The sequence below is a fragment of the Paenibacillus cookii genome, assembly GCF_018333375.1.
GTDB lineage: Bacteria > Bacillota > Bacilli > Paenibacillales > Paenibacillaceae > Paenibacillus_AQ > Paenibacillus_AQ cookii.
This window is the reverse complement of sequence record NZ_BORW01000018.1, coordinates 57,672-105,029: the sequence shown is the minus strand read 5'-3', so window position 1 is coordinate 105,029 and position 47,358 is coordinate 57,672. Positions and strand designations below refer to the sequence as shown.

Here is a 47,358-nt window from a genome sequence, read left to right as displayed (position 1 = left end):
GTGACTTCCTCCATCCTTGAGGTTTTTGGGTTTGGTCACTTGAAAACTTCTCCAAGTTGGGGTGAAGTCCCTTTTTTATGTCCGAAAATCCTTACGGCTCAAGGCCTCAGATTACTGCAAAACGCTCAATTTTAAGAAGGATTATATAGATTAAAACACTATCTCACGGAAAAAGTTACACAATAAAAATATTTTTACAAATAGGCGAAAAAGAATAGGTATTTACAGAATATTTTTTAATACTTTCGTCGGTGACATATGTTCAAAATCCAGACTTTTGTGCACATATCCAGCCCTCCTGATACATAACTTGGGAAGCCATTTCGAGTAAATCCAAGAAAAACGAAAATCGGCCTCTGCGCACTCGATGCGAACAGAGGCCGATTTTGGCTTTGGGATCCGTCGTGGTGTGGCTGTATGTTTTGTCTAACAAAATTGGCTACATGATTGGCTACCGTTTTGCTCTGTCAGGTTCACCCTAATATTGACAGCGTTTACATGGCGGTGACATAATGTGTACTAAATTCCACATCCATGGGAGGAGTCGCGTGCAAAAATGGTTTGTCTCATTCAAGCATATGAAGATCAAAAACAAACTTTCCCTGCTGATCGCCTTGATCGTCGCGACGACGTTCGCTTTTGCGCTGGTTGTTCTCCAGTACGCCTTTTCCGTGTATGACGAGCAGCTGTACCAAAAGTCCTCGCAGGTGCTGCATTTGTCTTCCTCCGCGATCGAAAAGGAGCTGGAGCGCATCGAGCAGCTGTCCTTCAGCGTCGCGACCGACACGCAAATCCAGTCCCTGCTCCGTTCCATCGCCGACAGCGATTCCGACTACGACCGCCTGACCCTGCGCCAGCGCTTGGTCGATCGGCTGCTCAATTACGTCGGCTCCGAGCCTTCCCTATATTCCATCCATGTCGTGGATGCCTACGGGGCCCAGCAGGATCTCGGCAGCATCATCCCGATCGCCCCGGACAAACGGGCCTCCATCTTAAAGCTGGCCGCGGAGGCCAAAGGCGAAGCCCGGTGGACCTATCCCGACGCTTCCGACCCTGCCCTCATCCTGTCGCGGGATATCCGCTCCTACTCCGGAACGCTGTTTGACCTGAAGGAAATCGGCACGATTTTTATGCGGATCAACATGGACCGGATCATCCAGGAGCTGGCGGCCGAGGAAGGCGTCTTCATGATGACGGCGGGCACCGTCGTGATTTACCCCTCCAGGCTTGATTTCGACCCGTCCGCCTTGCAGGACGCGCTCTTCGCGGGAGCCGGGTATTTTATCAAGGAAATCGACCATCAAACCTATTTCGTCGCTTACAACCGTTCGGCGGATACCGGATGGACCTACTTGAACGTCACGCCTTTCAACCGGATTTTCAAACAAATCGTGTTTATCAAAGAGCTTGTCGTCATCGTGTTCGTTTTCATTTTCGCCGTGGCCATCCTTTGCGGAATCCGCTTCTCCCGCAGCCTGACCCGTCCGATCGAAAATTTGATCGCCCGCATGAAACTTGCGGAAAAGGGCAATTTCGCCGAAGCGAACGTGCTGGCCTCGGATCAGGAGCCGCCGGCCATGGATGAGCTTGGACTGCTGCACCGGACGTTCCGCCTGATGGTCGAACGAATCAACGCGCTCATTACCGAAAACTATGCCAGCCGGCTGCTCATCAAGGAGACCGAATTCAAGGCGCTGCAGGCCCAAATCAATCCCCACTTTCTGTACAACACGCTGGAATCCATCAACTGGATGGCAAAGGTCAACAAACAAACCCGCATCTCGCAAATGGTTCAGGCGCTGGCCTTTTTGCTGCGCAACGCCGTCAGCTTAAAGGAACCGATCCTGACGCTGGGGGAAGAACTGGAGATGGTTCGGAATTACGTGACGATCCAGAAATTCCGGTTCGAGGACCGGTTGTCCTTCCAGATGGAGCTCGAGGAACGGGAGTATGCGCGCAAAATCCCGAAGCTGACCCTGCAGCCGCTGCTCGAAAACGCAATCCACTACGCGCTCGAGCCTTCGGTGAACACCTGCACCATCGCCATTTACAGCCGGGACGAAGCGGATGCGTTTTGCCTGATCGTCGAGGACGACGGGCCGGGCATGCCTCCCGAAACGCTCGAACTGCTGCGGGAAGGAAAACTCGTTGCGGCAGGAAACGGGATCGGGCTGTTGAATATTGACGAGCGGATCCGGTTTGCCTTCGGGGAGCGGTGCGGCGTGGATATCGACAGCGCCCCCGGCCGAGGAACCCGCGTCATCATCAAGTTGCCAAAAGAATTGGAGGGATAAGCAATGTATAAAGTTCTTCTGGTAGACGACGAAAGGATTATTTTGGACGGCATCTCCCAAATGGTCGATTGGTCCGCATTCCGGACGGAGCTGATCGGAACGGCGCAAAACGGGATTCAGGCTTACGACAAAATCGTCGAGGCGGCGCCGGATATCGTCGTCAGCGACATCCGGATGCCGGGCCTGGACGGTCTGGAGCTGGTCGCCAAAACCCATGGCACCCACCCCGCCGTCAAATTCGTGCTGCTCTCCGGTTACGGGGAATTCGAATATGCGAACCGCGCCATGCAATACGGCGTGAAGCATTATTTGCTGAAACCGACCGACGAGGTCAAAATAGCCGAAGCGCTCAGGGAGGTCACGGAAGAGCTCGACCGGCAGCAAAGCAGGGAGACGTTCATCCGCGACATGAAGCGGCGTTTCGAGAAAGTTATCCCCCACGCGAAAGAACAGGTGCTCAAGGAATTTGTCACCAACAAAACCTACGGAACGCGCGACCTGGAGGAATACCGCGGGCTGTTCCCTTATCCCTTCGATCAGCCGATCCGGCTTCTGCTCTGCCAGCTTGAGGGCGAAACGGATTTCGAACACCGGTTTGCCGTCAAAAACATTGCCGAAGACGTGCTGCAGACGACGTTATTGAGCACGACGATCGGCGACCACGTGCTGATTTTGATTGCCGATCCGCAGGATCAGGAGTCTTTTTACCTCCGCCTTCAAGACGTCCGCAGCACCTTCAGCCTCTACTACAAAACGAACGTGACCATTGCCGTCAGCGATCCCGGCCCCATGGCGCAGGCCAGAAGGCTGTACCGCGAAACGCTGCGGTGCCTGGATTACCGGTTCTACCTGGACGAAAGCGGCATCATTACAAGACAAGATGCGCTCTCCCCGGGCAGCCAAGACGCCGAATTTGATTTCGACGAAGAACGGCTCATCCTTCCGGTTCGCTCCGGCCGTGCCGAAGAAGCGGCGCTGGCCTTATCCGAGTTCATCGCCGAAATGAAACGCGCCCAGCTCGGCATCGACATGGCCAAGTCGCACGCGATCCGGCAGTACGCTTCCCTGATCCGGCTGGCCGATCCGGAACGGATGGACGAAGCGTATAAACGCATCCCCGAAATCGCCGAAATGGAATCGCTGCAGGCGATCCATTCTTTTCTCGAACATGCGGTCCAAGAAATCTCGCGCCGCACGATGAAGCGGAGCACGTGCAAATATAACGCCATCGTCCGGAAGGTGATCGACATCGTGGAGGAGCATCTGGGAAACTCCGCGTTGTCCCTGAACATGGTCGCCCATGAAATGCTTTACATGAACGCCGATTATCTCGGCAAGCTGTTCAAAAAAGAAACCGGCGAGAAATTTTCCAATTACGTCATGCGGATCCGGATTCAGCGGGCAACCGAGCTGATGGCCGCCGATCCGGACGTCAAAATCTTCGAAATGGCCGAAAGGCTCGGCTTCGGCGACAATCCCCAATATTTCAGCCAAGTGTTCAAAAAACAGGTGGGCTGCACGCCGTCGGAGTATATCCGCAAAGCCGCCTTGGATTGGGGCCGCGCCAACGCGTGACCCGTATAAGGACCGGGCTCGGCTTGAAGTTGTACATACAACCTGTCAGGCCCTGTCCCGCCCTTTTTTCCCTAGCGGCTTGCAAAAAACCGTGGAGGCCCCGCCAGGCGACACCTCTGCTTTTTAAACAAACAGGTCGGTTTTTTTCCTTACCCCGATGGAGGCAAATATCGATAATGAACTTGTAAGCACAATCAGTTTAGGAAACGGTTCACGATAAGGGGAGGAAATACGATGAGAAAAACGTTCACTGCCGTATTGCTGTTTTCCTTGATGGCCAGCCTCATCGGTTGTTCGGGGGGAGGAACGGCGGATAAATCGGGCGGCACGGCGTCGACGCCGGAACCGGCGAAGCAGGAAGCTTCCGGCGATAAAAGCGGCGATAACAAGGAGCCGGTCAAGCTCCGCATCGCTTGGTGGGGCGGCCAGTCCCGGCACGATTACACCCTGAAGGTCATCAAAATGTACGAGGAAAAACATCCGAACGTCACGATCGAGCCGGAATACGCGCCATTCGACGACTATTGGAAAAAGCTCGCGCCTCAGGCGGTGGCCGGCGGCCTGCCCGATATCATCCAGATGGACATCTCGTATTTGAGCCAATATGCCGGGCGCAACCAGCTGGCGGATTTGAAGCCTTTTACGGACAGCGGCGTGCTGGACGTCAAAGACGTGAGCGAAAACGCGCTGAAAGGCGGGGAAGTGGGCGGCAAGCTCGTAGCCATGAACCTCGGGGTCAATGCGCTGCAAACGACGTTCGACGTGGAAACGATGAAGAAAAACGGCATCGATATCCCGTCCAAAGAATGGACATGGGACGATATGGACAAGATGGGCGCCCAGGCGAAAGCCAAAGGGTTGCAAATCGGCGGCTTTGCGTTCCGCCACGACGTCTTTTTCCCTTATTACCTGAGAACGATCGGCCAAAAAATGTACAGCGAAGACGGCAAAACGCTCGGATACGCCGACGACAAGCCGTTTATCGATTATTTCACCCGCTACCAAAAATGGTACGACAACGGCTACATTTTGTCCCTGGATAAAGAAGCCCAGAAAAAAGGCGTCGCCGAAGAGGACGAAATCCTGCTCGGCCACTCCGTCTCCGGCACCGGCTGGTCCAACCAGTTCCTGGCCGTCGCCAACCTGGTGAAGGACCGTCCGCTGGAGCTGAATCCGATGCCGGGCCCCGGAACGAAAGAAGGCCTGTTCCTGAAGCCATCCATGTACTTCTCCATCGCGGAGACGTCCAAACAGAAGGAAGAAGCGGCAAAATTCATCAGCTTTTTCATCAACGACATCGAGGCGAACCAGCTCATCAAAGGCGAACGCGGCGTACCGGTCTCCTCCAAGGTAAAAGAAGCGCTGAAGCCGAATTTGACGGAAAACGAAGCCAAAATTTTCGATTACGTCACTTGGGTCGAATCGAACAGCAGCCCGATGGATCCTCCGAATCCGATCGGAGCGGTGGAAATCGAAAAACTGCTGCGCGATCTGAGCGAAAAGATTTTGTTCAAGAAAATCGCGATCGACGAGGCGGCCGCCGAATTCCGCAAAGAAGCGAACGCCATTTTGGCCCGAAGCCAGAAATAACCCAGCAGCCTGACAAAGAGAGCCGAAAACCGGTGGCGGTTGACGGGCTCTCTTTTGTTGTGCGGAGATATGCATTTTCCGTGATTCCACACCTCTGCTTTTTGAACAAAGAGCCCGGTTTTATCCATTACTCCATCCGCCGCCCGTTTCTATAATCGAGATATACCAAGGATTTTCGCTAAATCCTGAACCATGTTGAGCCTAGGAGTTGACGTTATGAAAAAGCTGCGGGATAACGAGCACATCACCGGTTATGTTTTTACCGCCCCGTTCGTGCTTGGCTTTCTGATCTTTACGCTGTATCCGGTGTTGTCCTCGCTGTATTACTCCTTCACGGATTACAACCTGATGGAGGCGCCGAGATGGCTCGGCTTCGACAACTACCAACGGATGTTCATGGACGACGAAAAAGTCGCCAAATCGTTTCAAGTCACGTTTACGTACGTCCTCGGCAGCGTGCCGCTGCGTCTCATTTTTGCCCTGTTCGTGGCGATGGTGCTGAACACGGCCACCCGGGCCGTCGGGCTGTACCGCTCCGCCTTTTACCTGCCGTCCCTGATCGGGGGAAGCGTGGCGGTGTCGATCATGTGGCAGCAAATTTTCGGGGACCAGGGGCTGGTCAATTCCTTCCTGACGCTGATCGGCATCCCTTCCTCGACCTCGTGGATCGGCAATCCGAGCACCGCGCTGTGGACTTTGATCGCCTTATCCACCTGGCAGTTCGGCTCGTCGATGATCATTTTTTTGGCGGGGCTGAAAAACATCCCGAAGGATTATTACGAGGCGGCCAGCGTGGACGGAGCCAATGCGGTCCGCCGCTTCTTCCACATCACGCTCCCGATGCTGAGCCCGATCATCCTGTTTAACCTGACGCTGCAGACGATCTCCGCGTTTATGACGTTTACGCCGGCGTACATCATTTCCCGCGGGGAAGGCGGTCCGCTCGATCAGACGCTGCTGTATTCCCTTTATTTGTACCGCAAAGCGTTTTCGCATTTCGAGATGGGGTACGCCTCGGCGCTGGCCTGGATCATGCTGCTCATCGTCGGCGCGCTGACGCTGCTGATCTTCAAATCATCGACCCGCTGGGTTCATTACGAGACGAAGGGAGATTAACCCCATGGCCATGTCGAAACCGAAACGCATCCTCTACCACGTGCTGGTCACGGTGTTCGCTCTGCTGATGATCTACCCGATCCTGTGGCTGGTGGCCAGCTCCCTGAAGCCGAACGACGAAATTTTTGCGACGTCCTACAGCCTCATTCCCAGCCGCCTCGAATTTTCCAACTATGCGACCGGCTTCCAGGGGTTCGGCGGCACGACGTTTGCGACCTTTTTCAAAAATTCCTTTATCATCGTCGTCATTTCGACCATCGGCGCGGTGGCTTCTTCCGCCCTCGTCGCCTTCGGGCTGGCCAGGACGAAATTTTTCGGGCAAAAGTTCTGGTTCGCCTGCATGATGGCCACCATGATGCTGCCCCATGACGTCGTCATCGTGCCGCAATACGTCATGTTCGCCAAGTTCGGCTGGCTGTCTTCGTTCAAACCGCTGATCATCCCGCATTTTTTCGGGACGCCGTTTTTTATCTTCCTGATCATGCAGTTTATCCGGACGATTCCGAAGGAGCTCGACGAAGCCGCCAAAATCGACGGCTGCAGCAAATACGGCGTGTTTTACCGCGTGGTCCTGCCGCTGATCGGGCCGGCGCTCATCACAAGCTCGATCTTCTCCTTTTACTGGCGCTGGGACGATTTCATCAACCCGCTCATTTATTTGAACAGCCCGGACAAATATCCGGTGTCGCTCGCGCTTAAGCTGTTCCTGGACGGCGAATCCCTGAACAACTGGGGCGGCATGTTCGCCATGGCGACGCTGTCGCTGCTGCCGGTCGTCATCGTCTTCTTCGTTTTCCAAAAATACATCGTCGAAGGCATCAGCACCACCGGGCTGAAAGGCTGATCCGGCAGGGAGCGCCGAATGGAAAAGCGAATCTATTCTCCAAGCGACGAAACCAATCTCGAAAGGGGCACGAACCATATGCCAGCACTCGTATTTGACGAAAAACAGATTCATGAAACGATCGACCGCGTGGTCGACCGCACGTTCCGGATGGACTTCAGCTGGGACTGGCCGGGGGGCGTCGCCTTTTACGGCGTCTGCGAAGCTTATCAGGCAACGGGCAAAATCGAATACCTGGAGCCGCTTAAAGCCTGGGTCGACGAAAATATGGAGGACGGATTGCCCAAGCTGTCGGTGAACGGCGTCTCCATCGGGCATTCGCTGCTCACTTTGTACGAGGTATACAACGATGACCGGTACATCAAGACGGCGCAGGAGATGGCCGACTATTTGACGCATGAAGCCGTCCGCTTCGGCGACGGGATTTTTCAGCACACGGTCAACTCGGAGACGTACAATTTCCCCGAGCAGGCGTGGGTCGACACGATGTTTATGGCCGGTTATTTCCTGCTCCGGATCGGGGCGGCACTGCAGCGGGACGACTATTTCGAGGACGGCCTGAAGCAGTATCACGGCCATGAAAACGTGCTGCAGGACCCGGCCACGAATCTGTACTACCACGGATGGGACAACATCGCGGGCAACCATATGTCCAGCGTATTCTGGGCGCGCGGCAACGCGTGGGCGGCCTTGACGATGGCCCGGGCGCTGGAGCTGGTGCCGGTGACGCACCCGTCCTTCATGGTCATCGAAGGTTCGCTGCGCGACCAGCTCAGCAGCCTCGTCCGGCTGCAGGACGAATCGGGGCTGTGGCACACGATCGTGAACGATCCGGATTCCCCGCTCGAAACATCCGGCTCCGCCGGGATCGCCGCCGCGGTTTTGACCAAAGGCCGGATTTACAACAAATACACGCAAAAAGCAATCGACGGCATCCTGTCCAAAATTACAAGCGACGGCACCGTCACCGGCGTGTCCGCCGGCACCGCCGTCATGAAAGACGCCGCCGGATACAAAGGCGTGCCCGACAAGCGGATTCAAGGCTGGGGACAGGGACTAACGCTCGCGTTTTTGTCGGAGTTGCTTAAAAATAATCCGTATTGATGGGAGGTTGGCATGAAGAAGGGCCTCTACCGCTGCAACGGTAAAGGCCCGGGACGTTAAAGGCTGTGGATGCCACGGCGCGATAATATTGGCTGTTCAAGCGAAAACTACCACCGTTTAGGCCCTCAGCCTGCTTAACGGTGGTTGTTCGCTTGTTTCCAAGCTTTTTTGCGTACCAAAGGTAAAGCTTAAGGATGCTAAACTACAGGGTTTATCACCGTAGCCAATCCATCGGATTACATAGGGTGCGAAATTGAAGTTAGCATTGCCCCAGTCGGTAGGGCATTTAATCCACGCACCTGCGTAGGGTGCGACCTGCCGAAGGTGCTGACCGCAAAGATATATAACCCAATTTCAATCCACGCACCCGCATAGGGTGCGACTTTGCGTCGGAGTATTCATAAACCGGAGACCACCCGATTTCAATCCACGCACCCGCATAGGGTGCGACGATGGCGATGCTTCATCTGCCACGGCAATTATTAATATTTCAATCCACGCACCCGCATAGGGTGCGACCAAGGCTTCTCGGGATCCCTAATCGAGTGGCAGCTATTTCAATCCACGCACCCGCATAGGGTGCGACGTCCGTCGGCTGCCCCTTCTGAATCCTCTTCGTCTCATTTCAATCCACGCACCCGCATAGGGTGCGACCTCGCCGCTTCTTCCGTCTGTAATCAGGTGGCATTTCAATCCACGCACCCGCATAGGGTGCGACACTGGTAACTCAATACAGTCGCTCCTGTAGATGTTATTTCAATCCACGCACCCGCATAGGGTGCGACGTGTGAAACGTCCGGTATCCATAACCTTACCGGAGATTTCAATCCACGCACCCGCATAGGGTGCGACTATTTTTCGGGAATCCGCAGCAACGAGACGTGCAATTTCAATCCACGCACCCGCATAGGGTGCGACGCGATGGAGTCAAGTATCTTAATCCTCCTAGCATGCCATTTCAATCCACGCACCCGCATAGGGTGCGACGATCGAAGAGGCCCAAGAGGCAAAATATCTCTCGATTTCAATCCACGCACCCGCATAGGGTGCGACCTTAGACCCTGCAGGGGTCATGGATAGAGTCAAGATTTCAATCCACGCACCCGCATAGGGTGCGACCTGGCAGGGGCGATGGCTGCGGGCTTTACCTTGTATATTTCAATCCACGCACCCGCATAGGGTGCGACTCTACAATCCATTCTGGACTATCAGCAAAATCCAATATTTCAATCCACACACCCGCATAGGGTGCGACTTTGTGCATCAAACATGTCGTCGGCGTCAATATATTTCAATCCACGCACCCGCATAGGGTGCGACCATTCAATCGCTCCTTTTTCACCTTCATTGTTCAAATTTCAATCCACGCACCCGCATAGGGTGCGACTCAACAGCAAGGGACGACAAATAAAAATTAAACATTTCAATCCACGCACCCGCATAGGGTGCGACCAGTACGAGGTGGGTAAAACGTACGAGGAGACGATTTCAATCCACGCACCCGCATAGGGTGCGACTGACCACAGCTTCGGCAGTGATCAGGGACCAGGAGAGATTTCAATCCACGCACCCGCATAGGGTGCGACAGGAGTGGGCTGAAGGGCTGCAAAACTCATTCTCATTTCAATCCACGCACCCGCATAGGGTGCGACTAAACAACCTTGTGCTGTATTTACGGACGTTGAATTTCAATCCACGCACCCGCATAGGGTGCGACTCTGAAAATCGACGTCGGACCATCGTCCACGTATTCAATTTCAATCCACGCACCCGCATAGGGTGCGACCTTATGGGATATAAAACAATCGCTCCCGAAGAAATTTCAATCCACGCACCCGCATAGGGTGCGACAGGCGGGCTCATCGCAATCTTTGTGACGCTCTACAAATTTCAATCCACGCACCCGCATAGGGTGCGACGCGACGCGGGCCTTCTCGTATTGCTCATCGTTTTATTTCAATCCACGCACCCGCATAGGGTGCGACTTATAATATCTACAGTAACCAAGTCGTTTGCCGATTTCAATCCACGCACCCGCATAGGGTGCGACTCCAACTCGATGTCGAATAATAACGCCAACGCAATTTCAATCCACGCACCCGCATAGGGTGCGACATGGATCCGGAAGAAGTAACAAAATTCCGGGGAATTTCAATCCACGCACCCGCATAGGGTGCGACGGATAACCTTAGCCACAATCTCACCTCCAATAGAATTTCAATCCACGCACCCGCATAGGGTGCGACATAAAAAAGCGCCCACGACATGGCGAGCGCAGAGATAATTTCAATCCACGCACCCGCATAGGGTGCGACTCGCTTGAAGAAGCAAAACGTGTGTGTGCAAACCTATTTCAATCCACGCACCCGCATAGGGTGCGACGTGACGGATCGCAAGGTCTTAGGCTGCTTGCCGATATTTCAATCCACGCACCCGCATAGGGTGCGACGAAAGGCATCGAAGTGAAATGAGGAGAGAGAGACATATTTCAATCCACGCACCCGCATAGGGTGCGACGTAGAGCTGCAAAGATTATTGCTGTAATCAGTATCATTTCAATCCACGCACCCGCATAGGGTGCGACATGCGTAGGATGGGATTTCTTGATAAATGGCCTATTTCAATCCACGCACCCGCATAGGGTGCGACTTTTTAACGCTCTATATGGATCTATAATCTTTCAAGATTTCAATCCACGCACCCGCATAGGGTGCGACTTCCCGGCCAGCGTAAAAGTAAATAGCCAAGGTTCTATTTCAATCCACGCACCCGCATAGGGTGCGACGGATCTTGCCGAACTGCGCATTAGTGTTTTGCAATTTCAATCCACGCACCCGCATAGGGTGCGACGCGCCAGCAAGCAAGTCCGCTGCCCGTTGAACTATTTCAATCCACGCACCCGCATAGGGTGCGACTTGTTAGACGATTTCTCACTAGATTTGCCTGATATTTCAATCCACGCACCCGCATAGGGTGCGACGCGACTCTGCTGGGAAAACACATTACCACAATCTGGCATTTCAATCCACGCACCCGCATAGGGTGCGACGCGGATATATCTGTAGAGAATTGGTAGAACACAATTTCAATCCACGCACCCGCATAGGGTGCGACGCTTGGTGACTTGCTGAAGCTGCCGAACCTGGAGATTTCAATCCACGCACCCGCATAGGGTGCGACAATATCAGCGTTGAAACCCCGGATTACCCTGTTATTATTTCAATCCACGCACCCGCATAGGGTGCGACACCGATTTTTAAGCCAAAATGCCGTAAAAACAGTATTTTAATAATCAAAAATCAATTTTCACAAAAATAAATTTCAATTATTTTACATTAATGGGATTTATCTAAGGTTTTTTTGGTGCGAACCTCCCTGAGAAATCATGTTCACTTGGCATTCGCACTATAAAATAAGGGGGCCTTCAAGATCAAGCGACCCTTTTACGCCTATATGCTCAACTTTGTTTTTATAATTATTACCGAGTTGGTAGAACCGAAGGCTGTCCTGATTTTGATCAATCTCATCTGCAAGCTTCATCTTTAGAACAGCAAACTGCGTAGCGTCAACAATGCATTCAAACACAGAGTTTTGGACACGCTGACCGTAGTTTTGACATATTTTTGATACATTGCGTAATCTTCTTTGTCCTTCGCTATCCATTGTACTTACATCGTAAGTAACTAAAACAAGCATAGGATACACCTACTTCCATAGAAATGGAGGGTACTCGTCCAGATCTCCTCGCAGAAAACGTGCTAATAACAGGGATTGAACATGCGGCAATAACCCCCATGATATTTTCTCGCCTAGAAACGGATGGGTGATCTTATCTTGTTTTTTATTCTGCCATGCTGTCAGAAATTTTTTCCTGGCATCATCCGTCATGATTACGGCTCCGTTTTCCTTAAAGACGAAATCACTGGGATTGACCACTTTCGTATTAATTAACGACAGAACAAACCTATCCGCATAAATACCTCGTAACTCCTCCATTACATCCAATGCAAGGGAAGCTCTACCAGGACGGTCCCGATGCAAAAATCCGATATAAGCATCAAGCCCGACTCCCTCCAGAGCTGACATCATATCATTCGAGAGCAGAGTATATGCGAGTGAAAGCATCGCGTTCACAGGATCTAGTGGAGGCCTGCGGGACCGAGAACGAAAAAAGAAATGCTCCTTTTGCTGCAAAATCATTTGATCAAAACGCTGATTATAAATTAAAGCAGCTTGTCCTTCCAGCCCCCTAAGCCGTTCCAAGTTTTCACATGCTCCGATCTCTGCCATGATGGATGACAATTGTCGAGAAGCTTCCTTAAATTCTTCAACATTTATGCGTAATGGGTAATCCCGGGTCATTCTTTCTAGCATCCACTTATGGTTAAATATTTTACCAATGATAAAATTCCGGGCAATTCTCGCCGAAAGCATTTCGTCTTCGGATACCAGAGATTGCTTCTTTCTCAGGACAACGTTCCCTTTGCTCGGACCGATTACTCTTGCAAGAAATCTGCCATTCATCGTTAAGAAATACCAGACAACATAAGGTAGTCATCTTCGTCATTAAAGGCCATCTACTATCTCAACCTTTAGCCCTTCCAGTTCGGTTAATTCAATTACATAGTCTTCAAAAGCTTTAGGTTGGTCTATCCGTGGTTTAACTGATAATGAACGATGTACCTTGGCCGAAGAATATTGCCCCAGCTTTGATTGATGCTCCCACCAATACACCTTATATTTCAATCCACGCACCCGCATAGGGTGCGACACCGATTTTTAAACCAAAATGCCGTAAAAAAAGTATTTTAATAATCAAAAAACAATTTCCACAAAAATAAATGGTTTTAGTCAAGGATTTTTTGGTGCGAACCTCCCTGGCAAATCATGTTCGCTTGGGATTCGCACCATAAAATAAGGGGGCCTTCATTGTCTGGCAATTCACATCCTATTGAATTATCCATAACAGTTTCCAACACGAGCCCTAGCGTTGGTTATCGAATTGGGGATTTTTTTAATTCTTTGGTCTTCAATTATTACAACAATTCATGTATCGTGACACCTTGTGGAGCTTCGCCAATAGAACATACATAATCTGCATAAGACCGAGCAACCTCAACCTCACTCTTTCGCTCTATATGAACAAGGTTAAACAATTTATGTGCTGGCGCATTACCTAATTTGCTTTCATGTTCAAAAACAATTAGTTTTTGTGCAGACATTTTTCCTCTTGCTGCAGAACGATCATGATCAAACATATTTACAAGTGCCGACCACAATAATTCCAAGTCCTCTTCACTAAAATTCGTCTGGTTTGCAAGAGAGGCCGATACAAAACCTTCCATTCGATACAATCCATATGGAACAATACTCTTACGGCCCATCGTCCGTTCCTTTTCAGCATCTTTTTCATTCGTGACAGCCATTCGAGTAATTGTTACATCTAACGGAGAAATAGGATCAATACTTTTTGCGAAACCAAACTGTACTGGCCCCCGAACCTGTCCGCAATTTACGCCGGTTGTCATGACCGCACCAAATGTACGAATATCGTAATACTTATCGCACATCCATTGAGCCAGAGTCATTTGATCTTCTTTCTTCTTGGCTTCGATCTTGTCTGATTTTTTATCTTTTAGTTCAATATCCGGATGATGATCAAACGCTTCTTTATTCAGTTGATTTAATATAGCACCTTCTTTTACATAGATTTCATAGCCATTCGCATTCTCTTTTGCTAATTCAACATAATTTCGAACTTTACGTTTCATGCACACGTCAGTAACCAGTCCGCATCCGGTTTCCGGATCAATACGAGGCAAATTTCCCGCATCCGGATCTCCATTTGGGTTTCCGTTTTCAACATCGAATAATAACACAAACTCATATCTCTTCGTTAAAGCTGTATTTTCACTCATGTTCTGTTCCCTCTTTCACTTGTTTTGATTGATTTGGATTATAAAAACTTTGCCGTTGATGATAGTAACCTAACGCGAACATTCCCTGCTCTTCTAGCGTCAATCGACGTGGAAAGACTTCAGGTAATGCATTCATCACTTTCTGAATCTGGTCATCGTTATAACGTCCCCACTTATCATCTTTTGCGATGTGATGCCTGGACAAACTGATCAACCGCGGAAAAACGGTTGCAGGTGAGGCTGAAGCCGCTCCCCAAAATCGGTCACGAATGGATGCATTAATGCCTTGTCCCAATGCGTTTAGCTGTGTTTTTTCCAAACATGCAAATAATCTTCCCAGATGGTAGGGGGTACTGGTGGAATTTTCATTTAGGGACATCGTTAACTCTCCTTCTAAACTTTGATCATCATTGTGGCGGGCTTTACGGATAAGGTATGCTTTTATCATGGCTGCACGAAGTGGTCCTATTTTATATTGATTTTTTTTAGGATCATCCGTCTCTGAACGAATACGATTGATCAATTGGGCAAATATTGCACTGGAATATGGAAGTCCGTGTAGAATAGATCTAACCAATTGTCCTTCCATATTAGGAGGGATTTTCCCCCAATCATGTCCGACTGCGATTTCCCGAAGTAATTGCCGTACAGTTGGTGCCCGGTCTAACCCGGTAATGCTTAAATCTTTATAATGTTGCCACATTCGCTCACCAATTTCACCGAGGGTGCCTGTATACCAGAAACGAACCGACAATCTTGCAGCATTTGGCGAAAGACCCAAGACATAAAATCTCGTATTCATATCCATATCTTTAAATGTCTCTTTAAACGTCTGCCCGTGCTGAATACGTACTAAAGCATTTTTCACACGCGTACGTACATTTTCAGCATCCTCCTGTTCATACTCCGAAGCTTCGTCCATTTCTCCTTGGAACAACAATGCAAACAAGCTCTGTTCTCGCTCTGGCGCTGTCTCTGCCCAAAAAACTACCGTCGTGTCATTCATTCGAATGCGATGATCCGGATCCGCCAAGAATTTATTCAAAACATACCCATAAGCATCGGCTGCCTCTTGGGACGCTGGAGCATTGTAGGATTGTTTTCTACCATAGGAGCAAAAAGAGTCTTTATTAAAAGAAACAATAGCTGCCCCTGATGACTGAGCACCGAGTACATTTTTTATGCTGGGATGCAGCCTTGCGATTTCGTGTTTCGGTATCATCTCACCTGAGATAAGGCACATTTGCTTCTCATCATTTGTGCCTTCATTTTTTTGACCATGGTAATAACGCTCCCACGTTCGTTTAATCAGACTGTCATCATGCAAAAATCGTCCTGTTGGGGCATATTTCAGAACACAAAGTCCTCCTTTGCGCAACATATCCCTAATTTCTTCGTTGGTTACAGCATCTAGTTGAGCTGCCAACTGTTCCGGAGACTGACTCACAAAAGCATGTAATGCCCGAATCTCTGGTGAGTGTGATGTACAATATTGCAGGACATGATGACACAATTGTTGCATCCCAATTCGGCTTTGTTCACGCATAGATAATGCCGATCCGAATAAATAATCCGCTTTATCGCATAAAAAATACGGCTTGGCTCCAGTTCCGGAACGTTTCGCCTGTTTCGGGACATTAAATGTAAGCCTAATGTTTTTCCCTTTTTCATCCGTATAAGGCCTGACCGAAGTAACTTCTCCAGATTCACTTAAATAAATTTCAAAAGACACCTCAGCAGACGAATACTCTTCTCTCGGTAAACAATTGTCTTCTTGGTCCTGTAAGGTCTTGTAGTAGGAATAAAGCGCCTGTAAAATCATCCAGTCACCTCCCTTAATTGCGGGACTTCAATGATTCCGTCGACCATTTGGGCTCTAAAAAAATGCGGAATAACCTCCTTTACCTCCCCTTTTGAATTTAAAATGAAGGTCTGGTCGAGCAACATATAGCCCAAATCAACGATTCCAGGATGAACAGTTTCCTTTACTTCTATTTCATCTTCAACCAGCTCAAAATGAACGGGAAACTCCCTCGTGCCAAAATAAGGCTGATGAAAGCATTGCCCCTTTCTTGCACGTCGTAAGAAAATATTATAGTGCTTCTCAGGATGATCTTCCTCGCCTTTACGATCCGTCATTTCAAAGTGCCCTTCTATTATGTACTCGACGTCACGAAGGACAAGAGACGATCGCAGTTGTCGCTCTTCCGAAACGTTGATAAACTTTTTTTTGCGCGATGCGAGAGATTCTACTTCGTTTCTTCGAATACTTTCAAACCGAATTGGTTTTTTCACATGGATACGGTCAATAACCCACCGGATAGCTGGTTTCCAATGAAGTGCTTCCAAAATTCCTCGTGCTGCCGAAGGCGTCATGACATCATAACTCACGCGTTCAACTTTCATCTCTGGACGCGTAAAACAGGCATAATCCCCCCACACGCGCAGTTTAATCCCATATGCCATACATATAACTCCTCCTTAATGTCGCATTGGTTCTCGAAGCCCTGTTGCTTGATCATAATAGTTCATATCATTTAAATACCAAATACCTCCAGCGTCACTTAATAAACCTTTATTCATCCACTCAGTATATTCTCGCTTATAAACTGAAACTGAATAAGATTGCAACTGGCGAAATATATCCGAACGATGGACTTTGCTTTTGGCATGTAAATGAATTAAATTACGAGCAAACTCATCAAAGGGAATAACAATCGAAAACATTTCCCCCTCGATCATTTCAAACCGACTAGCAATCTCTTCATATGGGACTTCCAAATTTTTGTTTTTACTCCTTAATAATCCCATAATCCTTTTGCTATCTGTTATTTCCCTGACCCTGCCATCAGCAACCCCGTATATTCTATCAAAATACTGCTTCATAGCTTCCGGTGACAACGGATCTACCTGTTGATATTTCAACACGTTTTGTGCTTCAATAGCTGTCTCTTTCATCCACCCATAGAAAGGCATGCCGTGCGACTCAGGATAAAACACATGTACTTCCCCAACAGATTGCTTTCCCTCCCGGTTGCACCGACCAGCGGCTTGAGCAATGGAATCAAGTCCGGCAAACGCTCTGATGACTATTGGAAAGTCCAAATCCACACCTGCTTCGACTAATTGTGTAGAGATAACGTGACACGGTTTTTCGTGAATAAGTCTGTCTTTGATTTCTTTTAATATTTCCATACAATGTTTGGAGCACATGCGACCGCTTAGATGATAAACCCCAATTAATTGTTTTTTAATAGATAGATCGAACAACATCTTGGCATGCTTTCGGGTGTTCACAATGGTTAACGCTTGCTTAACTTGTGACATCCAATCTATTGTCATTGAATCAGGAATACTTTTCGTTGCTCCCCCATGCATTGTAACCCGGACTCTTTTAAATGTATCAACCAATTGCTGAGACAGTTGATCTTGTATAATTGCAGTCGGACGAATCCCTAGCGCTTCCCAGGATGGATGTGTTGCAGTACACAATACGACGGTACAGCCGTACGATTCCACTAATTCCTCAAGCACTCTTAAACAAGGGGTAAGGAACCCCCTAGGGATACTTTGGGCTTCATCAATAACGATGACAGATTTCACGATATTGTGGAGTTTCCTGCACCTACTTCTTTTATTAGAAAACAACGACTCGAAAAATTGTACCGAAGTCGTAACCACAACGGGGGCATCCCAATTTTCCGCAGCCAATTTCTGTTTTCTCACTTCTTCTACACCATAATTCTCCCGATATTCTTGTTCATCAAAGTTGCTATGATGCTCTAAAACTGCCTCGTTACCTAGCGCATTTCGAAAAATCTCTACTGTCTGGTCAATAATACTTAAGAAAGGAATCACGTAAATTACCCTCTGTAACTCATGCCTTTGTGCATGATGAAGAGCAAAACATAACGAAGATAACGTTTTCCCGCCGCCTGTAGGTATAGATAATGTGAATATCCCTTGGCCATCTCTTGCCCTTATCCTGCAATTTTCAAGGATCTGATGTCTTTTGTTGTTGATTATCGTTTTTTCTGCCTTCTTCTCTAGCTCAGATATAAAATTATCAATTCGTTCCAACAATTGAGAAATTGAGGGTAAGCTTCTTTTATACATTAAACGCCGATCCTCATCATTGCAGTAGTCCCGGGTATCAGTAGAATCGGCATCTACCAGGCAAGAATAAAGCATTCTGCCCAAAATGCTATATTTCCAAGCAATGTTACTGGTCGTTAGATTTCCGAAGCGAAGCATGGGGTTACTTTCGAGAGGTTGCGAGCAGATGGATAACTCCGACCACGCTATAGACCAATCAGGCACTTCTTCTTTCGGTTTAGACAAGCGATGTTTTAATGATCCCTCCTCATCAATTGAGCCATAGTTGCTCAGCCCACCATGATGTCCGGCTACCACATATGCAATCAGCCGGGCTAAATACGGTGCGAATCCAAACTTACCAATATACTTAATAACTACCTCAGGCTTCATAATCCACTGTGCCCCGGCAGTCGAGTGATCGACCGGGATCTGAGAGCCACGAACTCGTTGTTGAAACAACTCTGAATACTTTCCAACATCATGAATTAAACCCGCTAAGTAACCTAGCTCACTCATACCAAATAATCCCGCAAACGTACGAGTCAGAGCCGCTACTCCTTCGAGATGCTCCTTTAAATATTGAAAATCGCCTGATTTTTTACTGTGTGCGTAGAAAAACAAGGACTCACCTTCTTTTTTATATACCATATTATACCATCCAATATTTTACTTTGTAAATTACGTTTAAGTAGATATTATATGAACAATATTATGATTTTATTACGAATAATATCCGGTACACCTATTGATTCCTGTGGTATAATAAACTGTCGCTAAGCAAGCGTGGATTGAAAAATATAGTATCTACTCAAGAAAACCTATCTTTCCCTTCAGGATAGGTTTTCATTCTATCATCGGAATCAATCCGCGACATTTGAGTGATGACCAAAATGTTAGTCCCATCCCCCTTCTTCCTAATCGGTTAGTAGATGTGCGTCCGCTCAAACTCTTCTAACGATTTGTCCCTTTTGTCACGTACACGCTTCAAATAATTAGACTCTAATTCGGGACTGAGAAAGTCTTCGAGGTAAGAATGATGTGAAATGATTGCATTACCTACGATTTCAGCCAACAATCCTTTGATTGGGTGGATTTCTCCAGCACGAAAAAGGTTATACAGAAATTTCCCACCTGCCGTTGAATGATCGACGCTTCCTCTTTTCGGCGGGAAGCTTGGGTTGTTTACAGCTGCTAAAATATAATTCCTGAAAGCATCTGTGTATTTCCCCATATCGTGCAGCATCCCTGCCAATCCGGCGATGTACCGAAACTCCCAATTTCTTTCCGAACGATTCTGCTAATGCTTGTACGCCTAATAAGTGCTCCTCCACTGTTTGGTGCTGCCTGTCAGCTTCGCGAATATGTGCTATATAATTCAAACAGTCTCCTCCTCGAAATATAGAGTCGTTCAAGCCCTCGTGTAGTCCGATGTACCTGCGACAATTCTCCTTATTTTAACGAGATTCGACAGGAATCTGAGATATCCTTCCAATTTGTATGTAAAATTTTGTTTTATTTGATAAATCTATTTCAATCCAGGCACCCGCGTAGGGTGCGACCGCCATGCTGCCGACGATCATGTCGGTTGTCGGATTTCAATCCACGCACCCACACAGGGTGCGACGCGCTCAGTCTCTTTACCGATTCCACCGCCCGGTAATTTCAATCCACGCACCCACACAGGGTGCGACTCGTCAGCTGTTTGGTGAGCAATGAACACAACAGTATTTCAATCCACGCACCACACAGGGTGCGACAATAGCGCGATTGCTTTTGAGGATGGCGCTATTGAATTTCAATCCACGCACCCACACAGGGTGCGACACCGCTTTTTCAAGCAAAAAGCCCGAAAAAGCGGCTTATGACACTCCATTCTCCAACAATAAATTGAATTTATTTACATTATTGTAAAAAATCAAGATGTTACAGGTGCGAAGCCCCCTGAAAATCCATGTTCACTACACGTTCGCACCAGTTCATTTCTTCCATATTTTCACTTTATGGTTTCGACAAAAATCCTCCAAAACCCCCCATCAATCCATGAATCCATGCACCATTTTTTAAATCACGAACGCTTGCATTCTCCCGTTTTTCCCTTTAAACCGAGTTGCTTTGTCCCCACCGCAGCCCTTTGGAAAAAGAAAATAGGCGATTGCGTTTCTTTTTGGTTTTTTCCGCGAATACGTACTCCTGCTCGTTTTGTACGACATTATGCGCAATATGCCGGAAGCGTCTGCCGCTCTCCAGCTCGGGATCCAGCGCGATGGGAATCCCTTTGGCTACCGAACGCATAATATCCATGTCCATATGTATGACCCCAATTAAACCGATATTGAGAATATTCATGATGTCTTCAAGCTTTAGGACCCGATCGGCCGGATCATCCGCCATGTTGACGATAAGCTGCGGGGGAGCATCGATCATATCGCTCATCAACCCGATGACGCGGTCCGCATCCTGAATCGCCGTCCGGTTCGGCGTCGTGACGATAATCGCCTCGTCGGCGGCGTATACGGCATTGCGAAACCCGTTTTCGATCCCTGCCGGGGAATCGATCAACACATAATCATAGTCTTGGGCGATAAAATGAACCACGTCCCGAAACAACCCCGGGTCCTCATCATGGTCGGCACTCCCGCTGCAGGAGATGAACGATAGGTTGGACAGGCGCTTGTCTTGGATGGTTACTTGATGCAGGCCGCACCTGCCCGCCATAAAATCAGAAATATCATAATTCAATCTGCTGCTCAGCCCGAGCGGAAAGTCCAAATTCCGAAGGCCGAAGTCCGCATCGATCAAACAGACCTTTTGTCCCAAGCAAGCAAGGGATGTCCCTAAATTGGCGGTGACCGTCGTTTTGCCTACCCCGCCCTTGCCCGAAGTAATACAAATGACTCTTGCCATTGAAGCAACACATCCTTCTGACCAAAATACGTGCTGTAACATTTATAACCATCGCACTAGGACGGCCATAACCTACTTACTTTATCATAGAGAAATATACAAAAACTCTACAAAAAGATGCTGTTTTTTTACATTTTTATCAGTGTCTATCGCATTGCAACAAAGAACAGGGAGAAAACAACGCAAAAACCCGCCATTTCCGGACAGGCCATTTGAAAAATCCTATCCGCAAACCGCCAAAACCTGAAAGCAAACTGCAGCTCCGAAACTTTTTATTTCTTGAATCATAAAAAAAACGGCAGAACCCGAACCGGCGGGTTCTGCCGCTTATGCTGCTTGCCATTATGGCTTGGCTTGCGTCAATTTGCTCATGAAATTATAGATCATTTGGGCGCTTTCCGCCCGCGTCGCCGCTCCCGTCGGATGGAAGCGCTGCGGCGATTGTCCTTGCATCAGCCCCGAAGCGTATACGGCCTGCACCGCCTCCTGTACCCAGGCCGGCGAAGAGGCGACGTCGGTAAACGCGGCCTTGCCGGCGGAACCGCCGATTCCGGATGCGCCACCCGCCAGCTTATACGCGCGGGCGATCATGGCCGCCGCTTCCTGGCGTTTGATCAAAGCGTTCGGCGCGAAGCTGTTTTCGCTGACGCCCTGCACGATCCCGGCCTGCACCGCCGCCGATACGGCATCCGTATACCACTGGTCCGCTGCCACGTCGGCAAACGGCGTTGTGCCGCCGCCCTTCAGATTCAGCAGGCGTACCAGCATGGCGGCCATTTCCGCGCGGGTCACCGGCTGGTTCGGCGCAAACCGGCCGGCGTCGATCCCTTCGATCAGATGTTTCGCCGCCAGCTCCCGAATGACCTCCGCAGCCCAGTGATGTTCCGTATCCGCAAAGTTTTTGCGGTATTCCAACACGCCATAGGCAGGATCAAGATCGAAGATTTCGGAGGTCAGCTTGCCGCCGGAAAGCGAGCCCCCGACATAATCGAGCACGCCCGTGCCGGTCAGGCCGTAGATTCCGGACAGCCTCGCATTGACGTCCGTCGAGATCGGCAGCGTCAGCATGACCGGCTGCTTCAAATCGGTCAGCGAATATACTTGGCCGTCCTTTGCCGTGATGCTGAGGCTGAACCTCAGGAAATCGCTGCCCGTGCGGAGCGAAGCCCCCGCTTTATTCCCGGCTGCCCCCATCCGCTGCGCTTGTTCGCTGCCGCCAATCGGGTTCACGCTGAATCGGATTCGGCTTCCCGCACGCTGTCCTTCAGGGACCCGTTCGCTTACAGCCTGGAACACGGCCGCCGGAATCGTCAGCGAGACCTGGCCGGCCTGAATGTGTACCGGCTTGTTTTGCAGAATCGAAGCGGCACTGCCAGGCACAACCAATTCCGCGAACGGTTGATCCGTTTTGAAGGAAACGTCGCCTTTGGCAAGCGCGGACAGCTCGCTTTCCGATACGCTCCACGTTCCTTCATGTTTCGGAGGCGTCACCGGAGCTGGCTTACCGCTGCCTCCGTTATGGCCGCTGCCCTCATTGCCGTTAGTTCCGCCAGGATTTCCTCCCCCATTGCCGTTATCTCCACCCGGATTGCCCGGTGCTTGGACGTTCAACACATATTCCGCTTGGAACGCCTCGTAGGTTGCCGAAATAACGGTGGTTCCTTCCGCCAAAGCGGTGACCAGCCCCCGTTCATCGACGGATGCGACGTCCTTGCTGCTGCTGTCATAGATGACGCCTTCCAGCAGCGGAATGCGGGTCCCGTCCTGATAGACCGCTTCCGTGACGGTCTGGTCGGTTTCGCCGACTTTCAGTCTGCCTTTTCCTTTCAAATGCAATGAATCCATCTTGCCATCAGGAACCCGGTCCACGGTAATCGTCGTCTCTCCGTACAAGTTCGGGTCGGCGGCGCTTGTTGCCCTGACGACCGCCGTGCCCAGCCCCCGGGCCGTGACCAGTCCCTCGGCCGACACGCTGACCACCTCTGGATCCGCAGGGTCGGAGCTGTACACGGACCAAGTCACGCGCTTATCCGTCGTCTGCTCCGGTTTCACCTTCGCGGTAAGCTGGCGCGTTTCGCCGACGGCGAGCTTAACGTCCTGCTCCTTGATTTCCACGCTTTCCGGAGCCGTCATCTGTTTGGACAACGTAAACTGATCGACGATGCGCCCTCCTACCGTTTTCGTCACGAACTTGAGCAGGTCCCCGTCGACTTCGACGGAGGCGTACATTTGCGTCGCTTCATCGTCTGTCACGCGCTGCCAATCCCGCTTCGTCAGCGAATAAAACTTCGGCCCCGTCGAACCGGCAACGACGTACGTCGTGCCTTGGCCGTCGCCGACGATTTGGTTGTCCAGCATCGGGTACGTCCGCAAATAGATATGATCATGGCCGTTCAGGACGAGATCGACCCCGTGCTTTTCAAGTACCGGCGCCCACAACTGGCGAATTTCGGCCGTATCGTAGATGCTGCCGTACGGGCCGCGGTGGAAAATCGCGATTTTCCACGGTTTCGTCGTGGCTGACAAATCTTTTTCGAGCCATTTCTGCTGATCTTCATACTGATATTCGCTGTTCAGCACCACAAAGTGGATGTTTTTGTAATCGAAGGCGAAATGGCTTCCCTTCAAGCTGTCCAGTCCGTTCCCCGGCTGATTGAAATGGGCAAGGAAATCGTTGTTTTCCTTCGTGCCCATCACCTCGTGGTTGCCGATCGCGGCGACGAGCGTCGTGTTCAGGAACGCCTCCTGCGCTTCGCTGAACCACCATTTCCATTCCTGCTCGTTGAAGCCTTTGTCGACCATATCCCCGACATGGACCATAAATTCGGCGTCCGGCGTATTTTCAAGCGCTTTTTTAACCGTGTTCCCCCACAGCTGGAACCCTTTCAGGTCGCCTGCCTGGGAATCGGCAAAATACAGAAAACTCGTACGGTCCCCGGACGCTTCGGCGGTTTTGAACGTCCCTTGCTCGCTGTAACGGCCTTGACCGTCCCCTACGCGATACACGTATGCCGTTCCCGGTTCCAGTCCGTCGACGGTCGCTTTATGCACGCGCACGGTTCCGAGGTCCAGCGTCTGATACAAGTAACTCGTGCCGTCTACTTTTTGGACGTTGGCCTGATCGAATCCGCTAAACTCCGACTGCTTGGCAACTTCCACGACGGTCGGCTCCGTGCCGGGATGGGTATGCCAGGTGAACCCTCTGGAGGCGGCCGGGTCCGCGCCCATGCTGACGTTGATGTTGTACGGCGTTTCCGTTCCGGATAGCGGGGACACCTTGAATTCGGCTACCGAACTGTACATGCCGCCTTTAGCCGCTTGTACCTTGTACGTTTGCACGCTCGACGTCAGGGATTTTGTTTTCAGCTGCCCCTGCGCGTCGGTCATGCCGATGGCCGCTTCATCGGCCAAAATTTGCGCCCCTTCCACGGGAGCCCCGGACTCCTCTTTCACCTGGAACACCGTCTCGTATCCTTGAATGTTTCCGTCCTCGTTCCACGATAACGTCAGGCCGCTTTGGATCGCGGAGGACAGCGGCAGCCCAAAGAAGGTGTATTTCACGTCGCCCGTGCCGACGAACGAAACGCTGCCCGACTCGAAACGAATGACATGCTCGCCCGTCGCATCCTTTTTGACGTCGTATTGAATTTGTCCGATCAAATCCTGGTCGGTCAACGCGGCTTCGTTCAGCCTGCTCATCGTCAGGACGACCGTGCCCGCATTGCCGTCGATGCCTGCCTGAGCCTGGGAAGCATCCAGCTTATGCCCCGGGACGAACCGCAGGTTTTCCACTTTCGTAGGATCAAAAGCAAGCTTGATTTGCGCGTCCTTCAATTCCGATGCTTTGACGCCTTTAAAATCGACCGAATACGTATTTCCGGTATAAACCCTTTTTGGCGTGTCATAGGTGATCTTGGAAGCGCCGGTATCCACGTTGAACGTCCATGCTTCGGTCGTCCGGTTGCCGGACCGGTCCTTTACCGTCACCCGCGCCTGATGAACCCCGTCCGCAAGCGGCGTGGCCGGCGTGTAATAAATTCGCCCTTCCGGCGGATACAGCGTATGCTGCACCCGGACCCCGTCCACGTCGAAACGGATCGAATCGGGATCGATCAAGGTCGTTCCGGGATGCTGCGCCGGATCGTATCCGGCATCCTCGGCGTACACCTTGATGACCGGCTGGTTCGTACGAACCGTTTCTCCCTCGGCCGGGGAGAAATTTCGGAGCACCGGAGGCTCCAGATCGTCTTCCGCCGGGCCGTACAGCGCGCGGATTTGATCCACGTAGATGACGCCGGCGTCCTTTTTCGCTCCCGAAGTCTCCATGTAACGCACGGGCATGTCCATCGTCAGCGGCAGCGTTCTGCCCTTAGGTACATCGGCTTCGACGTACTTCCAACCTACCCAGTTCACCCCGGTGTCTTGAGGAGTCAAATCGAGCGGGATCGCTCCTTTGCCGTCGCGCAGCTGCGCACGCAGCCAGTGGGCTTTGCCGTCCCCGTACACCCACATGCTGATTTTCTCCGGATACCCCGGAATCGCGATCGGGGCATTTTTCGTTTGCAGGTAAGCGCCCGACGTGCCCGGCATGCCGGTAAAATCATATTCCAGCTTCAGCGAACCCGTGCCGAACCGCACCAGGTCCTCATTCGTTTCGATGCTGACCTTGGACGTTTTGAACTGGGCCCCGGCCGATGGCTGGTAAGCATCCAATCCGTTTTCGAAATCCTCCAATATGACCGGCGGCAATCCGATGTTTACGTCCACCGATGCCTCAACCCCTTTATAGCCGACAATAATTTTGCCGCTTTGTTCCGTTTGGTCCGTCGCCGTAAAGACGCCGTTGGAGTCGATCGATCCGATCGGCCCTTCCACGCGCCAATTCAGCTGGCCGTTATCGGCCTGAATGACCTGGCCGTTGCGCAGCGCGGTCACCTTGAGCTTTTCCGACTTGCCCGGCGCGAAGCTTTTGACCGCATCCCCGAAAGAAAGCTCGGTCAGCGTATCCACGACCTCCACTTTCGCTTCTCCGCGCAGCGAGCCCGAGGTCACGGCAATATCCGCCATGCCGGCTCCCGGTCCGGCCGTAAACGCGCCTTGGTCGTCGATCTTGCCGATCTGCGGGTTTACGCTCCATTGCAGGGAACCGCTAAAGGCCGCCGGATGCAGGTTCGCATCCACCGCCGCCGCTTTGAAGGAAGCCGACGACCCTGCGAGCACGCGCTGCAGCTGCGGCTGAACGACAAGCTTGTCCGCCGCTTCTTCCGGCGCTTTGTTTACGAGCAATATTCCGTTTGCCGTCTTGCGCTCCCCGCCGTCCGAAGGGGAATTCAGCAGCTTCCGCTGGGTTTCGCCCGGCATCCGCGCAATGAAGGTGGAAGACCCTCCGCCATCGAGATTCAGCGCGTTGACGACGCCCATGTCTTTCAGGATCTGCGCAAGTTCGGCCAGCGTCACGCCTTCGCTGAACCCCGGCTGGCGCCCGTCGATTTCGAGCAGCACGACCGAGCCGTCCGCTTTCGTCCCGACCGCCGTGCGGGGATGGGCCGCCGGATCGGAATTCGGCTGGACCTGCCCGTCTTTGACAAGCAGCGCCGAACCGCCGATCGCCATCGTAACGTCGCTCCATTCGCCGCTCAGCTGCAGGCTGACGCTGACCTCGTCCCCGACTTGTAGTCCGGCGAGGCGATCCCGCTGCGTGCCCGAAGCGGACAAGACGACTTTGCCGTCCGCGATCGGCGTATTCCCTTTGTTGCCGTGGATGCTCTCCACTTTCAGCTGCAGCGTCTGCCCGCTTTTGACTTCGCCCTTCAACACGCCAAGAACGACCTCATCCCCCAAATCGTTGGTCATCGTGGACGCGTGGAAATCGGGGGTATACAGCACCAGATCGTTGTTGCCGCGGATCCGGTTGATCGCGCTCAGTTCCGCCGTTTTGCCCCCGATCGTCAACGTTTTGGCCAGGCTGGGGCTTGGGCCGTACAACGTCGTGCCGTCCGCCTTTAATCCGAAAGCATACCAGTCCTTCGGCGGGCTGACCAGCATCTTGCCGCCGCCCATAAACATCCCCAGCGGAACGCCGCTGGACATATCGTAAAAATCGCCGTTAATCCCCGCGATGACCCGGTTTCCCGGCTTGTCCGCGTCGCCGGCCATTTTGCTGACGCCCTGCATGCCGTAGACCTTGCCGTCCGTCAGGCCCGGCTCAAGCGTTAACGCCGCATTCTTCGGATCAAACTCGACCATATGGAGCTTTTCCAGCCCGCGGTCCAGCTTCATATCCCTCCACGTATAGGTCGCGCCCGGCCCGATCTCGGCCTGCCTTTCGTCGATCACGGTTCCGAACGCCGCCGCCCCCGCAACCTCCGCCCGCGCCTGCTGCGCCGGAAGCAGCATCGACAGCATCAACGTGCCGCTTAGCAGCGAGGACCAAATCTTTTTCGTCCTTTTCCTCATCATTCTATCTTTCCTCCCATTCTTCCGCCAGCATTTCGAGTCTTGCGTAGAACCATTTCAGAAAAGTATAGCGGCCCCTTGTTAAGCCTCCTCCCGTCCTTTCGTAAACGCATTGTAAAATATTATTTTGAAATTAATCTAAATCTAGCTGCCTTTACTATAAAATTTAATTTCATAGAATTTAAGGAACTTTTTTCCTAGGGACAAGGGGCTATGCTATTTGCGGCTTGGCGTCACCCTTTTCCGAAATTCAACATTTCCGGTCATCGATTGCCCGATTTCGCTGAACGCCGGATCTTGCCCTTATTTAGGGACGGGGTTGGGTCAGGGGACAATTTCAGGTGAGGGACATCGGATCGGTGTGCACAGGAGGCTATTTTAAGCAGGAATAGAAGTGGCTGATGCGGTCCTAAACTGGCCATCCATCATTTGACAGACTTCTCCAAAAGGCTTCATACTATGAATATGTGAAACTATGTACAGAAGGAGTCATTCCATGTCAGACAATCCGATCGAACAAATGAGAGTCATCCAAAAAGAGCTGAAACGTTTTATGATGACATATAAGTTTGCCTTGCAGGAAGTCGAAACGAAAATCAAAATTTTGCAGGAAGAATTCCAAATGCTCCACGATTACAATCCGATCGAACATACCAAATCCCGCTTGAAGTCGCCGGAAAGCATTTTGAAAAAGCTGATGCGCAAAGGCGGGGCAAGCTCCCTCGAGGAAATTAAGAAAACGATCCGGGATATCGCAGGCATTCGGATTACCTGTTCTTTCATTTCGGACATTTACCGAATCAGCGACATGCTGCAGAGCCAAAACGATCTGAAGACCCTTTCCGTCAAGGACTATATCAAAAACCCGAAACCAAACGGCTACAAAAGCCTTCATATGATCGTCGAAGTCCCGGTGTTCATGTCCGATCACGAGGAATCCGTCTGCGTGGAGATCCAAATCCGCACCATCGCCATGGACTTCTGGGCAAGCCTGGAACATAAAATTTTCTACAAATACTACGAATCCGTGCCGCAGCGATTAGTCGACGATCTGAAAAAAGCCGCGGACACCGCCTATGCGCTGGACACGACGATGGAGCAGCTTCACCACGAGATGGAGGATATCAAGCGGTCCAACCAAGCGGACGGCAAAGGGGAGTTTCAGCTGTTGATCGATAACGAGCAGTTTAAAATCCCTGAAAAATTGTTGAGCATCATTTCGCCCCCATCTTGAACATTTGAAAATAGAGGCATGTCGCCGAAAAAGCAAAAAAACCGGTACCTGAATGGGTCCGGTTTTTCTTGTTTTATTTTGTACTGCTGTGTTGCGCCCTTTAGTTGCTCCCGCGGTACGTCCAGTAGAGAAACTCGTTGTCCTCGCGGTCGATGCTGAATCCCAATTTTTCGAGCACCTTTCGGGACGCGCGGTTCCCCGGCTCGCATCTGGCGGTCACTTTTTTGACCCCGTCCCGGCTTGTCGCCCATGCCAGCAAACCCGATGCGGCTTCGAAGCAGTAGCCCTTCCGCTGCTGGCTTTCGTTCGTCGCAAAACCGATCTCGATCATGCCGTTTTCATCCGGTTCGCCCAAAAAGCCGATCCCGCCCACGATTTCCCGCTCCGCCTTCGTTGCGATGATCCACGAATCGAATCCGCGAGTGCCGTTATTTTTGACCAGCAGCTCCCGAAAAAACGGCAGCGCTTCGTAGAAGTCTTGTCCGGGCCATTCGCCGTTGGTTTTGTACCCTAACGCTTCAATGGCCCGCGCATCGCGCCCGGCTGCCGCATCAATGAGATCCAGATCGAGCGTCTGCAGGATTAACCTTTCGGTTTCCAGTTTCATAAAGTCGTTCCATGCCTCCTACACCAAAGTCCCACGGCATGAAACGTTCATGCCTGGCACCGTACTATTTCGATATCGGCAGGCCAACATCCTGTCCGGGACCGGCTTATCAAGGCCATGGCCCCCTCCTTCCGGCGTATGTTGTACCGTGGCCGCTCTACCGCTTTCATCTTATTCAGCTATCCGCGTTTGATGTTTTTGAAATGTCTACGATATAAGAGGTGATTTCCTTGATTTTTGTTTTGTTTAAACTGCTATTGAAACGATAAACATGACAGAAGGCGTAGCTGGTATGGTCCTCGAGCTTCAGGATGCCGTTTAAGGAACCGGAATATCCGTGCGTTATTATATTGCTGATCACTAACTCCGTGGGCTTTTTGCTGATCAGTTTTTCAAGCATGCGGAGGACTTCATCTTTACCTTGCAATACGTTGCTGCCGATAAAATTCCATTGGATATCGTCAATGATCTTCTCCATGATAAAGCCGCTATCGTTGGAAACGAAGGCAACATTAAACGCTCTAAGAAATTCCTTTTTGGGTGCGTTCCCGCAATCTTCGGCACAAATAATTTTCACCTGTTCGTTTCGGCTGTTGTCCCCTGGCATACTCCCGATCCCCCTCATTCAAAGTATCTTTGACCATCATATTATACAAGCCATAGAACGAATGCAAACATTAAACAGCAACCATGGCTTTATGAAAAATCGTTCCGGTGTTTCGTCAAGCCGGCTTAACCCTCTGCTCTATTCCATCCAGCAATAAAGCAATTCCGGAATGAAACAGTTCATCGGAACCCAGCAATTCAAACCGGCCTTCTTCATGCATCCGTTGAAGTACTTTAAATTGCGATAGATCCACATGGGAATTCCCGTTAGGATCCTCCTGCAGCGATATCTGCAGCATACGTTGTTCGTATTCCTCAACGGCAAAATGGATGACGTAGTTAAAGAAATGGGTCGTATATGAAAATTTTTGCGTATCCGTCAATGAAGTCGGTTCGATCATCTGCAACAGACATTCGAACAGTTCCATAAAGTCCGCCTCCGGCCTTGACTTCATCAGAAGCTGGCCGGAACAAGGGAATTGCCGAAGCTTGCTCCGAATCACCGTCGCGCTAATGCGGAGCCGTTCCCGCCAGTCTCCTTGCTTGGGTAGATCGCTGATGATTTCTCTTGAAACCAGGTTGGCCAACGTTTGATAAAGCACTTGCTTACTCTCGAAATACCAGTAGATCGTGGGGGCTTGAACGTTCAATTCCTTGGAGAGGTTTCTCATCGTAAAATGTTCGATGCCCTGGTCGGAGAGAAGCTTCCAGGAGGCTGCAATGATTTTCTCTTCGCTGATATGTGGCCTGCGTTTAGGCATAAAAGACAATCCAACTCCATTCCAAAAATTCTGATATGCCTATTATACTCTATACCGTTATTCCTCCAACTCTGCATCTTCAGCAGGCAAGGGCTTCTGGTTGAACATACTCTCCCCTGCTTTCGAGGAAAGCCGGACATCCCTCATCCCACGTTCAATGGCACTCACCTCATAATCGCGCAAAGCGGCCAAAAGTTCCTTTTCCCCGTTTTTCACGCGGATGAGTTCCTTCGAGAGCTGATAGGCATCAAAAAGTGCCGCGTTTCCCCCGATCCCTGCCGGTGTCATGGGATGCAGCGCGTCTCCCAGCAAAACCAGAGGGGTTGTTTCTTTCCAAGGCTTATACGGCAAAACATTGCGGAGGTGATAAACCGCCGTTTTCTCCGGAGCCGCGAGTTCCAACATCCGTTTTACTTGCGGATGCCAGTGTTTGGTTTTCGCTTGGGCCACAGACAACAATTCAAAACCGTTCAGGCGGAAGAGCTGCTCGTCAGGCATACCGAACCACCCGGGCGAGCACGCAAATACAGCGTACAGGTAATCCTGTTGAGGGGAAATCTTCACATGAAGGGACATGGATTCCGGCAGCTGTTCCATATTCGGCTTGAATGCCATGTCTTCAAGAAGAAGGGACACCGGAGCATCTCCTTCCGGATTTGTAAGGCATCTCATGCTGCCGTCCCCAATGAGCATATGCAGTTCCTTTCTCCGCTCATCATCCAGAAATACCTTGGTATAAAGGGCCCTGCCCCCCGTATCGAAAATTTTCACCCCAGGTTTGTATTGTTGCCGGACTTTGGAACCTCCCCCGTCAGCCCCAACCAGGACATCCGCATCCATATGCTCCCCGTTGTCGAACCACGCTCTTAAGCGTCCGTTTTCCAACCTTTCATAATGGGTGAACCGGTAGCCGAAGCTGATCCTGTCACCCAGTTCGCCAAGCAGCACTTCACGAAAGGTAAACCGGTTCACGGATGGCGTGGCTTCCGCTTGATTGTACATGGGATGCTGTTCTTCCTCGGGCTCCAAAGAAACCGGATCTAAGAAAACGGGGTGTGCCGGCCCTAAAACGGATGTTTCAAGATAGAGATCGTACAGCTTTTCCGGAAGACAAAACCGCAGTGCCGTTGATCCATTCCCATTGATTTTGATTCGATAGCCTGTTTGGACAAAATGGTCTGCACGCTCACGTTCGCACACCTGGAAATCAATATGATGTTTTTTCAAGCTTTGTGCCAATGCAAGTCCGCCGAGACCGCCGCCGATAATGACTACAGATAATGATGTCATGTCGTTTGATCATCCTTTAACTAAGTTAGATTTATTTTACAACGTTATATTAAGGGGGTTCTTCTTTGTTTGTCAATGATTTTTGAGGACACAACCGAAACTTACTTATCAGTTAGCGGAAGCCGAGGTCTCTGGAATAACCAAATTGTTGCCAAACTGCTTGCCGAAAGCCTCCATCTGCGCACAAAAAAATGGCCTTCTGCTGCAAGACCATTTTTCAAAAATAAGTTACTGTTTGTTGGCTATGACGTGATCCAGAAACTGATCTGCGTCGCTGTTAAATTTCCAGTGAACTCCAAATTGATCGACCAGCATTCCAAAGCACGAAGACCAAGGCGTATTGGATAACGGCATGATGACATAACCGCCTTCAGATAAACTAGAGAAGTATTGTTGCAGTTTTTGCTTGTCATCGAAGACTAGACTAATCAGAATATGATTCCCTTTTACCAGCTCTCCGGTTACCGCCTTCATGGAAGGCAAAATGTCGGACATCATGATTTTCCCGCCTGCGAATTCGATCGAAGATTCCATGATCATATTTAACTCGTTTTCCGGCAGTGGATCGTTTGGATCTTGCGGGATATCCCCAAATTTCGCTTTTTTGACTTCCGTAGCGTTTAAAGCCTCCGCATAAAAATCAATCGCTTGTTCTGCAACCCCGTCAAAGTTTAAATAGGCAATAGCGGACATAAAGCAATACCTCCTTCTTGTGATACCTTGAAGTATAAGGCCTAAAATGTGACAGCAGTCTGTCAGTGTTCTTCTGCCGTCTCTGCTTCTCCGCCAAAAAAATCACGCTTCGTCTTCCTTCCAATTCCGATGCCGGAGATCACCTCAGCCCATCTCATGAACTTAACGGAACCTGCTGTTTTTTCTCACCCAAGTTTTTCAATTTCCTGTATGATGATGCTATGAAAAAAATATTATCCTTCATGGATTGGGGCATATTCGCTCTTCGTTTATACCATTACATGTTGCTGTTGTCCCGGGTTCTGGCAGGAAGCGATTTTTCAGGCCGGACATTACTTAACGCAACCTGGTTGAGCATAGCCCTTGTCGTTCCTCTGTTGTTCTGGTTTCCCGGGCGCCGGATGAACAAAGCCTGGTTTTGCGTTCTGGAGCTGTTGCTTGGCGGTTCTTATTATGTGAATTCCGTCATCCATCCGGATCTGACCTCCAAAGCGGACTATTTGCTGCCGAGTCTTGCGATGGGGTACTTATTAACGAAGCAAACCTTCTGGATCATCCCCTTGCTTGCTGTCGTTCCTTTTGCCTTCCAGTCTTACTTAGGATTGTCTTGGGAGCACACCCTGGGCATCGGCACGGACAACCTGCTGTTCTGCTTCATCGGGATGTGGGCAAGCCTGGTCGCCAATGCGTATGATCAGAAAAATAAACTGGCAGCCGAAGTGGAGCAGCAAAATAAGCTGTTAACGCACTACACGGCCGAGATCGAGAAAATGACTTTGCTTGAAGAGCGCAACCGCATGTCCAAGGAGCTTCATGATACGCTGGGGCATTCCTTTATCTCGCTCATTCTGAGCCTGGATGCATCTATCGCCCTTATGGATAACAAGCCTGCCGAGGCCAAAGAACGGTTAATCCGCTTAAGGGCATTGGCTGAGCAAAATCTGGACGATATGAGAAACATCGTACACGAGATGGGGGAAGAAGAGGAAACCAGTCTGGTCCGGCAGGTCGAAGCCCTTGCGGCCCGTTTCCGGGAGCACACGGGTGTGGCCCTGACTTTGAGTCTGCCGGGGACAGAGCGGTCCATACGTTTTGAAGTACGGCAAACGATCCTTCGGGTCATCCAGGAATCCTGTACGAATGCGCTCAAACACGGAAAAGCATCTCAACTGCATCTGGAGCTCGGTTTTTCCGAGAACCATCTGCAATTGTCCGTTCGCAATAACGGCAAGCCGATCGGCAAACTCAATGACGGCTTCGGCCTGACCGCGATGAAACATCGGGTTGAGCGGTTGGGAGGCAGCCTGCGCCTGTCATCCGGGGAGGGAACTCCAGCGATCACCGAAGTCAGATGCGAAATTCCGCTGAAAGGAGCGATGCCGCATGGCGAAAATTAAAGTGCTGCTTGCCGACGATCAAGAGTTGATTCTTGAGAGCTTACATATCGTGCTGTCCATGGAAGAGGATTTGGAAATCGTCGGTTTAGCCAGAAATGGGGAAGAAGCCGTAAAGGGCTGCGAGCAGTTTATGCCGGATATGGTGTTGATGGATGTCAACATGCCGGTCATGGACGGCGTTGCCGCAACGGCCCTGATTAAAGAGCGAATGCCCGCAACCAAAATCATCATGCTGACCTCCTATAAAGAGGTGGAATATGTATTAGCGGCTTTGAGCCACGGAGCGGAAGGGTATCTGCTCAAAGCCATTCATCCCAAAGACCTGGCTGCAGGGATACGGGTGGTTCAGGCAGGAGGGACTTTAATTTCGCAGGAAATGGCGGGTAAACTGATCAAGAACATGAACAACCCCTCCCTTGCGAAAAATAATGAGTTCGGGCTCACCGCCCGTGAAATCGAAGTGCTGCAAAAGCTGGCCGCAGGCCTGCGCAACCAGGAAATCGCCGAGATGTTGTATCTGAGCGAAGGGACGGTTAAAAATTACATCTCATCGATTTATTCGAAGCTGCATGTAAAAAGCAGGCGTGAGGCCGCCCGTAAAGCCCGGGATTCGGGAATCATGGATCATTAATTATGACTAAAGCGCACTGCCTCTTTATGACTTTTTCAGCCTATACTCATAACATCAAACCACAAAAGAGGCGATATAAGTCATGAAGAAAAAAGTGTACGGGAAAGAGCTGCGGCAGCGTGGCCGGAAGTTAAGTGCTTGGAGCTCATTTTGGCGTTTTCCCATCGTCTGGATGATTGCGGGAGCCGTCGGCATCATTCTCATCGATACGGTATTCAGGCAGCTGACAGCCCAAGCGGAGGGGGCCGTTTCCCTTATTTTTACACTGGTGATGGGCTTTCTGGCCATCCTGGTCTATAAGCTCACGCTGACGTTCCTGGCCCGGCGGTCCACTCCGGAGATATCCGGGCAGCGCGCAGGGACGGAAGCTATTCTGGGCGTATTGACCGGGACGATTTTTATCACAGGGTCCGTTCTTATCATTGCGGCTCTGGGAGGATACTCCTTCCAGTGGGCAAGTTCCGCGGATCCGAGTACTGTTCTAATATCCTCCGTGAAACCAGCTTTAGAAGGGGCCGTGATCGAGGAGCTTATCTTTCGCGGACTGATGTTTCAAGCCATGGATACATGGGGAGGAAAACCGCTCTCGCTTGCCGTGACCTCCCTATTCTTCGGCGCCTCCCATCTTGGAAATACAGGGGCGACGGTATGGAGCGCGTTCGCCATCGTCCTGGAGGCAGGCGTTCTGCTCGGAGCCGCTTTCTTGTGGCGGCGGAACTTGTGGTTTACGATGGGGCTCCATTTGGCTTGGAATACCATGGAAGGCTTGCTTGGCATTCCGGTTTCCGGGCACGCCGCGGCCGGTCTGTTTACCGTCAAGATGAACGGGGACGCACTTCTCACAGGGGGCGATTTTGGACTTGAGGGCTCTATTGTTCCGGTTGCAATCAGTCTTCTGTTCTCCGTTCCTATGCTTATTGCGGGTGCAAGGAAGCGGAGGGTCGACCCCGGCAAGCCTTCCGCGTTAAAGTAAACGGGACCGTAAACTCTACTTCCGCTGCCCGGATTGATTCTTTAGATGAAGAAAGTTCCGCATAAGGAGCGGCAAAGATACCAGAATCGGGGGATCGTCTTGCCGGGCGGGATGAAGCATGACTTCCTGGTAACGGACAGGCGTGTAAGGTTGAACGGTAATCGGCGCGTGCGCTCTGGTACGCAAGGTCGCATGCGGCAGCAGGAAATCCTTCGTCTGCATCTCCCAAGAGACGGACGTTGCCATCAAATAATAAGTGCCGGGCCTGACATCCGTAAAACGAAAGCGTCCCAAGGAAGGAAGCAGCGTCCCGTATAACGGGAATCCTTCGGGAATGGGCTTGGCAAACAAGCCAATCAGGATGAAGCCGTCGAACGGAACGGCCGAACAGATCTCGCCTTCGATCGTGGAGTTGCCGGAGAGCAGAACAGAAGACATCGTTCCCCAGTCGCTCAGATTCCGCAACGACTTGAAGTGCGCTTCCGCTTCTTGCGCCGACCGGCGAAATTCGGACGGCGTCACGCCTACCCGCTCGGTAAACCGGGTCGTGAACGTGCCCAGGCTCTGCTGCCCGATCTCGAGTCCGATATCGCGAATGGTCAGGTTCGTCTGCAGCAGCAGGTCTTTGGCTTTCTGCAAGCGGAGAGCCGAGACATAATACATGGGCGAAAGCCCGATCTTCTCTTTGAAGATGCGCGTAAAATGAAACGGGCTGTATAGCGCAATGTCGGCCAGGCGCGAAAGCTGAAGCGGTTCGTCGATATGCTTGTGAATATAGGCAATGACTTCGTCGATTCCTGAATAGTCGTCTGTTACCTCTTTCGCCACGCCATCACCCCGTTTTGAATATTTATCATGCTTTTCCATATTTTAAACCAGATCCGGCTTCTTCGACAATGATCGTCCCTAAAGCGATGATTCAGGCGCGGCGGTTTAAGCCCAAAAATCCCCGCGGCCTGTTCGCCGGCGGGGATTTGTTTCGCGATCCGGTGCAGCTTCTGCGGATTTCCTAGGATTTGATCAAATCCTCCCGCAGCGGGGTGAAGCAATCGAGCAGCGCGCTTGGCTCCAGCGCTTTGGCGCCGTGCCTTGCGCCGCCGGGAATGACGATCGTTTCGCCGGCGGAAATGATGCGTTTTTCCCCGTCGATCGTAAATTCGACCCGTCCTTTCAGGCAGTAGGACAGCTGTTCATGCGGGTGGGCATGCTCGTAGCCTTCGGCCCCTTCCTCAAAATGAACCTCCATCATCATCAGCGAAGCGCCGGGCGGCATGATTTTGCGTCTAACGCCAGGCTCCGCGTCTTCCCATACGCCGATATTGCTCATAAAGAATACCTCCTCCTTCAAGTTTGCTCGCGGCAAATCGGACGCGGCCGTCCCTTCGCGGGAGCCGTCTAAAACGCCTTCGGGATTTCGATTTTTTGCGTTTTGCCCTGATCGGTCAAATACAGGTTATAGCTGAACCCTTGGTCGTCCATAAAATATGAAACGTATTTGCCGCGCTCATCGAGACGTTTCGGCAGCAAAAGCGTGGCGATCCGGTGCGACGACGCTTCCTTCGTTTCGGCCGTCAGATGCCAGTGCTTGCCGAGCCCTTCGATTTCCGCCGGATCGACGCCGGCAAATTCGTTCGTTTGGCTGAGCGCCAGCTCGCCCGACGAGCTGAAGATAAACCGCCCCTCCATCAGCGCCCGTTTGCCGTTGACGTGAAACGACTGCCCGCGCAAATCCATCTCGTATAACGTGTGGAACAGCCATTGCACCCGGCCCGGCCGCTCCAGATCGACGGCGTCGACGACGACGAAATACGCATTTTGCACGAAATAAATTTCCCGTTTGTATTGCTTCAAATAAGGGACATGCTCCTGGTACGCCTGCGCCGGGTTCATGCGGACGTACGCGTAATCCTTGCCCCGGTGCGCGTCTTCGACCTCGCCTTTGGCCGCGATGTTCAGCGCCTTGTTCATGTCGGCGAACTGCCCTTGGCCGTCGATCAAAACCGCGTTTTTCGATCTCGTCTGCCTGCGCCAATTTAAATGCATGGAGCTGTTGAACGCGACGTAATAGCCGCTTTCCACCGCCAGCGGTTCGCCGTAAGCATGCAGCATGAACGCGCCCTGGTCCCCGTGGCTGTGGCTGACGGAGCCGTAACGGCTGCTTTTGGCCACCAACGAAATCTGCTCCTGCGGGTCGTGCATCCGGTGATGCATCGCTACCCATCCGACGTCGCGAAACCATTTGACCGGCTCGATGTCGGACGGCTCTACGGCTTGAACCCGGGGATAATTGCGGTAATAAAGCAAATCGTCGAAATGAAAATCCCACCAGCCGTAATTGTAGAACATCCGGTCCGCTTCCGGATTCCGGTCCTTCAGCTGCTCGTAATACCACTGGTACCAGCCGTTCCCCGTAATCCCGGCGTATTGGCGCATGTTGTAGCCGACCTTTTTGATGATGTCGTCCCCGAGCGTCGAGTTGTCGCCGAACGAGGTGCGGGTCGATGTCGTCGGGCTGTAGCAGTAGAGCGGAAAATCGCCGGTATGCCGGAAAAAAGGACGCTCGAACACATTGATTCCGGCGAAATTTTTCAGCAGGTCCAGCGCTTCGGTCAAATAAGCCATGCCCGTCGTCCAGTAATGCGGGCCCTCTGCCCAGCCGCCGTCGGCGCCGCCCCAGGGGGAAAACAGCGTGTAATAATATTCGACCGTATAATCCAGCCACGCCCTCGCTTGCGGCTCGTCGTCGAACAACGCGATGCAGCAGGGGACAAGCACCGAAGACAAGGAACGGACCGCATGGCTGTCGTACGGGATATGATGGATTTTGGAGCGTTTGATCACATGGTCGGCCACCTGCTCCGTTCGGCGCAGCAGCCGCCCGCGTACCGTCTCACGTTCGCTTTCGGTCAGCTGATCGTACAGCCAGTCATATCCCCAGGCAAGCGCCGCTGCGATCCGAAAGGCGGCTTCATCGTTATAATCCCGGCTTGTCGGCCCTTCCGGGTCCCAGGAGGCGGCGTGCAGCAGCCACGCTTTCGCTTTGGCAAGCACATCGGCATCCTGCAGCACGACGCCCGCGATGCTCAGATGCCGGATGGCGTACAGCACTTCCTGGCAAGCCAGGTAGCTTTCCCGCCATAAGGCGGCCGTGCGGCGATGGCCCGGATAGGGCTGCGGTTCCGCGATCAGCTCGCGCGTCAGCCATGGCTTGACGGAATGCTCGTAAAACGCGCGCCACCCGGTGCCCTCCGCATCCTCCGCGATGCTGCCGCGGTACGCGCCGATCTCGCCCGGCTGCAGCCACAGCCTCGGGTGGCCGCCCTGTATCCGGCGGTAACGGTCCGCCGCCGGTGCCAGCGGCGTCTCGGGCAGTCCCGCCGGTACATGGAAGGCGCGCACGACGCTCCATTCGGATTGCCCTCCCGCCGCGCCTCCTTCCGATTCAAGCAGCGCGTACCGCCAATAATAATCGCCCGGCTCCAAGGCCTCGTCCGGCGTGAAAAAGTTGTACCCTATAGGCTCGTATCTTCTCGTCGTTTCCTGCCGGAAGTCCGGGGAAGACGAAATCTCCAGGACGTACCGGTCCTCCTCCAGCTTGGCCGGAATCCATGTGAAACGCGGCGGATTCTCGTACAGCACGGTGTCTTCCCGCGGCGCATACTGAACGGTCAGGTCCCCGCTTACGGGCTGAAACAACGCATTTACTGCATTCATGCTTTTCCCCTCCATGTGCCATGTCGTCGTTAACGCATAAACAATCCGCCGTTCACTTCGATCGTCTCCCCGGTCAGGTAACCCGATAACGGCGACGCCAGGAACAACACCGCGTTTGCCACGTCCTGCGGCGTGCCTTCCCGCCCCAGCGGGATTTTGGCGACGGTCGCGGCCCGGCCTTCATCGGAAGTGAAGGTCGCATGAAAAGCCGTCTGCCCGATAAACCCCGGCGATACGCAGTTGACGTTGATGCGGTGTCCGGCCAGTTCTTTAGCCAACCCTTTCGAATAGGATATGACCGCCGCCTTGCTCGCCGCATAAATCGATGCGCCCGGGCCGCCGCCGTCATGCGCCGCGACGGACGTCATGTTGACGATTTTCCCGCCGCCCCGGCGGATCATGCCGGGAATGACCAGCTTGCTCAAGAACACGCAGGACTTGAAGTTCACGTCCATGACCCGGTCGTAATGCTCCTCCGTCATGTCGACGTTCGGCATGCGTTTCACCAAGTGGCCCGCGTTGTTCACCAAAATATCGACCGGGCCGCCAAACTCCGCCTGAACGGCCTCAACCATGGCCTCCAGCTGCCTTGTATCGGTCACGTCCGCACCGAACCCGGCCGCTTGGCCGCCGGCTTCCGCGATTTCCGCGACCAATGCTTCCGCCTGCTCCCGGCCGCTGCGGTAATGTACTCCTACCGCGGCGCCGCTTGCTGCCAGCGTCTTCGCGATCTCCCGCCCGATTCCCGAGCTGGCCCCTGTCACAAGCGCGATTTTGCCGTGCAAATCCACCGTCATCCCACCCTCTCTTCGTATATGCATGCCATGTTGCCGTCCAGCGGCAGCGACATCGTAATGACCGTCCCTTGGCCCGGGACGCTGTCGATCGTTAGTCCGTAAGCTTCGCCGTACACCATTTGAATGCGGCGGTGCACGTTCATCAAGCCAAGCCCGCCTTTATGATAGAGCGAACCCGTATCGGATTCGGCCAGCCGGTTCAGCCGCAGCTTTTCCCGCACGGAACGCAGCCGTTCCGCCGTCATGCCCGCCCCGTTGTCCTCCACGACGACATGGAAACGTTCCTCCTCTATGAACGCGCCGATGCGAATCCGGTGATGATCCTGCACACCGTCGGGGAACGCATGCTGGAACATGTTCTCGATCAGCGGCTGCAGCGTGAGCCGCACCATTTTGTGCAGCAGCAGCTCCGGCGGGATCGCCACGTCCAGCTCGAATTCGCGCTGCGTCCGGTATTTCAGGATCGTCATGTAGCTGAGCACATGCTTCAATTCGTTGACGACCGTAATTTCCGCCAAATTCGTCTGGAGCGCGTACCGCAGCATGTGGGCCATCGCTTCGACGATCTCCATGATTTCTTCCGAGTCCTGGACGACGGCGTAACATTTGATCGTCTCCAGCGTGTTGTACAGGAAATGCGGGTTCATCTGCAGCTGCAAAGCTTGGAACTCCGCTTTGTGCTGCTCCAGCGCGATCCGCTGCAAATTCAGCTCCGTTTTGTTGGACCGGATTTCGGCTTCGTACACCCGCTCGATCATCTCGGATAACCGCGTCAGCATCATGTTGTAGCTGCGGATCAAAAAGCCGAATTCGTCCTGGCGCCCGTCATCGTCGATCGTTTTCCATTCGCCCTTATCCATCATGCGCATGTTCCGCACCAGCTTCTTCAGCGGCTGCACGAGCGAATTGCCGAACCGGCCGGCGAACCACAACGCGATCATGAGCGTAAACGCGCCGGCGATCACCGTCGTGTACCGGATGCTCATGATCGGCTCACGCAGCTCGGACACCGGCACGGAGATGACCATCCGCCAATCGGCCGCATGCAGCCGCTGCGACACGTACATCCGCCGCTCGCCGTTCGCCTTCGCCGTGAACGTGTCCCGGTCTCCCGCCAGCAGCTGCCGCTTGATCTCTTCATTCATATATTCATCCGCGGCAACCTGATCCGGCTGATCCACGAATTGGCCCTGTCCGTCAACGATGAAGGAATATCCCTTTTTCCCGAGATCCATCTGGCCCCACAGCTTCGAGATTTCCTTCGTGTTCAGCTTCATCCCGAGAATGCCCCGGGGCTGGTGGGAGACGATCCCGCGCACGCGGCGGATGAACGTAATGTACTGGGCGTCTCCCGGGGCCACCGAAGCCGAGTTGATCAGCGCCCCGAGCCCGTCCTTCGGGATTTGCCCTTCGATCAATTCATAATACGCTTTGTAATCCTTCACTTCGTCCTGAATGATGTCTTTCGTCGTAATCGCTTTGCCGTCCTGATTGATGACATAAATCAAGTCGATCTGCGGGTAGATGATAAACGCCTGATCGAACTTTTTTTGAATCCGCTCGGACAATTCGTAATACTGGAAGCTGTTGCCCGGGTCCATCTCCATGAACTGGAGCACGTCGCGGTCGGACAAAATCGTTTTGCTCGCATTGTCAAAGGTCTGCAAATACAAGTCCGTATGGTACGCGGCATGCGCGATCATTTGCGACAAATACCGTTCCAGCTGGCGATCCAGCAGCTTCGAGGATTGGACGTACGTGATGGCGCCGACCACCGACAACGAAATGACGATAAGCACCGTAAAATAAAAGAAGATGCGGTGCGATATGCTTTTGCCGAACATCAAGAGGAGATCCCCAGCTTCTGCCGGTATTCGGAGGGCGAGATGCCCTCGTATTTTTTGAAGGTTTTCGTGAAGTTGGAGTGGTCGGCGTATCCAACCGCGTAAGAAATGTCCGTGATCCGGTGCCGCTCTTCGCCGAGCATCCGTTTGGCGTATTCCATGCGCCGTTTCGTGCGGTATTGGACGAACGTTTCGCCGGTCGTCTGCTTGAACATGACGCTGAAATAATTCGGATGCAGCCCGAGCAGTTCGGCCACCTCCTCCAGCGAAACCTCGCTGGCGAGGTTGCGTTCGATATACGCCTTGGCCTCCTCGATCGGGTCCTTCAGCTTGCCTTTTCTGCGCCGGTGCAGGTTTTCCAGCGTCTGCCCGACGCTGTCCTCGAACCGCTTCCAGGCATCCGCAAACGACAGCCCCCGCTCCAGATTCAGGCATTCCACAAGCGGAATGTGGACATCCTTTGCCTTCAGCTTTTTCATCAGCAGCGCATAAAACTCTTCCAGCACTTCGGTCTTTTGCAGATCAGACAGCCCGTAAGCCGCCATCTCTTCTCCCCATGTACGAAGCAGCTCCTGCGCCTGCGCCCGGTCCACGTAATAAATCGCCTGCTCGAAGCGTTCCAGCCATTCGTCGATTTTGGCCACGGACAGATAGGCGGAGCGTCCGAGTTTGGACGCGCGCTGCACGAGCCGACCCAGCGTATCATGCAGCTGCCTTTTGCCGATCGGCTTCAGCAGGTACTCCCTCACCCCGTAGCTCATGCAGGTCTGGGCATACGTAAAGTCGTCGTACCCCGAAATGACGACCGTCTGCACGGGAGCGTCCATTTCGGCTAGTTTTTCGCATAACGCCAGACCGTCCATGACGGGCATGCGGATATCCGTGAACACGAAATCGGGGAGCTCTTCCCGGACGGCCTCCAGCGCTTCCGCTCCGTTGGCGGCCTCGCGGATGGATGAAACCGGAACCCCGGATTGCCGAATGAATACGGTCAGGCCTTTCAAAATCATGGGTTCGTCATCAACAATGAGAATGCGATACATCCGATGGAACAGCTCCTTTCGATTTCGTTCATCCGGTAGACGCCGGGGTTTAGCTAAGACACCTGCTTCGTCCAAAGGCTGCCGGCTGAAGCCGGTTTATTTGCGCGGCAGGAACACGCCTTCTTTTTTCTGGAACCGCTCGTTTGCTTCGGCCAGCACGTCCTTGCCGCCTTTCGATTTCCACTCCTCGATCACCTTCGGCCAATTTTCGATCGGCTCCTGTCCGTACACCATTTTCACCATATGCGTGATGAGGACCGGCGGCGGCGTATCCGACAGCGGCGTAATGTCCGGGTTCTTTTTAAGCGCTTCCAATCTGGGCTCGAATTCCATGCCGTCGCGGCCTTCATTCGCAAGAATGTTATCGAACACGCTCATCAGGTTGCGGCCTTCTTCCGTCAGGCTGAGCGAACCTTTGTTATAGGTCGTATCCTGCACGAGCCACAAAAACGACTGGCGGTAACGCTCCTCGTCGACGCCCTGGGAATCGGTCGGCTGCTTGTAGTCGATTTTGTCGCCGTTCATCGTGTAGTTCTCGCCCTCCACCCCGAACGTGAAGAACTTCTCCGCTTCGTCGGACACCATCCAGTCAAGGAATTGAATGACCTTCTCCGGATGTTTGTATTTGGCGTTGATGAAGTAGGAGCGGTTGACGTCGCCGTACAAGTAATATCCGCCTTTGCCGTCGGGTCCGACCGGGGACGGAATGATTTCCAGCTTCGCGTTCGGCACCGACTCCTTCAGCTGGGTTTCCCATTGGATCAGCTCGTTGGCGTTCATCGACCACATGCCGGCTTTGCCCGCCAGGATCGTGTTTTTGAACGTCGTCGGATTGATCGTCGCGAACTCTTTATTGATCAGCCCTTCATCGTACATCGTTTTATACGTGGAGAGCGCTTTCATCATGTTTTCCGAATCAAAAAACTTCGGCTGCACTTCACCGTTCACTTCTTCAAACTGGCTTAAGTACGGGAATACGTCATACGCGCCGAAAAACGTATCCGCATATTTGAAATCCTGCCTTCCCATGTACGGGTTCTCCACGCCGAGCTTTTTGAAGGCGCGCAGCACGTTCAAATACTCGTCGACCGTCTTTGGCACGGGCAGCCCCGTCTGATCCAGCAAATCCTTGCGAATCCACGTCGCCCGGCGGGAAGGATTGGACAGCCATTCCGGGATACCATAAATTTTACCTTGATAGGTCATGCGATTCCAAGCTTCCTTTGGAATTTTCTTCAAAAGGTTCTGCCCGTGCTCCTTCAGCAAATCGTCGAGCGGCATGAACACGCCGGCTTCCACGGAACCCGCCATTTCTTTGCCCGTCACGCCGCCCTGTCCCTGCACCACGTCCGGAATGTCGTTCGTCGCGAACATTTGCGCCATTTTCTGCTCGTATTCCTTATGCGGCACAAGGCGGATATCCAAATCCGTTTTGGTCAGCTCTTCGAGCCGTTTCACCCATTTGTCCTGGTTGATATCGGGCGATTTCTCGACATGTCCGAAGTTGAGCGTCCGCAAGGAAATCGAAAACTTCGTGACCTCATCCGCTGCCGCCTGCTTCGTTTCTTCCTTGCTTTCCTCCTGCCCGCCGGACGTCTCCTGTTTACCCGAGCATCCTGCCAGCAGCCCTGCAGCCATAACGCCCGCCAGCAGCAAGCTTGCCCATTTTTTCATGTTATCCCCTCTTCTCAAAAAAATGATGTTTGCAGGTCATGGATGATTTTCGCTAGCCAGATTGTATCGTCAAAGCCCCAGCAACCGTGAGGGAGCAACTTCATGTGCGCTGGGCATTTTTTAAGATTTGACCGCTCCGAGCGTAAGCCCTTTCACGAAATGCCTTTGCAAAAACGGGTAAATCAAAATGATCGGCAGCGTCGCGATGATGATCGTCGCCATTTTGATGCCTTCCGGGGACGTAAACGCCAAATCGCTGAACTGCGAGGCGCCGGGGTCAATACTGATATCGTCCGTTTCGAACATTTTTTTCAGCTTCACCTGCAGCGGCCACCATTTCGGCTGATCGATGTAATACAGCGCGCTCATGTAGGCGTTCCAATGCCCTACCGCGTAAAAAATGCCGAGCGACGCCATCACCGGCTTGGACAACGGCACGACCATGCTCGTCATGATTCTCAATTCGCCGCATCCGTCGATGCGCGCGGAATCGATCACCTCGGCCGGAAGCTGCTTGAAAAACGAATGCATCACGAAAAAGTTGAACGCACTGATCGCTCCCGGCAAAATCAGCGCCCATGGCGTGTTCATCAGGTGCAGGTTTTTGATCAAAATGAAGTTCGGAATGAGCGGCGCGCTGAAAATCATCGTCACCAGCACCAGCAGCACGACGATCCGCCTGCCCACGTATTCCTGCCGCGATACCGGATAAGCGAGCGTTGCCGTGGCGACCAGATTGACCAGCGTCCCGGCCGCCGTGATGAACACCGAGACGGCAAAGGAGCGCCAAATGGACGCGTCGCTGAACACGTACTCGTAGTTGATCAGCGTGAACTCGATCGGCCAAAAGGTGACCTTTCCCGACGTAATCGCCGCCGAGGAGCTGAAGGACTGCGCGATCACGTTCAGGAACGGCAGGAACATGACCAGCCCGAGTATCGTCAAAAACAAAATATTAAACGCGTTAAACGTTTTGTAGCCGCCGGACATTTTCCGGTTCATGGGTCCTCCTCCTCTTCATCGGATGATGTGTAAAATCCTCTAATACAGGCTTTCGCCCGTCGTCTTTTTGCTGAAGAAGTTCCCTGCCATCACGAGCACCAGGCCGACCACGGACTTGAACAGCCCGACCGCCGTCGTGTAGCTGTACTGCTGGGACAACAGGCCTGCCCGGTAAATGTACGTATCCAAAATTTCGCCGTTTTCCGTGTTCAGCGCGTTGAGGAACACCCATACCCGTTCAAACCCGAAATCCAGGAACTTGCCGATATGCAGCAGGAACAAAATCATGATGGTCGGGAGCAGCGCCGGGAGCGTGATTTTCAGCGTCTGCTTCCAGCGGTTCGCCCCGTCGATTTCCGCCGCCTCGTACAGCTCCGGGTTGATCCCCGCCAAAGCCGCCAGGTACAAAATCGTGCCGTACCCCGTATCGCGCCAAATGCCCGAGCCGACCAGCACGCTGCGGATGTAACGGTTATCGCCTAAAAAATAGAGCGGGTCGATGCCGAACAACCCGAGCAGCTGATTGAGAATGCCCGTGGCGGGCGACAAAATGGCGACGGACATGCCGGCGATGACGACCCAGGACAGGAAGTGGGGCATGTACACGACGGTTTGGACCACCCTTTTAAACAGGACAAGCCGCAGTTCATTGAGCAAAATGGCCAAAATGATCGGCGCCGGAAACGCGATGACGAGGTCGTACAGCCCGATCAGCACCGTGTTTTTCAAAATCCGCAAAAAGTCGTAATGCTCGAACATCGTCTTGAAATGCGCAAAGCCTACCCACTCGCTGCCGGTAAACCCTTTAAAAATGTTGTAGTCCTGAAACGCGATGATCGAGCCGCCAAGCGGAATGTACTTGAAAATGAGAAAATACAAAATGCCGGGGAGCGAAATGATGTACAGCGCCTTATACTTCCACATCAGCCGGGCGATGCCGCCGCTCTTGACGCGTCTTCGCCCCATGCCCGGGGGGAGCGCTTCGGCCGCTTCGGGTTTCGTTGACATATCGATCCTCCTTCTGCCGTATGGGAATAGGTTAGAAACTCAAAAGTTTTCGGATTTTGCCAAATCCTCTACTTTCATACTAACGGCGGAAGGCGGGATGCTCCATGGCTGGATTCTTTGTGGGCTGGTGATTTTTTAAGGTGGAAAAAAGGGATGGATCGGAAGGAGGCGTTGCTTGGAGAATG

Annotated in this window: 31 protein-coding genes, 3 pseudogenes and 1 CRISPR repeat array; of the genes and pseudogenes, 10 read left to right on the top strand and 24 right to left on the bottom strand. The window is 52.1% G+C overall.

Annotated elements, in window-relative coordinates; genetic code table 11:
- Nucleotides 1-548: 548 nt before the first annotated feature.
- The 6 genes from KI367_RS16515 to KI367_RS16490 all read left to right on the top strand — a co-directional run bounded on the left by KI367_RS16515 (nucleotide 549) and on the right by KI367_RS16490 (nucleotide 8,523).
- Nucleotides 549-2,294, top strand: coding sequence for a cache domain-containing sensor histidine kinase (locus KI367_RS16515; protein ID WP_212950979.1), 1,746 nt, complete (start codon nucleotides 549-551; stop codon nucleotides 2,292-2,294).
- 3 nt (nucleotides 2,295-2,297) lie between these two features.
- On the top strand, nucleotides 2,298-3,869 hold the full coding sequence (locus tag KI367_RS16510) for a response regulator (RefSeq protein WP_212950977.1): 1,572 nt from the start codon (nucleotides 2,298-2,300) through the stop codon (nucleotides 3,867-3,869).
- Between the two features lie 234 nt (nucleotides 3,870-4,103).
- The gene (locus KI367_RS16505) at nucleotides 4,104-5,459 is read left to right on the top strand and encodes an ABC transporter substrate-binding protein (RefSeq protein WP_212950976.1); all 1,356 of its coding nucleotides are present in this window, start codon (nucleotides 4,104-4,106) and stop codon (nucleotides 5,457-5,459) included.
- A 192-nt stretch (nucleotides 5,460-5,651) separates the two neighbouring features.
- Nucleotides 5,652-6,575 carry a carbohydrate ABC transporter permease gene (locus KI367_RS16500; protein WP_246537017.1) on the top strand — a complete coding sequence of 308 codons (924 nt, stop codon included), beginning with the start codon at nucleotides 5,652-5,654 and terminating at the stop codon, nucleotides 6,573-6,575.
- 10 nt (nucleotides 6,576-6,585) lie between these two features.
- Entirely contained in the window at nucleotides 6,586-7,419 is an 834-nt protein-coding gene (locus tag KI367_RS16495) for a carbohydrate ABC transporter permease (RefSeq protein WP_212950992.1), read from the top strand.
- A 78-nt stretch (nucleotides 7,420-7,497) separates the two neighbouring features.
- Nucleotides 7,498-8,523 (top strand): glycoside hydrolase family 88/105 protein, encoded by a 1,026-nt coding sequence (locus KI367_RS16490; protein ID WP_212950990.1) that lies wholly within the window; start codon nucleotides 7,498-7,500, stop codon nucleotides 8,521-8,523.
- Between the two features lie 283 nt (nucleotides 8,524-8,806).
- Nucleotides 8,807-11,771: a CRISPR direct-repeat array (repeat unit 32 nt; unit sequence ATTTCAATCCACGCACCCGCATAGGGTGCGAC).
- 157 nt (nucleotides 11,772-11,928) lie between these two features.
- On the opposite strand, the gene cas2 is transcribed toward KI367_RS16490, so the two are convergent.
- The 10 genes and pseudogenes from cas2 to KI367_RS16445 all read right to left on the bottom strand — a co-directional run bounded on the left by cas2 (nucleotide 11,929) and on the right by KI367_RS16445 (nucleotide 27,902).
- Complete coding sequence (cas2, locus tag KI367_RS16485; RefSeq protein ID WP_036712969.1) at nucleotides 11,929-12,219, bottom strand: CRISPR-associated endonuclease Cas2; 291 nt, start codon at nucleotides 12,217-12,219, stop codon at nucleotides 11,929-11,931.
- A 9-nt stretch (nucleotides 12,220-12,228) separates the two neighbouring features.
- Nucleotides 12,229-13,056 (bottom strand): annotated as a pseudogene (gene cas1c / locus KI367_RS16480) (type I-C CRISPR-associated endonuclease Cas1c); the annotation flags it as partial.
- 33 nt (nucleotides 13,057-13,089) lie between these two features.
- Nucleotides 13,090-13,263, bottom strand: a pseudogene (locus tag KI367_RS27220) (type I-C CRISPR-associated protein Cas7/Csd2); the annotation flags it as partial.
- 296 nt (nucleotides 13,264-13,559) lie between these two features.
- Nucleotides 13,560-14,441 carry a type I-C CRISPR-associated protein Cas7/Csd2 gene (cas7c, locus tag KI367_RS16475; RefSeq protein ID WP_036712950.1) on the bottom strand — a complete coding sequence of 294 codons (882 nt, stop codon included), beginning with the start codon at nucleotides 14,439-14,441 and terminating at the stop codon, nucleotides 13,560-13,562.
- The gene (cas8c, locus tag KI367_RS16470; protein ID WP_052147155.1) at nucleotides 14,434-16,263 is read right to left on the bottom strand and encodes a type I-C CRISPR-associated protein Cas8c/Csd1; all 1,830 of its coding nucleotides are present in this window, start codon (nucleotides 16,261-16,263) and stop codon (nucleotides 14,434-14,436) included. The genes cas7c and cas8c overlap by 8 nt, the downstream gene beginning before the upstream one ends.
- A complete protein-coding gene (gene cas5c / locus KI367_RS16465; protein ID WP_036712949.1) occupies nucleotides 16,260-16,907 on the bottom strand; it encodes a type I-C CRISPR-associated protein Cas5c in 648 nt (215 codons plus the stop codon). Before cas5c ends, cas8c begins: the two co-directional genes overlap by 4 nt.
- 15 nt (nucleotides 16,908-16,922) lie before the next feature.
- Nucleotides 16,923-19,187, bottom strand: coding sequence for a CRISPR-associated helicase/endonuclease Cas3 (locus KI367_RS16460; protein WP_052147154.1), 2,265 nt, complete (start codon nucleotides 19,185-19,187; stop codon nucleotides 16,923-16,925).
- 286 nt (nucleotides 19,188-19,473) lie between these two features.
- Nucleotides 19,474-19,918, bottom strand: a pseudogene (locus KI367_RS16455) (CRISPR-associated endonuclease Cas3''); the annotation flags it as partial.
- Nucleotides 19,919-20,636: 718 nt separating this feature from the next.
- Nucleotides 20,637-21,443, bottom strand: coding sequence for a septum site-determining protein MinD (minD, locus tag KI367_RS16450; protein ID WP_212950973.1), 807 nt, complete (start codon nucleotides 21,441-21,443; stop codon nucleotides 20,637-20,639).
- A 342-nt stretch (nucleotides 21,444-21,785) separates the two neighbouring features.
- A complete protein-coding gene (locus KI367_RS16445; protein ID WP_246537016.1) occupies nucleotides 21,786-27,902 on the bottom strand; it encodes a phosphodiester glycosidase family protein in 6,117 nt (2,038 codons plus the stop codon).
- A 493-nt stretch (nucleotides 27,903-28,395) separates the two neighbouring features.
- Here KI367_RS16445 and KI367_RS16440 point away from each other — a divergent pair, with 493 nt between their 5' ends.
- Nucleotides 28,396-29,133 (top strand): GTP pyrophosphokinase, encoded by a 738-nt coding sequence (locus KI367_RS16440; protein ID WP_212950971.1) that lies wholly within the window; start codon nucleotides 28,396-28,398, stop codon nucleotides 29,131-29,133.
- A 100-nt stretch (nucleotides 29,134-29,233) separates the two neighbouring features.
- On the opposite strand, the gene KI367_RS16435 is transcribed toward KI367_RS16440, so the two are convergent.
- The 5 genes from KI367_RS16435 to KI367_RS16415 all read right to left on the bottom strand — a co-directional run bounded on the left by KI367_RS16435 (nucleotide 29,234) and on the right by KI367_RS16415 (nucleotide 33,090).
- Complete coding sequence (locus KI367_RS16435) at nucleotides 29,234-29,740, bottom strand: GNAT family N-acetyltransferase (protein WP_212950969.1); 507 nt, start codon at nucleotides 29,738-29,740, stop codon at nucleotides 29,234-29,236.
- A 175-nt stretch (nucleotides 29,741-29,915) separates the two neighbouring features.
- The gene (locus KI367_RS16430; RefSeq protein ID WP_036712937.1) at nucleotides 29,916-30,347 is read right to left on the bottom strand and encodes a nuclear transport factor 2-like protein; all 432 of its coding nucleotides are present in this window, start codon (nucleotides 30,345-30,347) and stop codon (nucleotides 29,916-29,918) included.
- Between the two features lie 115 nt (nucleotides 30,348-30,462).
- Nucleotides 30,463-31,107 carry a TetR/AcrR family transcriptional regulator gene (locus tag KI367_RS16425; RefSeq protein ID WP_036712934.1) on the bottom strand — a complete coding sequence of 215 codons (645 nt, stop codon included), beginning with the start codon at nucleotides 31,105-31,107 and terminating at the stop codon, nucleotides 30,463-30,465.
- Nucleotides 31,108-31,164: 57 nt separating this feature from the next.
- On the bottom strand, nucleotides 31,165-32,397 hold the full coding sequence (locus KI367_RS16420; protein ID WP_212950968.1) for an FAD-dependent oxidoreductase: 1,233 nt from the start codon (nucleotides 32,395-32,397) through the stop codon (nucleotides 31,165-31,167).
- 228 nt (nucleotides 32,398-32,625) lie between these two features.
- Nucleotides 32,626-33,090: a VOC family protein gene (locus KI367_RS16415; RefSeq protein ID WP_212950966.1), complete on the bottom strand. Its 465-nt coding sequence runs from the start codon at nucleotides 33,088-33,090 to the stop codon at nucleotides 32,626-32,628.
- A 221-nt stretch (nucleotides 33,091-33,311) separates the two neighbouring features.
- Between KI367_RS16415 and KI367_RS16410 the strand changes: the two genes are divergently transcribed.
- The 3 genes from KI367_RS16410 to KI367_RS16400 all read left to right on the top strand — a co-directional run bounded on the left by KI367_RS16410 (nucleotide 33,312) and on the right by KI367_RS16400 (nucleotide 36,091).
- Nucleotides 33,312-34,487, top strand: coding sequence for a sensor histidine kinase (locus KI367_RS16410; protein WP_212950965.1), 1,176 nt, complete (start codon nucleotides 33,312-33,314; stop codon nucleotides 34,485-34,487).
- Entirely contained in the window at nucleotides 34,474-35,118 is a 645-nt protein-coding gene (locus KI367_RS16405; RefSeq protein WP_212950963.1) for a response regulator transcription factor, read from the top strand. The genes KI367_RS16410 and KI367_RS16405 overlap by 14 nt, the downstream gene beginning before the upstream one ends.
- A gap of 82 nt (nucleotides 35,119-35,200) precedes the next feature.
- On the top strand, nucleotides 35,201-36,091 hold the full coding sequence (locus KI367_RS16400) for a CPBP family intramembrane glutamic endopeptidase (protein WP_036712924.1): 891 nt from the start codon (nucleotides 35,201-35,203) through the stop codon (nucleotides 36,089-36,091).
- A gap of 15 nt (nucleotides 36,092-36,106) precedes the next feature.
- Here the strand turns inward: KI367_RS16400 and KI367_RS16395 are convergent, their stop codons facing one another.
- The 9 genes from KI367_RS16395 to KI367_RS16355 all read right to left on the bottom strand — a co-directional run bounded on the left by KI367_RS16395 (nucleotide 36,107) and on the right by KI367_RS16355 (nucleotide 47,131).
- Complete coding sequence (locus tag KI367_RS16395) at nucleotides 36,107-36,958, bottom strand: helix-turn-helix domain-containing protein (protein ID WP_212950961.1); 852 nt, start codon at nucleotides 36,956-36,958, stop codon at nucleotides 36,107-36,109.
- Nucleotides 36,959-37,100: 142 nt separating this feature from the next.
- On the bottom strand, nucleotides 37,101-37,418 hold the full coding sequence (locus KI367_RS16390; protein ID WP_212950960.1) for a cupin domain-containing protein: 318 nt from the start codon (nucleotides 37,416-37,418) through the stop codon (nucleotides 37,101-37,103).
- A gap of 68 nt (nucleotides 37,419-37,486) precedes the next feature.
- Nucleotides 37,487-39,805, bottom strand: coding sequence for a DUF4962 domain-containing protein (locus KI367_RS16385; RefSeq protein ID WP_212950957.1), 2,319 nt, complete (start codon nucleotides 39,803-39,805; stop codon nucleotides 37,487-37,489).
- A gap of 29 nt (nucleotides 39,806-39,834) precedes the next feature.
- The gene (locus KI367_RS16380) at nucleotides 39,835-40,602 is read right to left on the bottom strand and encodes an SDR family NAD(P)-dependent oxidoreductase (protein ID WP_212950955.1); all 768 of its coding nucleotides are present in this window, start codon (nucleotides 40,600-40,602) and stop codon (nucleotides 39,835-39,837) included.
- Nucleotides 40,599-42,446 carry a cache domain-containing sensor histidine kinase gene (locus tag KI367_RS16375; RefSeq protein WP_246537020.1) on the bottom strand — a complete coding sequence of 616 codons (1,848 nt, stop codon included), beginning with the start codon at nucleotides 42,444-42,446 and terminating at the stop codon, nucleotides 40,599-40,601. Before KI367_RS16375 ends, KI367_RS16380 begins: the two co-directional genes overlap by 4 nt.
- Nucleotides 42,446-43,489: a response regulator gene (locus KI367_RS16370; protein WP_212950952.1), complete on the bottom strand. Its 1,044-nt coding sequence runs from the start codon at nucleotides 43,487-43,489 to the stop codon at nucleotides 42,446-42,448. Before KI367_RS16370 ends, KI367_RS16375 begins: the two co-directional genes overlap by 1 nt.
- Nucleotides 43,490-43,585: 96 nt before the next feature.
- Nucleotides 43,586-45,163: an extracellular solute-binding protein gene (locus tag KI367_RS16365; RefSeq protein ID WP_212950950.1), complete on the bottom strand. Its 1,578-nt coding sequence runs from the start codon at nucleotides 45,161-45,163 to the stop codon at nucleotides 43,586-43,588.
- A gap of 120 nt (nucleotides 45,164-45,283) precedes the next feature.
- Nucleotides 45,284-46,165, bottom strand: coding sequence for a carbohydrate ABC transporter permease (locus KI367_RS16360; RefSeq protein ID WP_036712915.1), 882 nt, complete (start codon nucleotides 46,163-46,165; stop codon nucleotides 45,284-45,286).
- A gap of 39 nt (nucleotides 46,166-46,204) precedes the next feature.
- Nucleotides 46,205-47,131, bottom strand: coding sequence for an ABC transporter permease (locus KI367_RS16355; protein WP_212950986.1), 927 nt, complete (start codon nucleotides 47,129-47,131; stop codon nucleotides 46,205-46,207).
- Nucleotides 47,132-47,358 lie beyond the last annotated feature (227 nt).

Bases quoted from the DNA above. Each gene is read 5' to 3' on its own strand.
- KI367_RS16370 (WP_212950952.1), bottom strand. From the start codon at position 43,489: ATGTATCGCATTCTCATTGTTGATGACGAACCCATGATTTTGAAAGGC.
- KI367_RS16355 (WP_212950986.1), bottom strand. From the start codon at position 47,131: ATGGGGCGAAGACGCGTCAAGAGCGGCGGCATCGCCCGGCTGATGTGG.
- KI367_RS16390 (WP_212950960.1), bottom strand. From the start codon at position 37,418: ATGAGCAATATCGGCGTATGGGAAGACGCGGAGCCTGGCGTTAGACGC.
- KI367_RS16395 (WP_212950961.1), bottom strand. From the start codon at position 36,958: ATGGAAAAGCATGATAAATATTCAAAACGGGGTGATGGCGTGGCGAAA.
- cas8c (WP_052147155.1), bottom strand. From the start codon at position 16,263: ATGATTTTACAGGCGCTTTATTCCTACTACAAGACCTTACAGGACCAA.
- cas7c (WP_036712950.1), bottom strand. From the start codon at position 14,441: ATGAGTGAAAATACAGCTTTAACGAAGAGATATGAGTTTGTGTTATTA.
- KI367_RS16405 (WP_212950963.1), top strand. From the start codon at position 34,474: ATGGCGAAAATTAAAGTGCTGCTTGCCGACGATCAAGAGTTGATTCTT.
- KI367_RS16510 (WP_212950977.1), top strand. From the start codon at position 2,298: ATGTATAAAGTTCTTCTGGTAGACGACGAAAGGATTATTTTGGACGGC.
- KI367_RS16440 (WP_212950971.1), top strand. From the start codon at position 28,396: ATGTCAGACAATCCGATCGAACAAATGAGAGTCATCCAAAAAGAGCTG.
- KI367_RS16425 (WP_036712934.1), bottom strand. From the start codon at position 31,107: ATGCCTAAACGCAGGCCACATATCAGCGAAGAGAAAATCATTGCAGCC.
- KI367_RS16365 (WP_212950950.1), bottom strand. From the start codon at position 45,163: ATGAAAAAATGGGCAAGCTTGCTGCTGGCGGGCGTTATGGCTGCAGGG.
- KI367_RS16380 (WP_212950955.1), bottom strand. From the start codon at position 40,602: ATGACGGTGGATTTGCACGGCAAAATCGCGCTTGTGACAGGGGCCAGC.
- KI367_RS16385 (WP_212950957.1), bottom strand. From the start codon at position 39,805: ATGAATGCAGTAAATGCGTTGTTTCAGCCCGTAAGCGGGGACCTGACC.
- KI367_RS16460 (WP_052147154.1), bottom strand. From the start codon at position 19,187: ATGGTATATAAAAAAGAAGGTGAGTCCTTGTTTTTCTACGCACACAGT.
- KI367_RS16415 (WP_212950966.1), bottom strand. From the start codon at position 33,090: ATGTCCGCTATTGCCTATTTAAACTTTGACGGGGTTGCAGAACAAGCG.
- KI367_RS16410 (WP_212950965.1), top strand. From the start codon at position 33,312: ATGAAAAAAATATTATCCTTCATGGATTGGGGCATATTCGCTCTTCGT.
- cas5c (WP_036712949.1), bottom strand. From the start codon at position 16,907: ATGGCATATGGGATTAAACTGCGCGTGTGGGGGGATTATGCCTGTTTT.
- KI367_RS16400 (WP_036712924.1), top strand. From the start codon at position 35,201: ATGAAGAAAAAAGTGTACGGGAAAGAGCTGCGGCAGCGTGGCCGGAAG.
- KI367_RS16430 (WP_036712937.1), bottom strand. From the start codon at position 30,347: ATGCCAGGGGACAACAGCCGAAACGAACAGGTGAAAATTATTTGTGCC.
- minD (WP_212950973.1), bottom strand. From the start codon at position 21,443: ATGGCAAGAGTCATTTGTATTACTTCGGGCAAGGGCGGGGTAGGCAAA.
- KI367_RS16360 (WP_036712915.1), bottom strand. From the start codon at position 46,165: ATGAACCGGAAAATGTCCGGCGGCTACAAAACGTTTAACGCGTTTAAT.
- KI367_RS16490 (WP_212950990.1), top strand. From the start codon at position 7,498: ATGCCAGCACTCGTATTTGACGAAAAACAGATTCATGAAACGATCGAC.
- cas2 (WP_036712969.1), bottom strand. From the start codon at position 12,219: ATGCTTGTTTTAGTTACTTACGATGTAAGTACAATGGATAGCGAAGGA.
- KI367_RS16375 (WP_246537020.1), bottom strand. From the start codon at position 42,446: ATGTTCGGCAAAAGCATATCGCACCGCATCTTCTTTTATTTTACGGTG.
- KI367_RS16420 (WP_212950968.1), bottom strand. From the start codon at position 32,397: ATGACATCATTATCTGTAGTCATTATCGGCGGCGGTCTCGGCGGACTT.
- KI367_RS16500 (WP_246537017.1), top strand. From the start codon at position 5,652: ATGTTGAGCCTAGGAGTTGACGTTATGAAAAAGCTGCGGGATAACGAG.
- KI367_RS16505 (WP_212950976.1), top strand. From the start codon at position 4,104: ATGAGAAAAACGTTCACTGCCGTATTGCTGTTTTCCTTGATGGCCAGC.
- KI367_RS16495 (WP_212950992.1), top strand. From the start codon at position 6,586: ATGTCGAAACCGAAACGCATCCTCTACCACGTGCTGGTCACGGTGTTC.
- KI367_RS16445 (WP_246537016.1), bottom strand. From the start codon at position 27,902: ATGATGAGGAAAAGGACGAAAAAGATTTGGTCCTCGCTGCTAAGCGGC.
- KI367_RS16435 (WP_212950969.1), bottom strand. From the start codon at position 29,740: ATGAAACTGGAAACCGAAAGGTTAATCCTGCAGACGCTCGATCTGGAT.